A 54,839-nucleotide genomic window follows, 5' to 3' on the forward strand; every position below is an offset into this window, starting at 1 on the left:
CCTGAGCAATTCGGCCGGTGTGTTTCGCAGCATGCGGGCGGAGCTCAAGCAGATGGTGGCGCAGGGTCGCGGAGGTGCGATCGTCAATGTGGGCTCGATCGCCGGGCTGACCGGCCTGGCCGGCAACCCGGCTTATGTGGCCAGCAAGCATGCGGTGACCGGCCTGACGCGCAATGCGGCGATCGACTATGCGCCCTACGGCATTCGCGTCAATTCGGTCAATATGGCCGCGACCGACACGCCGATGGTGGCGCGCGCAACCGAGCTCGTGATGGCCGCGAGCAAGGCGGCGAGCCGCCCCGGCATGGGCAGCATCAAGACGCAAAGCGTTCTGGCCTATGCGGACTCCAAGCGCCGGCCGGCCACCGTCGGTGAGCAGGTCGCGGTGATGCTGTTCATGCTGTCGAACGAGGCCTCCAACCTGACCGGCGCGGCTTACGCAACCGACGGCGGCTGGACTGCTTATTGATCACGTGGCGTTGGCCTTGCGGCCTCCAAGCTCTCCACTCGCAACAAAGGCCTCACCATGATCGAAATCCACCACCTGAACGAATCCCGCTCGCGCCGCATCACCTGGATGCTGGAAGAGCTGGGCCAGCCCTACGAAGTGATCAGTTACCAGCGTGACGCGGTGACCCGCTTGGCGCCGCCGGAGCTGATGGCGATTCACCCGCTGGGCAAGGCGCCGGTGCTGCGTGATGGCGGGCTGGTGATGATCGAGTCGGGCGCCATCATCGAGTATCTGGTGCGCCGCTATGGCAATGGCCGCTTCGCACCGGTGCTCGGCACGCCGGACTACAACCGCTATAGCCAGTTCTTGCACTATGCTGAGGGCTCGGCGATGTTGCCGCTGATGCTCAAGCTCTATGTCGGGCGCCTGGGCGAGGCCGGCGCGCCGCTGCAGCCGCGCATCAGCAGCGAGTTGCAAAATCATCTGGGCTATCTGGAAGCCGAATTGGAAGGGCGGGACTACTTTGTCGGCGATCAGCTCAGCGGCGCCGATGTGCAGCTGTCTTTCGTCGCGCAGATCGCGGTCAAAGGCGCGCCGGCCGAGGCTTATCCGAATTTGCGGCGTTTCGTGGCCATGCTGGAGGCGCGGCCTGCCTACAAAAGAGCGATCTTGCGCAGCGGTGCCTAAGCGTTGGAATCAATTCAGGCCGGCCAATCTGCAACTCGTCGCACCAGGCTGGCTGCACACTGAGGCGGGCGCCACAATTGCCGGCATCGATTCACTCCCAACGTATGCCCATGCAAACTCAAAACCCACGCCGCTCACGCGCCTTTCTGGCCGCACTGACCTTGCTGACCGCGTTGGGTTCGGCCCAGGCAACGATCTTCAAGGACAAAGAACTCGACGCACTCTCGGACGCGAACAAGTTCGCCGAGCTGGAGCGTCTGGCGCAGACGCGGCTGAAGGCCAATCCGGCCGATGCCGAGGCCAGCGCGGCCTTGTCGCTGGCGTTGTCATCCTTGGACAGCAGCGACAAGAAGCGCGTCGAGGCTGGCGCAAACCAGGCCAAGGCTTGTGTCGAGCAGCACCCGACCGTGGCGGTGTGTCAGCTGGTCACGGCGCAAAGCCTGAATGTGCAGATGGGCAGCGCCGGCATGTTCAAGATGGCCTCGATGCTGGGTGACATCAAGGCGGCGCTGATCCGCACGCTGGAGTTGGAACCGAGCATGGCGATGGCACGCATCCAGCTGGCCAAGCTCTATTTGTTTGCGCCAGGCATGCTGGGCGGCAGCGTCGCGAAAGCGCGTGAGCTGGAAGCGGCGGTGCATAACAGCCAACCCGAACAGGCCCGCATCATCCGCATCAACATCGCCGCCGAAGGCAAGAAATGGGCCGAGATGGAGGCCGAGTTGCTGGCGCTCAAACCCGCCAAAGACGTGACGCTGCTGGACGAGTCACGCAGCGCCTATTTGCAGCTGGCCACGCATTACCTGAAGGACGAAAAGGACTTCACCAAGGCCAAAAGCTTGTTCGAGCAACTGCAGCGCGAGCAGCCCAGTCAAGCGGCCGGCGTCTATGGGCTGGGGCGAGTGCACGGCGAAATGGGCCAGTTCGACGAGGCGGTGCGCCTGTTCGAACGCGCCAGGACGCTCGAAGGTGCGGATGATTTGCCGATCGACCACCGCCTGGGTGACGCTTTGCTGGCCAAGGGCGACAAGCCGCAAGCCAAGGCCGCCTACGAGCGCTTCCTCACCAAGAAGAACGCCAACCCCAATAACGTCGACGCTGCACGCAAGAGTCTGGCCAAGCTGAGCTGAGGCGGCCGCCGGCCTTCTTTTTAGGCCTTCTTTTCGGGCCTGCTTTTCAGGCTTTGGTAAATTGGAGCCAGATCTCGGGCTCTCTGAAACTATCGAAGCTGACCTTCATCAATTTGAAGCCGGCATTTTCAAAGTAGCGAATCACGGTGGCCCCGTCGTCTTCGATCGGAGTGCCGAGTTCGTATTTGGCGCCGTGCGCTTCGTCGTTCCAGTGGCCCGGGTCAGGGTAGGGCAGCACGACGAGCAGGGCGCCCTCGGCATGCAAAATCCGGTGAAACTCCGCCAGCACCTTGGCTGGCTGATAAGCATGCTCGAGCGAGTGCGAGGAGTAGACGATGTGCAAGGACTCGTTCTCGAAGCAGCCGAGATCATGCATATCGCATTCCATCACCGGGTAGCCGCTTTGCCGCGCCATCTCCAGCTTGGCGGGGTTGAGCTCCACGCCGACGAGGTTGGTAAAGCCCATTTTTTTGAAATGGCGCAGGCCCACGCCATCGCCGCAGGCAATGTCGGCGATGCGCAGATCGTGCGGCAGGTCGGCAAAGGTCGCGTTGAGGTAGCGCTGTTGGCCCAGTTCCCATTTGGGCACCGTTATTTCATGCGAGGCCCATTTATCGGTCTGGTAGCCCAGATAGGTCTGGTAGTCCGGGACGATGTCCTGGTAAGTTCTGGTGGCCTGTTGCGGGCCGGACGCTGAGCTCATGCGGGTCTCCGTTTGCGGGGATCACAGAAGTCAATACGGTAGCGACCGTTCCATGGCTTGATCGCGGGAAAAGATGGCCGGCCCGGGCCTATCTGTCAGAGGCTCATCGGTCAAAGACCTAACCAAGGGCTGCGTGTGACCGACACCGCCACCATATAGGCCAAGAGCAGCAGCGAGACGAAGTAGGCCGGCAGGTGGAAGCGGCTGCTGCCCATCGCCATATGAGCGCTGAAGGTGTAGGCCACCAGAGCCAGCAGCTTGGCCAGTAGCCAAGCGTCACGCAAAAACGGGTTCAGATACAGCAGCACCCACAGACTCAGGCCGGTGATGGTCAGCAAAAAGTCGATGCCGAAGACCAGTGTGCGCACGCGTTCGTCCATTGCCCAGGCGCGGCCGAATTGAAAGGCCAAGCCGCGCACCAAAAACATCGCCACGCTGAACCAGGCCAGCACGGTGTGGATTTGGCCCATCTGAAAATCGAAGGAATAGCCCATGGCGTCTGGCCCTTTCTTGGTGCGAGAGCTTGGCCAGCGCGGGCAAGGCTGTCAAGCCGGGCTTGCCATGAGGCGCACTCTTCCTGTCACAAAAAATTCATCATTCATCGCTTGCTGACGTCATCACATGACGATATCGTCTGAGTCCGAAATCAGTGTTGATGGGAGTCAGCCCCTTGGACCTTCGTAAACTTGTTGCCCCGACTCTGGCCGCTGTCTTGTTTGCGGCCGTAGGCGGCGGCATCTGGTACTCCAATACCCGCTTGGGCGCACAGCAGGCTATTGAGGCTTCGGCGCAAGCCAAGCAGGCGCAGCAGGTCGTGCTGCGCGGCCTGATCGGCTCTGAAAAAGAAGCCTTCTTTGCCGACCAACGCGTGAAACAAGCGCTTGCCGCACATGGCATCAGCGTCGTGGTGGAGAAGGCCGGCTCGCGCGAGATTGCCGGCCGCTTCGACCCCAAGCAGTACGACTTCGGCTTCCCCTCCGGCGCGCCCGCCGCGCAACAACTCAAGGCCGCGGCCAAGGCGGCCAGTGTCTACAATCCCTTCTACACGCCCATTGTGTTCGCCAGCTGGCGGCCGATTGCGGAGATCTTGGTGGCCAATGGCATCGCCGCCAAGCAAGGGGATTTCTACTATGTGGTCGATCTGCCGGCCTTGATCGCCTTGATCGACAAGGGAGCCCGCTGGCGCGATCTGCGTAAGAGCGAGGCCTTCGCCACCGGCAAGGCGGTGTTGATCAATTCGACCGATGTGCGCACCTCCAACTCGGCCGCCATGTACCTGGCGCTGGCCAGTTATCTGGCCAATGAGCAGCAAATCGTGCAGAGCGCCGCTGAGGTCGACAAGGTGATGCCGGTGCTGGCGCCGCTGTTCCTGCGCCAGGGCTTTCAGGAGCAAAGCTCGGCCGGGCCGTTTGAAGACTATCTGGCCCTGGGCATGGGCAAGGCACCGCTGCTGGTGGCCTATGAGTCGCAGATGGTCGAGTTCTGGCTCAAGAACCCCGAGCGCTTGAAGAGCGAGATGGTGCTGCTGTATCCAAAGCCGACGGTGTTCTCCAAACATGTCTTGGTGCCTTACACGCCGGGCGGGGTGCGCTTGGGTGAAGCCTTGGAGACCGACCCCAAGCTGCGCGAACTGGCGCATGAATATGGTTTCCGCACTGGTGGTGACGTGAAGGGCCCGGAAACTTGGGCCCTGCGCGGCATCAAGGCGCCCGAAGTCTTGGTCGACGTGATCGACCCGCCCAGTTACGAATGGCTCGAACGCATGATTCAAGGCGTTGAGAGCAAGTTCAAGTGATTCATTTTGTAGAGGTGTTCCCATGAGCAATTCCGCGCCCCAGACCAGCACTACCGAACTCTCACCGCCCAACGCCTTCACGCTCGAAGCGCCGGCCGCCGTCTTGCCCATGCCTATCGAGTCGGCCAGCGGCAAAGTGCGGCTGAAGGCCGACGACGTCACGCTGCTGGACAAGCAAGTGGCGCAGTTCATTGACGACATCAGCGCGCATGACAGCCAAGACCCCAAGTTCAAGGAGGCGCTGGAGCGCATCCATTCAATGGGTGTCAAGGACATCGAGGCTTCGGCCTCGGTGTCTAACCGCATGCTTGAGCGGCCGGTAGGCTCGCTGAAGAACGGCGGCTTCGACCAGGGCGCGCAGATTGGCCAGTCGCTGATCGACCTGCGCCGCACGGTCGAGTCGCTGGACCCGTCGCGCCAAGGTGATCTGTTCAGCGCCCGCAAGCTGCTGGGCTTTATCCCGCTGGGCAATAAGCTGGTCGATTACTTTGACCGTTATCAGTCCGCGCAAGGCCATCTGAACGCGATCATCGAGTCGCTCAAGCGCGGCAAGGATGAGCTGCTGCGCGATAACGTCTCGATTGAGCAGGAGAAGGTTAACCTGTGGGGCTTGATGGAGCGGCTGGAGAAGTATCTGCACATCGGCAAGAAGCTCGACGTGGAACTCGACAACAAGGTCCGTCTACTGGACGCCAGCGACCCCGAGAAGGCTCGCGTCGTGCGCGAGGAAATGCTGTTCTACACGCGCCAGAAAGTGACCGATCTGCTGACCCAGATGGCCGTCAATGTGCAGGGTTATCTGGCCCTGGACTTGATCCGCAAGAACAATCTGGAGTTGATGAAGGGCGTCGACCGGGCTACCACCACCACGGTCTCGGCGCTGCGCACCGCCGTCATCGTCGCGCAGGCGCTGAACAACCAAAAGCTGGTGCTCGACCAGATCAGCGCGCTCAACACCACGACCGGCAACCTGATCGCATCCACCAGCGAGATGCTGCGCGATCAAAGTGCTGCCATCCATCAGCAAGCGGCGTCCAGCACGATTGAGATCGCCAAACTGCAACAAGCCTTTGCCAATATCTACCAGACCATGGACGCCATCGGCGACTTCAAGACCAAGGCGCTGGACGCGATGCAGACAACGGTCAACACGCTGAGCGACGAAGTCGCCAAGAGCAGGACTTATCTGGAGCGCGCGCGCAGCCAAGCCTCGGCCGCCGCGCTGCAAGCGCCCGGCGAGGTCAAGCTGTGAGGCGCTGGCCGGCAACTTGGCTGTTGGCGAGCGCGGCGGTCCTGCTGGCCCTGCAGGGTTGCGGCAAGCGCGATGCCGACAAGGAGGCCGAAGCCGCCAAAGCTGCACAAGCCGTCCGCCCGGTATTCAGCATCCTGGCGGGCTCCGAGCTGAAGGATCTGGAAGCCCCCATCGTCGCGGCTGCTTCGGCCGCCGGCGTCGAGATCAAACTCAGCTATGCGGGCACGCTGGAGATCGTCGAACGCGTCAATGCCGGTGAGCAGTTCGATGCCATCCTGCCGGCCAATGGCGCCTACCCCGCACTGGCGCTGAACAGCAAACCGCTGGCGCGCGAGAAGCTTTTCTACTCGCGCATCGCGCTGGGCGTCAAACCCGCCAAGCTCAAAGCCTTGGGCTGGGACAGCAAGCCACCCGGCTGGAACGAGATCGCCGCCGCCGCCGGCACGGGCAAGCTGCGCTACGCGATGACCAATGCCAGCAGCTCCAACACCGGCATGAGCGCGCTGTTTGCGGTCGCCTCGGCCTCGGCCGGCAAGAGCGAGGACCTGGGCGTCGAGGACGTCAAAGCGGACGTGATCAAGGCCTTTTTGTCCGGGCAGAAGTTGACGGCCGGCAGCTCGGGCTGGTTGGCCGAGGCTTTTGTCAAAGCGCCACAAGACATCGACGCGATGATCAACTACGAGGCCGTCATCCTGCGTGCCAACGAACGCTTGGGCGCGGCCGACCAGCTCAGCCTGATCTACCCGCGCGACGGCATGATCTCGGCCGACTACCCGCTGATGCTCTTGAACGCCGACAAGCGCGAGCCCTACAACAGCCTGGTGGCCGCACTCAAGGGCGCGCCCTTCCAGCGCGATGCGCTATCGGCGGCGTTTTTGCGACCGGCCAACCCCGAGGTGAAGGCCGCTGCTGCCTTGCCGACGGCGGCGGTCGCGGAGCTGTCGTTTCCGAATCGCCTGGAGGTGATCGATGCGGTGCTGGCCAACTACCAGTCCGCATGGCGCCGCCCGGCCACTTCGATCTTTGTGCTGGACATCAGCGGCTCTATGAGCGGCGAGCGCATTGTGGCCATGCGCGAGGCGCTCAAGGTCCTGGCCGGCGCAGACGTGAGCACCGCCTCGGCGCGCTACGCGGCTTTTCAGGCGCGCGAGCGAGTGGTCTTGATCGCCTTTGACGACCGGGTCGAAGCGCCGCTCTGGGTGCGCTTTGAAGATGGCGATCTGGAGGCTGCACGCGCCAGCATCCGCAGCCGCGCCGAAGCGCTGTCGCCACGCGGCGGCACGGCGATTTTTTCCGCCCTGGACGCGGCGCAGGCCTTGGCCCGCGAAGAAAAACAGCGCGACCCCGATCGCCTGGTCAGCATCGTCTTGTTGACCGATGGCGAGAACAATGCCGGCATCAGCTTTGAGGATTTCAAAGCGCGCTACGCCGCTGCCGCGCCGGCGCGGGTCTTCCCGATCCTGTTCGGCGAGGCCAACGTCAAGCAGATGCAGGCGCTGGCGGCGTCCACCGGCGGGCGCGAGTTCGATGCGCGCAAGGCGAGACTGGCCCAGGTTTTCCGCGAAATTCGTGGCTATCAGTGACGTCCTGAAGCGGAGCCCTTGTGGATAGAACCTTGAAGATGCGCGCGCTGCTGTTCCTCTACAGCAGTGCGAATATTGCCGGCTGCGCGCTGGCGCTGCTGGGACCGGCGCTCTTGTTTGCCGGCGTGATAGACAGCGGTTGGCTCTTGATCACCGCCGGGCTCTATGTCGGCGGCTGGCTGCTGGGGCGGCGTCCTCCGGCGCTGGAGCGCCATATCGAGCAGAGCTTGACGGTGGAGCAAACGCTGGCTCGGCTGGATGATTTGGTGGCAGGTGCCCGCCCGCATCTGGCCGATGAGATGCGCGCCAGCCTGGACTCGATCCGCAGCTCCGTGGCCGAAGTGTTGCCGCGCCTGCTCGAGAGCGGCAGCGCCGCTAACGATTTATTTACCGTGCGCGAAACGGTGCTGAGCTATTTGCCCGAGACGCTGGCCAACTACGTCGCGCTGCCGCCGGCCTTTCGCGCGACCCATGTATTGAGCGAAGGCAAGACCGCCAGACAGTTGCTGGGCGATCAACTGGCCCTGCTCGACGCCAAGATGAAAGAAGTGGTCGTCAATGTATCGGGCAGCGATGTCAAGGCCTTGTTGGCCAATGGCGAGTTCCTGCACGCCCGTTTCAACCGCCCCGATTTTTTGCAAGCCTGAGTTCACACCATGCCGCGCACCATCATTGATATCCCGACGGCACAGATGCAAGACGTCGACCGCCTGTGCAAACTGCTCGGTATCTCGCGCGCCGAGGCGGTGCGGCGCGCGCTGCGCGATTTCATCGCCGGTAATGACGAGGTCAGCACCGATGGCTTTGGCCTGTGGAAAGAGACGCAAGCCGCAAGCCGAGGCAAGAAGTCCAAGGGGACTGGCCCATGAACGCCTTGATCGACACCGCTCTGCTGATTGATTATTTAAAGGGTGAGCCGCGCGCGGCGGCGGCCTTGGAGAGTTGCAAGCATCGCTCGATCAGCGTCGTCACCTGGCTTGAGATCATGACGTGCTGCCCGCCCGCTTTACAAGAAGCGACCCGGGGGTTTTTGCGTTCCTTCGAGCGTTTGTCGATCAGCGAATCAATCGCGGACGAAGCCTTGAAATTGGCCCGCGAACATGCCGGTCTGGACCGGCAGCGCGCCCTGACCTGGGCCACCGCCACCATCAATCAGCTGGTGTTCGTGACCAGTGAACCTATCGCAGGCATGCAGCCCGGCCGAACGGTTGCAGTGCCCTATGCCGCCGAGCCTGCGGCGCGGGTTCAGCGTCAGGCCAAGGTCCGAACCAAGGCAGGCGGCTGAGGGATGGACTTGAGGTTTCAGCGGCCTGAATCTTTGACCTTCTCGCGCTCTTTCTTGTAGTCTTGGTAAGACAAGCTGGCGCTCTTTTGGCAGTCCGCCAACTCCGCTGCTGAGCTGTAGCGCAGACATTCCTTGCGTGCCTTGCTTTGCTCGGTCGAATAGACGCTGCCGCTGAATTCGTCCCAGCTTTGCAAACGCACGCCGCTACAAGCCTGCAGCAACAAGCAGGCAGACAGACTCAGCCAGGCTGCAGTGAAACTACGAAGGCTTGCCATTGCTATTGCGCCCTTTCGCGATGGTTTCAAACAAGCCCATCAGCCAGCACATCGGGCAGCCGCGCAGCAGCAAGAAGGCGCCGACCAGGGCCAAGCCGGAACCGATCTGGCCCCATTGATTGAACAACAAGGCGGCGGCGATCAGCGCAAAGGCTGCCGCGCCGCGCAAGAGGTGGATAGAAACCGAACTGCTGCAAAACATGTTTAAGCATCCTTGTTGATTTCGAAGGGGCGCGGCTCGAGCGCGCCGTCCTTCATCCAATAGCCGCTGGCCATCAAATGCTCACGCACCTGCGCGCGCGCCCGGTGCAAGCGGCTCTTCACCGCTTCCAGGCTAAGCCCCAGTTGCGCGGCCACCTCCGGCGCGGTCAGCTCATGCACATCGCGCAGCAGCAAAACCTCGCGGTAGGGCGGGGTGAGTCGCTCCATGGCGCGCACCAGGTCGAGGCGCAGATCGGTCGGCACGGCCGCTGCGGCGGGCATGTCCAGCGGCCCCAACTCGTCCAGATCCTCGGCTTTGCTGCGCAGGCGGAACAGCCGGTAGCACTCGCGCTCGACGATGCGGAACATCCAGGTCGCAAAGGTGGCAGCGGTGCGCAGCGCGCCGATCTTGCGGTAGAGCTGCCAAAGCGCGACCTGTACTGCGTCCTCGGCATCCTCGGTGGTCGAGCAGGTACGCCGGGCGAAGCGCTTCAGGTCCGGCTGGCAAACGCTCAGCAGGTTCGACACAGCGCCTGCCTCGCCGCGGGCGGCGGCTTCAATCAATTGCGCTTGGGCACGGATCATCGGGCTATTTCTCCAGGTAGCGGCGGCCGACCATCGCACAGGCCGGGCAGAAGCCGACAAAGGCGGTCAGCAGCATTGTGGCGGCGGTGGCGATGGCCAGATAAGTCACGATGCCTGTTGTGAGGCCGCCGAGTATGGCCGCGGCGATGGCGACGCCCATAGCGATTCGGAGTGCGCGCTCCCAAGCAGGCAGATTGCGTTTGAGGAAAAACATGGCTTGAGTCCTAGGTTCAGGTGGATGACCTGGACCTAGAGGCGCAGCGCTTCGAAAAGGATTCAAAAGGGAGCTAAAAAAGATTGAAAAAGTTTTCGGCAAAAAAATTGCACCAAAGCTGAATCCTTTGGCGCCTCGCCCGCCTCTTGGTCAATGGGTGCGCGATCTTCGTGACGCCGCCCAGTCCATTGCTTCAATTCAATCAAGGCCGACATGATCACTATGACCGACAGCATTTCAAACAAGCTCTCCCTCCAACGCAAGCTGGCTCGCGTGGCGGTGTCCACCGCCATCGGAATTGCCGCGGCATTGCTGGGCAATGCGGCTAACGCTGGCGAAATCCGCAAGGCCGATATGGAAGCCTATATGCAAGCCGCGACGCAGAACAAGCCCATCATCATGCATGTGCATGCCGGCTGGTGCCCGGTCTGCAGCAAGCAGGGGCCCCTGATCGAGGCGCTGATGCAAGAGCCCGAGTTCAAGGATGTGATCGTCTTCAAGATCGACTTCGATGCCGACAAGCCGCTGGTGGATCAGCTGGGCGTCAAGTTTCAATCGACCTTGATTGCGGCCAAGGGTTCGACCGAGGTCGGACGCAGCGCCGGTGTGACCGACAAGGACAAGCTGCGCGAATTCATTCGCTCGGCTTTGTAATCTCTCGAAAGCAAGACGCCGGGCCACTACTGGCCTCGGCATCTAAGTTGTCATTTCCTTTCGCGAGCCAGGCTAAAGGGTCCGAGAATCTTTGCTCACTTCAGGAGAATTCATGCTTCCAGCACTGCAAAAAATTGACCACATCCATGTTTACGTCTCCGATCGGGCGGCGGCCGAAGCTTGGTATGGCGCCGTCCTGGGCCTCAGCCGGATCAAGGCCCTCGAGTTCTGGGCGGCAGACGGCGGCCCTCTGACGCTGTCTGACCTGTCAGGCATGGTTCATCTTGCTTTGTTCGAGCGGCAACCCGAGCGCTGCCGATCGACGATCGCCCTGGCGGCAAATGCCAGCGACTTTCTTGCCTGGCGGGCGCATTTGGCGGCGGCGCTGCCAGTGCCCGTGAACTTGGAGGATCACCAAGTCTCATGGTCGCTTTACTTCAACGACCCCGACGGCAATCCCTTTGAGATCACCAGCTATGACTACGCCGAACTGGCATCGCAGTTGGGCCAGGTGCGCAACGCTCAAGCTTGATTGAATCAATCGCGAATCATTGGAAGCAAATTCATGAACCTCATTTCGATCGCGGTCGAGCAAGACCCAGATAGGCAGGCAAGGAACACCGTACAGACCGGTCTGTTCGACGCCAATGTCGATGTCACGGGCGACGGGCATTTCGACGTGATATTTGTCGCGGCACGTGATTCGAATGCAAACCTGGTCGGCGGCGTTGTGGGCGAAGCCTATTGGGGTTATGTCAATTTCACGGCGGTTTGGGTGCACCCGGAACACCGGAGAAGAGGCCTGGCCAGTCAAATGCTCAATGCTGCGGAAGTCGAAGCTGCTCGACTGGGCTACTCCCAAGCTTACCTGGACACCTTTTCTTTTCAAGCGCCGGAGCTGTACCTGGGTGCAGGCTATGAGGTCTTTGGAACCCTTGATAACTTCCCCGCCGGCGCCAAGCGCTTGTTCCTGCGCAAAGCCATAGCGCCTCAAGCCACTTAGCTGTGGCCGCCGCTGCCTTCCTGCCCTCCTGTACTTCTCTAGCCTGACCTGGAACCCTCCCATTGCTAACGCTAGCTTTCAGCCTGCTTGCAGGCGCCTTGTCCACGCTCTCGCCTTGTGTCTTGCCCATCGTGCCCATCATCATGTCCAGCGCCGTGCAGGTGGCACGCCTCGGTCCGATCGCCTTGCTGGCGGGCCTGACACTGTCCTACACCCTGGTCGGCACCGGGCTGGCGCTGTTTGGCAGCAGCCTCGGGGTGGACGCGGTTTGGGTGCGCCAACTCAGCGCCGGCTTGATGATTCTGTTCGGGGCGATGTTCCTCTCACCCTTGCTGCAGCAGGGCTTGGCCAAGCTGCTGGCGCCGCTGACAGCCGGCGCCAATGCCAAGCTTGCCAGCTTCAATGCGGACAGCTTGTGGGGTCAGGGCTTGCTCGGCCTGATGCTGGGTCTGGTCTGGTCGCCTTGCGTCGGGCCGACGCTGGGTGCCGCGGTGACCCTGGCCGCGCAGGGCGGCAGTGCATGGATCGCCTTGAGCACCATGTTCGTGTTCGGACTTGGCGCAGCCTTGCCGATGGGCCTGTTGGCCTATGGCTCCAGAGCGGCCATGTCCGGCCGGCGCAAGGCCATGGGCGAGCTGGGCCTGTGGGGCAAGCGGGTGATGGGGGCCGGCCTGGTTTTGGTCGGCGCGCTGGTGCTCAGCGGTGCGGATCATTGGCTGGAGGCAGTCCTGACCCGCCATATGCCTAGCTGGCTGGTAGATTTGACGACGCGCTTTTGAGTTCGAGGCGATGGCGCGTTCAGCGAATCTTCTCCACAGCTTGATCCTCTTGATCGCGCTGGCGCCGCTGAGCGGCTGCTCGACGCTCAAAGGCGGCAAGCTCATGGCGCCCGAGGCTTTTGGCTGGGTGCCAGCCGGCGCGAACCTTTACGTTGAGCGGGGCAGCGATGCTGCGACACAGCGCTCGTTGGCCTTGGCGATGAGCCAGGCCGAGGCGGTGATTGAGGCCAGCTTCGGCAGCGTTGCCTCGCGGCCGGTGGTGCATGCCTGTCTGAGCGAGCAATGCCTGGCGGACTTCGGTGGCCAGGGCGATATCGCCAAGGTCTATGGCGACCGCATCCTGCTTTCGGCGCGCGGCGCCAACTGGCAGTTCATCGCCCATGAATGGAGCCACGCCGAGATGTTCAAGCGCCTGTCCTGGCGCGCGTGGTGGCGCTTGCCGAAATGGTTTGATGAGGGCCTGGCGGTTGCCCTCAGCCAGGCGCCCGAACATTCCGAGGCGCATTGGCAGTACCTCGTCAGCGCTGGCATTGCGCGGCCCAGCACCACCGAATTGTTGACCCTGCAAACTCGCCATCAATGGCTAGAGGCGCATCGGCTCTACAGTGATAACCAGAACGCTGAGCGGCGTGCGCGTGGCGAGGCCGAAGTTCACGCCCTTTATGCGGCGGCCGGCCATCAAGTGCGGCCCTGGCTGGCCGAGGCGGGCCGGGCCGGCTTATTGCGTTTGATAGAGCGCCTGAACGCGGGCGAGACCTTTGAACTCTCCGGCGCCGGCCCGGCCCTTCGGTAAAGTCTATCGATTCTCCGCGCGAACGCGCCTTAGCCATGCCTCAATTCGAACTCTTCAGTGAACTGCCCACGGCCGACGCCTTCAAGGCACTCTACGACACCACAGGCTGGGGGCCGACCTCGCGCGACGCCGCGTTTTACCAGGCCGCACTGGCCGGCTCCTGGCGGGCGCGCGCGGCCTATGCCGAGGGGCAATTGGTCGGGTTTGTGCGTGCGATCTCAGATGGGCACCTGCACGCCTTCATTACCGAGATGATCGTGCGCCCCGAGTTCCAGGGCCAAGGTGTCGGGGCGGCCTTGCTGGGCGCCATCATTGCGGATTGCCAGGCCGCCGGGCTGAGTGATATCCAGCTGTTTTGTGCCAAGGGCAAGTTGGCCTTTTACCGCCGCCATGGCTTTGTCAGCCGACCGGACGATGCGCCTGGCATGCAGTTCAAGCCGGCAGGGTAAGCCGCCTTGCCTGCGGGGGTGTAGTCGATATAGTCAGACCGGGCGGGCGAAGCCCGACCGCTCTACTGATTTGAAAGGCACTGCTCGATGAACGCAAAGACTCTCAAACTACTGGCGGCCGGATTGGCCCTGCTGGGTTCAAGCGCGCTCTTGCTGGCGCAAGTGCCTGCCCCCGCCCCCGCCTTAAGCCGCACCGTGGTCGCCACCGCCGATGTGTCGGTGCCGAACCGGCAGGCGGTGATCGCGCGAGTCGAAGTGGCGCCCGGCGGCGTGGCCGGCTGGCATACCCACCCCGGCGATGAAATGAGTTATGTAATGGAAGGCGAGGCGGTGCTGCTGATCGCCGGTCAAGCGCCTCGCCATGTGGCCGCAGGCCAGGCTTTTGTGGTGCCGGCTGGCGTCGTGCACAGTGCGCGCAACGAAGGTGGCGTAACGGCCAAGCTGGTCGGCGTCTATGTGGTGGAGAAGGGCCAGCCCTTGGCTTCGCCGGCCTCGGCGCCGTCGGCAGGCCTTTGATCGGCTAGCCAAGGCCAAGCCAACATGGCCCAGACCTTGGCTGGAGCAGACGCCGACTTCAGTACTGCGTTTTCACCTGCACGCCCGAGTAGGCCGCCTTGCCATACAGGCTGATGTAGATATAGCTATTGCCCGGCGGGTTTGAGATGGTGATGGTTTCGGCGTTGCTGGCGCCGATGGAGCGATAGTTGTAGGCCGTCGAGGTGGCCCAAGTGCTGGTGTTCACGTAGAGGTCTGCGTTACCGCTTCCGCCCGCCGACGAGATGGTGATCGCCGTCGTGCCTGCGGGGATGTACACGTACATGTATTTCAGGCTGCCCGAACCGCCCGAGAGATTGCTCTTCACGCAGTTCTTGCCCAAGGCTTCGGCCGAGCCGGTGCATTCGGGCAGCGTGCCGGCTTGCACCACAACAGTGGCCGTGCTGGAGGCGCTGCCGCCTTTGTTGTCGGTGACGGTGAGCGTGACGCTGTAACTGCCGGCTGCCGCGTAGGTCTTCACCGGCGCGGCCAGGTTCGAGCTGGTGCCGTCGCCAAACGTCCAGGCGCGCGAGCTGATGCTGCCGTCACTGTCGGTGGATTGATCGGCAAAGTTGACGGTCAAGCCATTGACGCTGCTGCTGAACTTGGCGATCGGCAGGGCATTGCCCGAACTCGCTTGCACAGTCAGCAGCTTGGAGACGGTGGCTTTGCCGCCGCTGTTGTCGGTCACGGTCAGGCTGACGGTGTAGCTGCCTGCCGCCGCATAGCTGTGGCTGACGGTGGCGGCTGTTGAGCTGCTGCCATCGCCGAAATTCCAGGCGCGTGAGGCAACCGTGCCGTCGCTGTCTGTGGAAGTGTCGGTGAAATTGACCTGCAAGTTGCTGATGCTGTGGTTGAAACCGGCCACCGGCAAGACATTGGCCGGCGGCGTGGTGTCCGCGCAATTGGGCAGTGCAGCGTCCGCGGCGCAAGTCAGCCAGGTGTTGAAGCCGGCGTCCATGCTGGCGCTCATCGCTGCGCTATTCATATAGCTGGTGTAGCCGGCGTAATTGCCCGGCCTGAAGTAACCCAGAATATTGCTGACCTTGCTGCGCTGTTTCTCGAACATATACCGCACGGCCAAATAGCCCCAGTTATAGACGCGGGTGGTGCCCGAGTTGTAGTCGTTCTTGAAGATGGTGCTCAAGGCATAGGTTTTTGCTGCGGCTTGGTTGCGGGCATCAACATAATCGAGCTTGCGGTAGGAATAGGACATGTATTCGGCAAAGCCTTCTATCCACCAGACTGAAGTAACGCCGGTGGCGGCACCGAAGTCGCCGAACATATCGAAGCGGCCGTCGAGATAGTGAATATATTCATGCGTCAGATTCCATATTTCAAATTTCGGCAGCAACCATTCTGCTTGGTAGGCGATAAATCGCGCCTGGTTGCCGGCGATTTCCGGGCTGCCTTCCAGATACATACCACCGTTATTGGTGTCAATGCCAAAAAGCGCACCCGCATAGGCTTTGTAGTCCTTGCTGCTGCTGAAGATGACCATTTCCAACTGGGTATTGCTGTCGTTTGCGACCGGCACTTTTCCGCTGGCGACCTGGGTGTGGAAGTAACCCTCTTCGGCGCCGACGATGGCGCATGCCTCGGTCAGTTGCGCCGCGGTCAGTGATTGCGCCTTCAAGCGCAAGCTGCTGCTGCAGCTGTATTTGATCGGCAATACATTGCTGTCGATGCGAGCGACAAAGTCACAGAGGTTGTAATAGCTGCAATTGGCTTTGTCGTAATAGTCCACATTGCCGCCGACCGCAACCCATAGCGCGGCGGTATTGCCGGTGACATTGCTGCGGTCCAGTAGCAGTTTGACTTTGGGCTTGGTGGCATTTTTGAGTGCTGAGCCTTCGGTGTATTTCAAGAAGCGGCTGAGTTCCCGCCCGGCATTGGTGACGAGATAGTCGGCGCTGCCGCCAAGTGCATTGAAATTGTTATTGATGAAGTTATACAGCGTGTCTGTGATCGATGTATCTGCCTGCACCAGCGTTGCGAAAGCAGCATTGTCATGGCCGCGAAAAAGAATGGTGAAGGTATTGTTGACAGCGCTTTGCATCCAGAAGTAGTTATTGAAGCTGCTGTTGTAGCTGTCCAGCAAGCGTTTGACCACCGAGCTTAAATAACGGGCATTTTCTGAGCTGCTGTCAACCAAGATGACAAACTCGGCCAATATTTCGCCGTGAATATTGTTCACCAAGCTGAAATTGCCGTTGTTGACAAAGGCGTCCAGCGCCGCCCGCACTGCAGTTTTCAAGGCCGCGCCGTAGGGCCCGGTGTCGGCGCTGTAATACCAATTGACGTAATAGCCGGCACGCAAAAACAGAATCAATTGCATTGCGCTGTTGGCGTTGCTGCCGTCATAGCTTGAGGCCGCAGTTCTGAAGGCGTCCGCAATAGCGACCATCTTTGCTTCGTTCAGCGTTTGACCGGCAGCGTTGCCGGTGAGGCTGAACAGTTGGCCGACGCAGTCGGTGCTGCTGGCTTTCACTGCGTTCACCAGACTGGCGCCCGAGGCGGTGGCAAACAACTGCAAATCACAACTGGCCGCTGCAGCCGCTGTTACAGCCACAGTTGTGGCGCCTTTTGCGGGCTGAGCCTGCGCCTGTAGCTGAGCCTTGGACTGGTTTTCAGCGCGCATGGACGGGCGCTGCATCAGCGTTTTGAGGCTCGCCTCTTGGCCGCCGTATTTCATGCGCGCGCTGACCTCGCTGGGCGCGTTCGGCCGCAACTCGGCAGCGCTCAAGGGGCGCTTTTGATGGTGGGCGCCGCTCAGTTGCGACTCCGTGCTGCCGGCAACGGCAGGCGGCCTGGATTCACTCTTGATGCTGCTGAGTTGCTCGTTGGCGGTTTGCGCATGCGCTGCCGTGCTGAATACCGCCGCTGCGACGGACATTGCGCCCATCACATTGCGCCAGCCGGCTGATTGTTTGCCATGTGTTTTCACAAAATCTCCTGCTCACTTAGGGGAGGGCACCCGGGGGAGGGCGTCGACTCAGGCGTCTTGTCGCCGCCTGTTTTGCTCAAATGTTTTTCTGATATATCAACACAAGAGCTGAGGCGACTTTAGGAGCGGATGGGCCAGCCCCACACTGTCAGGTCTTACAGGGGCGGCTTGCCGCGAGTGGCCTTGACTTTGTGTCCCGCGAGTGCCAAGCACGGGCCCGGGGGCTGCAGTTTCTTGTCCATCGTCGGGTACAGGGACCGAGGAAAAGCCTGGGGGCGGCGACTCACCGTGCTGGCGTGAACCGTCGCCTTAGACAAGTCCCTTCAAGCGCCGGGCTGACTCGGCCATTTCCGCATGCAGCCAATCGCACAACATGTGCAGCGCCGGCTCCTCGCGAAAAGCCGGTGGGTAGACGATGTGATAGCGGCGCTGGCTGGCGTCTTCCAGCGCCGGGCCGGGCAGGCGCTGCAGGCGACCGTCCAATAGCGCATCGGCACACAGCAGTTCGCGCGCCAGCGCCACGCCCATGCCTTGCTCGGCGGCTTGCACCAGCAGGCCGCCGTCATTGAAGCTGGCGGCCGGGAAGATGCTGCAGGCCAAGCCTGCTTGGGCGAACCACTGCGTCCATTGCTCGGCGTCTCCGAGCAGCGCTTGATCGGCCAAGGTCTGCAAGCTGGCGCCTTCCAGTTGCTGAGCCAAGGCCGGCGCGGCGACCACGATCTGGCGCGACTCCATCAGCACTTCGTTGACCAAACCTGGCCAGGGCCCCGTACCCTGACGCAAGGCCAGGTGGAAGCCCTCTGATTCCAGATCAATCACGCGTTGCAGCGTGAACAGCTTCAGGCTGATGTCCGGGTGCGCGGCCCGCCAGCCGCTCAGGCGGGGCATCAGCCAGCGCTGCGCAAACGAGGGTGTGCAGGTGATGTTGAGGCTGCGCATGGCACTGCCATCGGCCGCACTGGCGGCACGCAGGCCCAAGTCCAGCTCGGCCCAGGCGCGCTCCACGCCGGCTTGCAAGGCGCTGCCGGCGGCATTGAGCCGGATGCCGCGCCCCACCCGCTCGAACAGCGCGAAGCCCAGTTGCGACTCCAGTGCGCGGATTTGCTGACTGACGGCGCTGTGCGTCAGGTGCAGTTGCTCGGCCGCGGCACGCACGTTTTGCAGGCGCGCGACGGCCCGGAAGGCGGCCAGGTATTGCAGCGGAAGACGGGGCGCGGTACTCATTTTGGTAAGTTTAACTGTCCAAAATGGGCGGAAATTCGCGCTATTCAGCGTTGAATTGAAAACTTAGGATGCCCAGCAAGCAAAAGAACCGAACAAATTACCTAACCAAACCTCGCAGTCAAGGAGTCCTAAGGCATGAACCCGCACCGTCTGATGATCGCCACCCTCGTGATTGCCGCTTTGGCTGCGAGTACTCAATTTCAACGGGTCTTCGCCACCGATGCAGCGGCGCTGCCGCATGCACAAGTGGACCCGCAGGTGAGCGCCGAAATCGGCGCCGCAGCGGCTCGGGCCGGCGAGTTGCTGCGGGTGAACGCGCTGTCTTCGACGCCCAAGTCGGCCGAACCAGGCCAGCCCGCCGCCTGGAGCGAACATCAAGTGGCGACGCCCGACGGCTTGCTGGCCTACACCAGCATCGGCCAGGGCCCTGTCCTGCTGGTCATCCCGGGTGGGCCGGGCGGCAGCGGTTACGGCTTGCGCAGCCGCTTCCTTCCGCTGGCCAAGGACTTCAACATCATCCTTGTCGACAATATCGGCCGGGGCCGCTCGGCGCGCCTGGCCGACCCCGCGCGCTACACGGTAGATCGTGACGCGCAGGACATCGAGCATCTGCGCCGGTTTCTGGGCGTGAAGACACTGGCGCTGTATGGGCATTCCTATGGCGGCCTGGTGGCTCAGGCTTATGCCGCGCAGTATCCGCAGGCGGTGGACCATTTGATTCTCGGCAATACCTTGCATGGCGAGCAGAGTTGGCAAGCGCAGATTGACGGATTCAAGGCCTGGTTACAGCGGCATGATCCTGAGCGCTGGCAGCGTCTGCTGGCGCTGCACGAACAGGGCCGATTGACCGGCAGCGCCCCGGCGCAGGACTTGATCGGCGCTGCGTTTGAACCTCTTTACTGGGCCGATCGTGCAGCGGAGCGCCCCAAGGCGGCCGCCAGCGGCGACCCGCGCGACGCGATGAATAAGGTGGTGTATCTGGCGATGCTGGGGCCTGACCCGGAGTGGCGGGTTGGCGGCACGCTGCAGGGGACCGAGTTGCTGCCCAGACTAAAGTCCGTCACCGCACCGACCTTGTTGCTGACAGGGCGTTTTGATCCGGTGGCGCCGCCCAGCGTGATGAATGAAATGCAGCGTGCTTTGCCGCGCGGCACCCCGTCGACCGCGCTGGTGTTCGAGCATTCCGGCCATCGGCCCTTCGTCGAGGAAGCCGAGCTTTGGGCGCAGGCGGTGGCCGAGTTTTTAACGCGTGGAGTTAACTGAATATGTCAACGTCAAACCAGCTGAATTCAATCGCCATCGTTCAAGCCCAGTTGGACGCCTACAACGCCCGCGATATCGATGCATGGCTGGCCACCTATGCACGGGACGCCAAGCAATACGGCTACCCCGGCGTCTTGCTGGCGAGTGGTCGGGCTGAAATTCGCGCGCGGATGGTGGAGCGCTTCAAAGAGCCGAATCTGCATGCACGTTTGCTGGGCCGCACCGTTCTGGAGACCGCAGGTGGCGCCACGGTGATTGATCATGAAACCATCACGCGGACCTTCCCCGAGGGGCCGGGCGAGATCGACATGGTGGCCATCTACGAGGTCGTTGATGGCTTGATTCGCAGTGGCCTTTTCATGCTGGGTGAACCCAGGCTTGCAAGTTGACGGGCTTCACCGGATTGAGCTCGTGTCAGCGCTGCCGCCATTCGCCCAAACCCGTCAACCAAGCGGATGCCGACTGTTGCAGCCAAGCCTGAGCCTCCTGGCTATTCTGGCTATTGCGCAGGTATTGATTCAAAAATGCGATGCTGATGTGCTCCACCGCGACGCCGGCCTCCTGGTTACCCTTGTCCAGCAAGGTGGGTGGCGGTGCCGCACTCATGACGATGTTCTGCTGACCTGGGCCTTTGGCGGCTTGGGTTTGAGGTCGCCTGCCCATGCCCCGTCCAGTCGGCTCATTGGGCGACTCGGCCATGCCGCTTGCACCGGCCAACGCGGCGTGGCTCGGGTTGTTCAAGAGCAGCAAGTATTTGTGGGCGTCGGCAGGCAATTGCTCAAAGAATTGGGTGCGCTCGGCGGGCGAGTTGAGCAGGCCGTTGAGGTCGGCCGCGCGGCGCGAATTGATCGCCAGCAGCGGAAACTGCGGTGGCAGCGTCGCCAGGGCTTGGGTGGCGTCCGCACGCGTCAGGCCGGACGGGCTCAACATGACGACCGCCCGCGCTTGATCGTCGGCCACGGGGCCTAGGCCTGCGGCCCAGGCCAAGGCGGTGGCAGCGCCCAGGTCATAGCCCAGCACGGCGATGCGACCTGCGTCGACGCGGCCCCATGGCGCATCACCGCCAGCGGCGCGCAGCTTGGCCTCATCGATCGCGCCCCGCAGCATGCGCAACCTTGCTTGCAGCAGCTGCGGCTGCTGATGCTGCAAGGCCAGAGCCGTAAATTCGGCCGAGCGGGCCAAGGGCGAGGACCAAGCTGCTTGATCAAATTCCAACGCCTGAAAGCTCAGCACGGCATAGCCTGCACGCGCCCAGGCATAACGCCAATGCGCACCGGCTCCAGCCGACTCACCCAGGCCGGGCAGGTAGATCAGCAGCGGCAAACGGCTTGACCCGCCCAGCGGGACTGCCAAGATGGTGGACAAGGGCTCGCCGTTGACGACCCATTGCTGGCTTGCGATGCTGACGGAGGCCGCCGCAGCTTGATCGATGGCCGCTTTGGGCGCTCCTGGGTAGCCGCGCGCAGCCAGGTCCAGCGCACGTTGTTGAGCCGCCGACGCGTCTTGCCGCGGCGGCCCATAGGGTGCATGCGTTCGATTTGGGCTGCCGCAAGCCAAGAGGGCCAGAGAACAAATCAGCAAAACTGCGGAGGAGCGGCTGCGGCTTCTAGTTCTTGACATGGGGCAATGAGGGCGGCGTGGCATGAATGAACGAACGGGCAAGGCGCCGATTGTGCATCGCGGATCAAGGCGGCCCTTTACCCTGCAGACGACTGCGCACCAGTGGATGCCAGAGCCGGGCGTCGCCCAGCGGCGTGGCGGCGGGCAAGTCCGGGTTGCTCAGAATCAGCCAGCGACGCTCGGCCAATTTGGCGCGCAGCAGTTGCGGGTCGACCCAATGCTCGAACAAGGCCTCAAAACTGCCGTCCGCCAACACCAGCTCCCAGCCCTTGCGAAGACGCTCGGCCAAGGCCGGCGATTGCGGGCTGACGAAAAAATAGAAGGCAGAAGGGTAGGCAATCAGCCATTGATCCAGCACTGTCAAGCCCGGCATCGCGTCAATGATGGGAAAGACTTCGACCGCCCCGAGCGCAAACAGATCGATGCGCTCGCGCTTGAGCATTTCTGCGAAAGGACTCAGCTTGGCCATGCGCTCGACCTTCCAGCCATTGGCACTGAGGATTTTGGCATCCGGCCAATCGGCCACTTGGCCGACGCTGAGTGCTTGCGCCTGGCTCGCGCTGCTGATGGCCTCCAGCTGTTCGCGCTTGCTGATCAAGGCGATCGGCAGGCGCACGCCCATCAAGCCGCGATACAGGCAGACCCGCACCGGGATGGCCTGGGCTTCGCGCGCTTGCGATGTCATTGAACTGAGCACTTCCAACTCGCCTGCCGAGAGTTGCAAAAAAGCGCGGTTTTGCGACACCACCTCGCTGGGCTGCAGGCGGTAGGGGCCATAGGTCGGAATGGTCTTGTCCAGCAGCAGCTTCAGCACGGCTTGCTCATAGGTCAAGACCTTGGCGTTTTGTTCCTGTGACAAGGCGTGGCGAATCAGCGTGGTCTGGGCCAATCCGCTCCCGCTGAGCAAGCAAAGAGACAAGGCCGTCGCCATCATCAAGCTGCGCTTGATGGCTTTGGGGCAAACTCCCAAGAGGTCGGCGGCAGGCGTCATCGTTTGAGCATCTTACTCAGTCATTGCGCCTGCACCCTTACCGCCGTGACCTTGAAGCCGGGAATCTTGCCGGTCGGGTCCAGCGCACTGCCGGTCAAGACATTGGCCGCCGCTTCCCAATAGCAAAACGGTAGAAAGACCTGACCCCGGCGCACCTCGGGGCTGATCTGCAAGCTGGCTTGCAGCGTGCCGTGGCGCGAAGCCATGCTGATCGCTTGGCCGTCCGTCAAGCGCAGCGCGGCTGCATCTTCGGCATGCATGCTGAGCTGCGGTGCGGGCGACAAGGCATCCAAGACTGCGGCGCGGCGCGTCATCGCGCCGGTATGCCAATGCTCCAATACGCGGCCGGTACTGAGCACCAGCGGGTAGTCTTGGTCAGGTTGTTCCGGGCCGGGCATGAAGCTGGCCGCCACCAATTGCGCGCGGCCGCTGGGCGTCGGGAAGCTCTGCTCGAAGATGATGGCATGGCCGGGTTCGCCCTCAAGCGGCGCCGGCGTGACCACCGCTTCTTCGCGCTGCAGACGCGACCAAGGCACGCCCGCCAGCGGTGCCATCACCGCGCGCATTTCTTCGAAAACGCGCGCCGTCGGCGCCTCGGCCGCCGCCTGACCATCGCCGTCCGCTGCTTGCCAGTGCTGCCAATCCAGGCCAAGGCGGCGTGCGATTTGCTCAATGATCCACAAATCTTGGCGCGCCTGACCCGGCGGCGTCAGCGCCGGCCGGCCCAGCTGTATCAAGCGGTCGGTGTTGGTGTAACTGCCCCACTTTTCCAAATGCGCCGAGGCCGGCAGGATCACGTCGGCGAGCAGCGCGGTCTCGGTCGCGAAGATGTCTTGCACGACCAGATGCTCCAACTTGGCCAAGGCCGCGCGGGCATGGTCGAGATCGGGGTCGGACATGGCCGGGTTCTCGCCCTCGATGAACATGCCCTTGATGCGACCCTCATAGGCGCCATGGATGATCTCGACCACGGTCAGCCCGGGCTGCGGGTCCAGCGGCGTGGCCCACAGCGTTTCGAAATGCTCCCGTATTTCGGTCAAGGCGATGCGCTGGTAGTTGGGCATCATCATCGGGATCAGGCCGGCGTCCGAGGCGCCCTGCACATTGTTCTGGCCGCGCAGCGGATGCAGGCCGCAGCCGGGGCGGCCGATCTGGCCGGTGATCATGGCCAGCGCAATCAGGCAGCGGGCGTTGTCGGTGCCATGCACATGCTGGCTGATGCCCATGCCCCAGAAAATCATCGCGCTCTTGGCGCTGGCATAGCGCCTTGCCACATCGCGCAAGACCTCGGGCGCGATGCCGCAGATTTCGCTCATACGCTCCGGCGTGCATTCGGCCACTGAGGCCTTCAAGGCCTCATAACCATTGACTCGCGCGGCAATGAAGTCCGGATCGGTCAAGCCCTCGGCAATGATCACATGCAGCAAAGCATTGAGCAACGCCACATCGGTGTCGGGCCGGAAGGCCAGGTGGTGGGTGGCGAAGCGGGCCATCGGCGCGCGCCTGGGGTCGGCGACGATCAGCGTGGCACCGGCTTTCACCGCGTTCTTGATGAAGGAGGCGGCGACGGGGTGGTTGGCGCTGGGGTTGGCGCCGATCAGCAGAATCACTTCCGCATATTGAGCGTCCAGCACCGGGTTGCTGACCGAGCCCGAGCCCAGGCCTTCCAGCAGCGCGGCGACCGAGCTGGCATGGCACAGCCGCGTGCAATGGTCGACGTTATTGGTCAGGAAGCCCTGGCGAATCAGTTTCTGGAACAGATAGGCCTCTTCGTTGCTGCCCTTGGCCGAGCCAAAACCGGCCAGCGGGCTGGCCGCGCCACTGGCGTGGCCATCGCGCATTTGGCGCAGTCCGGCGGCGGCCAAGTCCAGCGCTTCTTCCCAAGTTGCCGCGCGGAACAAGGTCGACAGGGCCAACTCGCCGCGCCTTACGCGGTCGATATCGGCGGGGTCTTTGGCCAAGCCTTCGCGGCGTATCAGCGGTGTGGTCAGCCTTTGATCGCTGGAGACATAGTCATAGCCATAGCGACCCTTGACGCACAGGCGCCCCTGGTTGGCCGGGCCATCGCGGCCGATCGCCTCAATCACCTTGTTGTCCTTGACCCGGTAGCTGAGCTGGCAACCGACGCCGCAATAAGGGCAGACCGAATCGACCACCGCGTCGGCGGCCTGCAGCGCGGCGCCATTGGCCGGCGCTAGCGCCCCGGTCGGGCAGGCTTGCACGCATTCACCGCAGGCCACGCAGGAGCTGCTGCCCAGCGCCTCATCGGCATCGAAGCTGATGCGGGTGTCGGCGCCCCAGCCGGCCACGCCAAGCACATCGTTGACCTGTTCGTCGCGGCAGGCGCGCACACAGCGCATGCATTGGATGCAGGCGTCCAGTTGCACGCTTATTGCGGGGTGACTGCGGTCGGCGGGCGGGGCCGCTGGCTGCGAGAAGCGTGGTTTGCCGACCTCCAGCACCTCGCACCATTGCGTCAGCTCTGAATTGAGCGTGTGGGCCTCCGCCGGCGCCTTGGCTGCGAGCAGTTCCAAGACCATGGACTGGCTGCGCCGCACGCGAGCGGTTTCCAGCCCGACCGTCATCCCCTCCCGGGGCTGCCGGCAACAGGAGGCCGCTAGCGCGCGTTCCCCGCCAATCTCGACCACGCAGGCGCGGCAATTGCCGGCCGGGTTCAGGCCGTCTTGGTGGCACAGCGTCGGGATGCTCAGGCCATGGCGCCGGGCGGCGCTCAGAATCGTCTCGTTCGGCTTGGCCTGTAGGGCCTGTCCGTCTACGGTGAAGGTGATGTCGCTCATGCTCGTGCCTCGGCGCTGAACTCTTGCGGGAAGTAGCGCATCGCGCAGCGCAAGGGGTTGGGCGCGGCTTGGCCGAGGCCGCAGATCGAGGCGTCGGCCATCACCGAGGCCAAGTCCTCCAGCAGCGGCTGATCCCAGACGGGCTGGCGCATCAGCTCCACGGCACGTTGCGTGCCTTCACGGCAGGGCACGCATTGGCCGCAGCTCTCGTGTTCAAAAAATTCCATCGCATTCAAGGCCAGGTCGCGGGCGCTGTCCTGGTCAGAGAACACGATCACGGCGGCCGAGCCGATGAAGCATTCATGCACCTGCAAGGTGTCGAAGTCCAGCGGCGCATTCGCGTGGCTGGCCGGCAGCATGCCACCGGACGCGCCACCGGGGAAGTAACCGTAGAGACTATGACCCGGCAACATGCCGCCGCCGTATTCATCGATCAATTCCAAGGCGGTGATGCCGGCTGGCGCCAGGTAGACACCGGGCTTGTTGACCCGACCCGACAGTGAAAACGAACGCAGCCCTTTGCGTCCATTGCGGCCTTGGTTCGCGAACCAATCGGCGCCTTGCTCCAGGATGGCGCGCACCCAATGCAGCGACTCGATATTGTGTTGCAAGGTCGGCCGCCCAAACAGGCCGCGCTCGGCCACATAAGGTGGGCGCTGACGCGGCCAGCCGCGTTTGCCCTCGATCGATTCGATCATCGCCGACTCTTCGCCGCAGATATAGGCGCCGGCGCCGCGCCGCAGCTCAATCACCGGCAAGCCGCTGCGCGCCGCTTGCAGCGCGGCAATTTCCTCGCTCAGCACCTGGCGCAGCGCGTGGTACTCATCGCGCAGATAGATGTAGACGGCTTCGGCGGCCACGCAATGTGCCGCTATCAACATGCCTTCCAAAAACAACTGCGGTTCGCGCTCCAGGTAGTAGCGGTCCTTGAAGGTGCCGGGTTCACCCTCGTCGATATTGACGGCCATCAGCCGGGGGGCGGGCTGTGCGCGCACGATGGACCATTTGCGCCCGAGCGGAAAACCTGCGCCACCCAAGCCCCGCAGGCCGGATTCGCTGAGCGTGTGGATCGTGGCGTCAATGCTGCGTGTGCCACTCAGCAACTCGTCGAGCACGTGGTAGCCGCCTTGAGCGAGATAGTCGGCCAGCGGCTGGTGTGCTGGGCGAATGTCTTGGAGTTGACCTTGTTGCAGCAGTTTGATGGCCTCGACTGCCGTGGCGTGGCCCAGCGGCCGCTGACCGATGACCGCGACCGGCGCCTGCTCGCAGCGGCCAACGCAGGGCACCTCGATGACACGCACACCGCTTTGTTCGGCCAGCAAGGTGCGCAGCTCGCGGCTCAAGCCGGCACCGCCGGCCATGGCGCAACTGAGCGAATTGCAAACGCGTAAGGTCAGCGGGGCGGGCGCTTGCTCGCCTTCGTAGACGATGTCGAAGTGGTGATAAAAACTCGCTACCTCATGCACCTCAGCTTGAGATAGCTTCATGGCCTCGGCCAGTGCGGCCAGCATATCGACGCTCAAGTGCCCCTGCGCGTCCTGAATGCGGTGCAGGTATTCGATCAACAAGTCGCGTCGGCGCGGCAGGTCGCCCAGTAGAACGCGCACCGCTTCGATGGCGGCAGGGCTGGCTTGGCGGCCCCGCAGGCCGCCGCCTTTGGCGGGGCGGCGAGAGGCTTCGCTGTGGATGGGGATGACGGCTTTCATAACGGGATTGTGCCGGGTGAATGGACAGCAGGAGGGCTGCGATACTGAGCAGATTACTAGGAGTTTCATGCATGCAGACATTGACGATTGCGGTCGACGCGGGCGGCGTGGCCCACATCACCATGACCAGGCCCGAGGTCTTCAACGCTTTCAATGAGCTGATGATTTCGGAGCTGAGCCAGGCGGTGGAGCATTGCGAAGCCGACCCCGGCGTGCGCGTGATCGTGCTGGCCGGCGCCGGCAAGGCCTTCAGTGCCGGTGCCGATATTGAATGGATGCGCCGCGCGGCGGCGGCCTCGGAGCAGGCAAATTTGGAAGACGCAAGGCGCTTCGCCGCGATGCTGCAGCGGCTGGCCGAATGCCCCAAGCCGACGCTGGCGCGCATTCAGGGCTTGGCCCTGGGCGGCGGGGTGGGTCTGGCCTGCGCCTGCGATATCGCGATTGCCAGCAGCGAGGCCAAGTTCGCCGTCAGCGAGGCGCGCTTTGGCATCTTGCCGGCCGTCATTGGTCCTTATGTCATCAATGCGGTGGGGCCGCGTCAGGCCAAGCGCTTGGCGCTAACGGCCAGCCGTATCGGCGCGGCCGAGGCGCTGCATATGGGCTTGGTGCATGAGGTGGTGGAGCCGGGTGAGCTGGACGCTGCGCTGGCGCGCTGGGTGCGTGAGTTGCTGGCCAGCGGGCCGCAGGCCCAAGCCGAGATCAAGGCCTTGTTCGCGCAGATCGAGGTCGGCCCCGTCAGCGCCGAAGTACGCGAGTTGACGGCCCAGACAATAGCGCGTGTGCGCACCGGCGCCGAGGCGCGGGAAGGCTTCGCCGCCTTTTTGGCCAAGCGCGCGGCGCCCTGGGCGCCCCAGTAAAAAAGCAATTGGAGCAGAACGATGAGTGAGACAAAGCAATGGGCGGTGGCCGGCGAGCGGCCTGCGCTGATTGGCGTGGTCGGTGCTGGCGTCATGGGAGCCGGGATCGCCCAAGTGGCCGCGCAGGCGGGCCACGCGGTGCTGCTGCTGGATCTGCGCGAAGGTGCGGCCGCGGCCGCTATCGCCCAGACGGCCAAGGCCTTGGACGCCTTGGTGGCCAAGGGCCGCATGGAGGCAGCCGAGCGCGCGGCGGTGCTGGCGCGGATTGAGCCGGCGCAGAATTTGGCCGACTTGAAAGATGCGGCGCTGGTGATCGAAGTCATTGTCGAAAAGCTGGAGCCTAAGCAGGCGCTGCTGCGTGAGCTGGATGCCTTGTTGGGCGAGGGCGCCATCATCGCGAGCAATACCTCGTCGATCAGCGTGACGGCTTTGGCCAACGGTATGGGGAATCCGAGCCGTCTGGTCGGCATGCATTTCTTCAACCCGGTGCCGCTGATGAAGCTGGTCGAGGTGGTGTGGGGGGCCGAGACCGACGCCGGCGTGGCCGCCGCGATCGAGGCCTTGGCGCGGCGCTGGGGCAAGACGCCGGTGCATGCGAAGTCGACGCCCGGCTTTATCGTGAACCGCATTGCCCGGCCTTTTTACGCCGAGGCGCTGGCCTTGTTGCAAGAGCAGGCCGCGACACCGGCGCTGATCGACCGGGCCTTGCGCGCGGCGGGTTTCCGCATGGGGCCTTGCGAGTTGATGGACTTGATCGGGCACGACACCAACTTCCTGGTGACGCAGTCGGTTTTCGAAGCGAATTTTGGCGACAAGCGCTATATGCCTTCGCTGGTGCAAAAAGCCCTGGTCGATGGCGGCCGCTTGGGGCGCAAGGCAGGCAAGGGCTTTTATGTCGGCCTGCCCGAAGCGGCGGGCCCGGTGGCTCCGCAGCAGCAAGACTTGGTGGCCATCGGCGTGGTCGGGCGCGGTCCATTGGCTGACGCTTTGGCGGCCTGCCTGGAACTCAAAGGTCTGGCCTACACGCGGGGTGAGTCGGCCGACTGGAATGGCTTGTTGGTCGGCGATATGCACGTGCACCTGAGCAGCGGCGTGACGGCCGCGCAATTGGCCGCCGAATGGCATCACCCTCAATCAGCGGTGATGGACTGGCCTTTGGCTCCCGACCGCATTGATGCCTTGGCGCTGAGTTTCGGGCCCGGCGTCAGTGCGGAGGGAGTGGCGGCGGTCGAAGATGTCTGGCGTGCTTTGGGCTGGCAGCCCCTGCACCTGCGCGATGTGCCGGGGCTGGCGGTCGCCCGCACGGTGGCGATGTTGGTCAACGAAGGGGCAGACGCGGTCTGGCAGGGCGTTTGCGACGAGCGCTCCGCTGATTTGGCCTGCAAGCTCGGCGTCAACTATCCGGCCGGGCCGTTTGAATGGCTGCAGTTGGTCGGCGCGCAGGCCGTGGTGGCGACGCTGGACGGGCTGTTTGCCGCCTACCGCAGCGAGCGATACCGGGTCAGCCCATTGCTGCAGCAGCGGCGCTGGGCTGAGCCCGGACTTAAACATGCCTGAGGCCTGTGCAAGCCTGTCCATGCCTGGCGAAGGCTTCAGGTCTACGACCTGTAGCTGAGCCTGGCTGATTACAGCAGCATGCGCAAATGGGCTTGCGCCTGCAGCAGTGGCGGCAGGCACAGCTCGACCAGTTGGTCCATGCTCATGCGAGACGCATGGGCGCAAATATTCAGCGACGCGACCACCTCGCCGCGGTAATTCTTCAGCGGTACAGCGACGGTGCGCAAGCCCACTTCCAGCTCTTGATCAATGCAGGCGTAGCCGAGCGCCCCGGCGCGCGCAATCTCTTGGCGCAAGCGCTCGGGCTGGGTGATCGTGTGTGGTGTCAAAGCGGTGAGCTGCTGGCGAGCCAGCCAAAGCTCCAGATCGGCCGGCGCCAAGGCCGCCAACATGATGCGGCCATTGCCGGAGCAATGAGCCGGCACCCGCATGCCCGGCTGCAGCGCGGGCGCAACCAGTCGGCCGGAGTTGGTGGCAGCGATGCAAATCACGTCGTTGCCGTCCAGCACGCCGGCCGAGCTGGCCTCCTTCAAGGCAAATGCGAGCTTGTGCAACTCGGGCTCGACGATGCGGGGCAGCCGGGCCGAATGCATATAGCTCTGACCCAAGCGCAAGACTCTGGGCGTCAGCGCGAACATCTTGCGGTCTTGGGTCACAAGGCCAAGATGTGTCAAGGTCAGCAAGTAGCGCCTAGCGGCTGCACGGGTCAGGCCGGTGCGGATGGCGACCTCGCTGATGGTCAGCCGTGGCCGCTCTTGATCAAAAGCCTCGATGACGGCCAGACCTTTTTCCAATCCGGCCACCAAATCGCGCTTGAGCGGGCCCGCTGGCTTGCTTTCTTGCGAGGGGGCAGCCAGGGCATGAGGCACGGAGGGGGCGCTGGCCTGGGCGGAGGCGTAATCAAAATCTTCGAAATTTCGGGCAGCTGACATGGTCGGAGTGGCGAAAATGCTCCCCGGTCTTGAGCTGTTTGCCAAGATGCTGGGCCATGAGTGGGCCAGGGAAGCTTTGTGTCTGAAAAAACCCCGCCGCAAAGCAGAGTGCTGCCGGATCAGCCATAAGGGAAGTTGGATCGGCAACTCCGCGAGCTAAGTCTCCGTTGATATATGTGCGCTGTACGCCTAAATATCAAATTGAGTATGCCATGTGAATTTTTGTTTCCGGGTATTAATACCTAGAAATCCTTGGACTAAAACTCACCCAGCTATGAGTTTTAGTCATTGCTGAAGCTGGCGCTTTCAGACCCGTTCGATGATGATGGCGATGCCCTGACCGACCCCAATGCACATGGTGCACAGCGCATAGCGCCCGCCGCTGCGCTGCAGCTGATTGACGGCGGTGGTGACGAGGCGTGCACCGCTGGCGCCGAGTGGATGGCCCAGGGCAATGGCACCACCATTCGGATTGACGCGCGCGTCGTCGTCCGCCAGCCCCAGTTGGCGCAGCACCGCCAGACCCTGGGCGGCAAAGGCTTCGTTGAGTTCGATCACATCCATCTGCGCCAGGCTCAAACCCGTCTGCGCCAGGACGCGCTGGCTGGCGGGTGCCGGGCCAATGCCCATGATGCGCGGTGCCACGCCCGCACTGGCCATGCCAACCACCCGGGCGCGCGGCGTCAGGCCGTTCTTGGCGGCCGCGGATTCGCTCGCCAGCAGCAGCGCGCAAGCGCCGTCGTTGACGCCCGAGGCGTTGCCGGCGGTGACGGTGCCGTCTGCGCGGACGATGGGTTTGAGCTTGGCCAGCACTTCCAGGCTGGTTTCACGCGGGTGCTCATCCCGATTGACGCAAATGGCTTCGCCCTTCTTTTGGGCTATGAAGACCGGCGTGATCTCTTCATCAAAGTAGCCAGCCTGTTGTGCGGCCACTGCCTTCAATTGACTGCGCAGCGCCAGCAGATCTTGGTCGACGCGGCTGATGCCAAAGTCCGTCGCAACGTTTTCGGCCGTCTCCGGCATCGAGTCGACGCCGTACTGAGCCTTCATCAGCTTATTGATGAAGCGCCAACCAATGGTGGTGTCGTAGACGGCATTGCTGCGTGAAAAAGCGCTTTCCGCCTTGGGCATCACGAACGGCGCTCGGCTCATGCTTTCGACACCGCCGGCCAGCATCAGGCCCGCCTCGCCGGCGCGAATCGCGCGTGCGGCCGAGCCGACGGCGTCCATGCCGGAGCCGCACAAGCGGTTGATGGTGGCGCCGGGCACGCCTACCGGCAAGCCGGCCAGCAGCGCCGACATGCGGGCAACATTGCGGTTGTCTTCACCGGCCTGGTTGGCGCAGCCGTAGAGCAGGTCGCTGATGGCATCCCAGTCGACGCCTGGGTTGCGGGTCATCAGGGCGCGCAAGGGGATCGCACCCAAATCGTCCGCCCTGACCGACGACAGCGCACCGCCGTAACGTCCGAATGGTGTGCGAATAGCGTCACAAATAAAGGCCTGATGGGTCATGATGCTTCCTTGTGGGAATAAAAGTCCGGCGTGCGGCTGAATTTGTGCACGCAAACGGCCAGAGAGTTTGGGGTACTTGGCGCGTGACTATATATAGTGGCTCGGGAGATTGAGGGCTCTTGCTTTGGGCGATGCGATCTCCGGCCAAGCCGGTCACGACCGGCCGAGTCGGGCGTGACAATTCGCACGGGAATTTCTGCCGTATCGGCTTGGTGCACCAAATACGGGCCTGAGCGACTTAAGTTTTAACCATTGCTTGCCGAAGCTTGACCGGAGGGCGCCTCAACGAATAGGCGTAGGAAATATATGAAGGACAGTTCGGACTATCCATTGATTGATGTCAGCCAGTTGAAGGTGGGGATGTTTATCCATCTGGATCTGGGCTGGATGGCGCATCCGTTCCCGCTCAGCAGCTTCAAGCTGGGTAGCGAAGAGCAGTTGATGATTTTGCGTCGCTTGGGTTTGAGCCAAGTGCGGTGGAGTCCTGGCAAGAGCGAACTGCAAATGGAGGCCACACCGCTGCCTGTCGCAGTGCCTGTGGTCACGGACTTGTCGACCGTTTCTAGCGAGGACTTGGCGCGTGAAGCGCATCGGCGCGCGCTGGCTGCCCAAAGGGCAGCCTTGCAGGTGTGCGAGCGCCAATATGGCGAAGCCGCTGCGGCCTTCCGTGATGTGATGGAGGCGGTGCCCAAAGACCCGCGTGGCAGCCGTGAGCAAACCACCGCCCTGGCGGCGGCCTTGCTGGACAAAATGCTGATCGAGGGCGATTTGAATATTCGCCTGCTCAACGAAGGCGCGGGGGACCGCAGCACGGCACATGCTTTGAATGTGTCCATCATTGCCCTGCTGCTCGGCCGGGCTTTTGGGTTGAACCGGGATGAAATGCTCGACCTGGGTGTCGGCGCGCTCTTGCACGACGTCGGCAAGCTGGAGGTGTTGGCCAGGTTGCGGCACCGCGAAGACAGCTTTACCGGCCCCGAAATGCAGCTCTACCAGCAGCATGTCGCCAAAGGCGTGGCGATCGCGCAAGGCATGGGTTTGTCACCCGGCCCCTTGCTGATCATCGCCCAGCATCACGAGAACGCCGATGGCAGCGGCTTCCCGCAGCGCATCAATATGGACAAGATGAGCGCCGGCGCGCGCATCGTGGCCCTGGTCAATCGTTTTGACGGCCTGTGCAATCCCTTGCTGGCCTCCAAGGCGATGACGCCGCATGAGGCGCTGTCGCTGATGTTTGCGCAGGGGCGCAACCGCTTCGACGCCACCATGCTGAATGCCTTCATCCGCATGATGGGTGTCTACCCGCCAGGTTCAGCGGTGCAGTTGACCGATGACCGCTATGCCTTGGTGGTGGCAGTCAATTCGTCCAGGCCGCTGAAGCCACGCGTGATGGTGCACGATCCGAAAGTGCCGCGTGAAGAGGCCTTGGTGCTCAATCTTGAGGAGCAACCTGACCTGGGTATTCGGCGTAGCATCAAGGCACAGCAGCTGCCGCGCGCCGCAATGGACTACCTGAGCCCCCGCACGCGCATCGCCTACTTCTTTGAGCCTGTCGGTGCTGGCATGGCGACGGAGCTGGCGGCGTGACTGTTCTCAGGTTGCAGCTGGCGCCCCAACCAAGCCCTGTCGAGCCTTACGCGGCCCTGCTGGACGGCCTGCTGGATTCGGCATGGTTGGTTGACGGGACGAGCCGTTGCATCCTGGCAGTGAACTCCGCCGCTCATCAGATGTTGGGTCTCAAGCCTGAGCAAATGATCGGGCAGGCGGTTGAGTCCTTGGTCAGCACGCCCGAGGACGCGATGTTCTGGATGGAGGCTGCCGGCAATACTTCGGCCAGTTTGAATTCGGACACGCTGATGCGCCATGCCGATGGACAGATGCTCTGGGTCACGCGCCGCATCAGCTATGTCTCGCCAAACTCGCAGGTGGCCGGAGGTGGACAGGGCGGCTATTGGCTGGTAGTGATCCGCGACCAAAGTCGTCAGCGCCAAAGCGAGGAGGAGCGCGAGGCCTTGGTGGCCGAGCTGCAGGCGACGCTGGAATCCACCGCTGACGGCATTTTGGTCACCGATCTGGCCGGGCGCATGCGCTCTTTCAATAAGCGCTTTGCCTCGCTCTGGGGTATTCCGGCTGACCTGCTGCACGAGCGTAACGACGAGGCCGTGCAGACCTGGATGCGCCGCAGCGTGCTTGACGGCAAAGCCTATGCCCAGTGCTTGGGTGCCATCGAAGAAGCGCCACTGCTGCAGAGCAGCGATGTGATCACGCTGACCGATGGCCGTGTGCTGGAGCGCGTTTCCCTGCCGCAGTTCAGCCGAGGTCGGGCAGTTGGACGGGTCTATTCCTTCCGGGACCTGAGTGAAAAGCTCGCCGCCAGCCAGCGCATTGAAGAGTTGGCACATTCGGATATGTTGACCGGGCTGCCGAATCGGCGCGCCCTGGCCGAGCGGCTTGACTATGCGCAGGCGATGGCCAGGCGTGAGAGCATTCCTTTTGCCCTGCTCAATGTTGATCTGGACCGTTTTCAACAGATCAATGACACCCTCGGCCACTCCTATGGCGACCGGGTTCTGAAAGAGGTGGCGGAGCGCCTGAAAAGCTGCCTGCGTGAGGTCGATACGGTGGCGCGCTTGGGTGGCGATGAGTTCGCGCTGCTGATCCATCAGTCTGATGGACGAGGCGCCGAGAACGCGGCTCGCCGGGTGCAGGATGCGATGTCGCGCCCTTTCAGTTTCGATACGCTCAGCTTTACCGTTACTTGCAGCACAGGCATCGCCTTGTTTCCGGGCGATGGCGGCACGGCCGAAGAGCTGATGGCCAGCGCCGAGCGCGCCATGCACTGGGTCAAGGAAAGTGGCCGCGGCACCTTCCACTTTCATTTGCCCCGCAAGGACGTAGATTTGTTGTCGCGCATGCGCCTGGATCATGCAATGCGCCAAGCCTTGCAAGAGGGCCAGTTCCGCTTGCACTACCAGCCTCAGATCGCCTTGGGCAGCGGCCAGGTCATCGGTGCGGAGGCGCTGATTCGCTGGCGTGATCCGCTGCGCGGGGAGATTTCGCCCGGCGAGTTCATTCCGGTTGCGGAAGAGAGCGGTTTTGTCGTCTCGATTGGCGAATGGGTGTTGCGTCAAGCCGTTGAGCAAGCGGCGACGTGGTTGCGACAAGGCAGACCCATGCCGGTTGCAGTGAATGTGTCGGCCCTGCAGTTTCAGCAGAGTCAGTTTGTCGACTCGGTGGCGGCGGTTTTGAAGTCCTCAGGCTTGCCGCCCGCCTTGCTTGAGCTGGAGTTGACCGAATCGATTCTGCTGCGCGACGCTGAAGAAGCGCTGCTCAGGCTGCAAGCCTTGGCCGCCTTAGGGGTGACCATGTCTATTGATGACTTCGGCACCGGCTACTCGAGCCTGGGCTATTTGAAACGTTTCCCGATTCAGCGCTTGAAGATTGACCGTAGTTTTGTGCAGGGGCTGCCGGGCGACAGCAGTGACGCGGCCATCGTCAACGCCATCATTCAAATGGGCCAAGCCCTGCGTCTTCAGGTCATTGCCGAAGGTGTTGAGACCGAGACGCAGCGAGATTTTTTGCGGCGCGCCGGTTGTCACGAGTTTCAGGGCTTTCTCTATGCGCCCGCGCTCGACCCGCGTGCTTTCGAGGAGCGTGTTTGGCGCCGCAGCCCGGAAGCACTCCCGCGCAGTGTTGGCATGCATTTATTGGGCGGCTTGCTGGTCTGAGGCGACGGCGTCACGAAGGGCAACGCACAATACCGCTCTATCCAACGCAAGGGTGAGCGATGCTTTATAAATTCAAGTCCAAGGCCGGCGCTGACGTCATCATGATGGGCCCGCAAGGCGACCAAGTTTTGGCGCTGATGGGGCGCGAGCCCTCTGCCCAGGGGCTGTTGGCTGCGGCCAGCTTGTCGCAGGCGATGGCTGATCTGGAGCGAGCCGCCGCCGAAGATGACGCTGCTTTTGCAGAACTGCAGGCCGAAGCGCTGGCTGCTGGCTTGAGCGCCCCTCGCCGCGAAGGTATCAGTTTGCGCCAACGCGTCTGGCCGCTGCTCGAGTTGATGCGGCACAGCGTGCAAGCAGGCCAGGACGTTCTCTGGGGCGTTTAAAGTGATGCCACTTGATAGCAGCACCCAAATTCTGGCGATTCGCCATGGCGAGACCGAATGGAATCGGGTCAAGCGGATTCAAGGTCACACCGATATTGCGCTCAGCGATTTGGGCCTTGCCCAAGTGCGTCTGCTGGGCCTGGCCCTGCAGGAGCAGTCGATTGATGCCATCTATACCAGCGACTTGCAGCGTGCCCGGCAAACTGCCCAAGCGGTCATCGAGCTAGCGCCGCATACAGGACTGAACTTGCGGCTGGACCCGCAACTGCGGGAGCGCAGCTTCGGCAGTTTTGAAGGCTTGACCTGGGAAGAGATTGCGGCTCGCTGGCCTGATCAAAGTGAGCGCTGGCGCAAGCGGGATGCCGAATTCGGGGCCGAAGGCGGCGAGACGCTGGGTGAATTTTACCAACGCAGCGTGGCGGCGCTGACACGCATCGCCATGCGGCATCCCGGCCAAACAATAGTCGTTGTCACCCATGGCGGCGTTTTGGACTGCCTCTACCGAGCGGCGACTGGCCTTGGCCTGCAGGCGCCCCGTACCTGGGTGCTGGGCAATGCGGCTGTGAATCGGCTGCTTTTCACGCCGGTAGGCTTCAGTTTGATTGGTTGGAGTGATGCCAGCCATTTGGAGCCCCTGGGCCAAGATTTTGCGCCATAAAGCAGGGCCAAATTCTTGCCGCATTGGCAAGTGCCGAAGCGGATGCTGTTAGGTATAACAGGGAAGTGTTGCAATTTCGCGTCGAACTACTGGCGCTCCAACGCGGCACTTCTATACTCGCGACACATTGCGCACAAGTTCGGGCCAACCAGCCTGGCAGAGCCCAGCTCAATTTCAACTCACCAAGGAAAACGATGAAAAAGATCGCTCTCGTGGCCGCTATTGCAGCCTTCGCCGCTCCCGCCGCATTCGCACAAAGCTCGGTCACCCTGTGGGGCCGGATCAATACTTCGGTTGAGAGCCAGTCCAACAACGGCGGCGACCGCCTTGTCGCGGTGCAGAACAACAGTTCGCGCCTGGGTTTCAAGGGTACTGAAGATCTGGGCGGAGGCCTGAAGGCTCAGTTCCTGCTGGAGCATGGCCTGAATTCGGACACCGGTGCGCAAACCAAGGGTCAATTTTGGAACCGTGAAGCTGCTGTTCAGTTGAGCGGCGCTTTCGGTACTGTCAAGTTGGGTCGTTGGACCAACGGTTCTTACTTTGCTACCGCTGACTACATCAGCATGCACAACCATGACACCGGCACGTCGGAAGACAAGCTGTATTCGGGTGCAGGTTGGACTGAAACGAATAAGGTTGGCTATTTCACGCCGAACTATGCTGGTTTCACCGCTGAAATCACCGCTAGTGCAGGTGAAGGTGCCAAGGATTCTTCCGGCGCAATCGTTCCTCGCGCATTTGACTTGTCTGCCAACTACGACATGGGCCCTATCCACTTGGGCGCTGGTTATAGCGAGCAAGGCGATGCCAACCAGTTTGCAATTCGCGGCCTGTATGAATTGGGTGCTTTCACTTTTGGTGCCTACTGGCAGCGTGAAGACTCCGGCGCGAAAACAAATGCGACGCGTAATATCGGCCGCGTTTCCGCGATGTACACGCTGGGCGCGTCTGAGTTCCACGTCAATGTGGGTGGCACGGAGTCCGGCGGTTTGGCAAGTACACAAGCCGGCATCTCTGGCTTTGGTGGTCATGGCGGCAAGCAGTACACCTTTGGCTACAACTACAACCTGAGCAAGCGCACCAAGGTCTATGGCTTCTACACAGCTGTTGACGTCAATGACACTAAGAAGGGTGATTTCGACTCCTTCGCAGTGGGCGTGCGCCACAACTTCTGAGGCCGCGCAGCCGAGTCCGGAAGGACTTGGCTGGCAGTCGAAGGATGTATGACGATACAAGCCGCAAGGCAAATCGTTTGTAACGGAATCAAAAAAGCGACCTTCGGGTCGCTTTTTTATTGGTGGTTCAGAAGTGGCTATTCATCAAATAGTTGCCCCATTGCCTTGGGCGGTGTCACGCCCAGATGTCTGAAAGCGGCGAGTGTTGCGATGCGCCCGCGCGGTGTGCGTTGCAAAAAGCCCTGCTGTATCAGATAAGGCTCAATCACATCTTCAATCGTGCCGGCCTCCTCGCCGATTGCTGCGGCGACGTTTTCCAAGCCTACCGGTCCGCCATCAAAACGGTGCACGATGGCCTCCAGCAACTTGCGGTCCATCAGGTCGAAGCCGCGCGGGTCTACATCCAGCATCGCCAGCGCTTGGTCGGCAATGTGCTTGATGATGCGGCCATCGCCTTTGACGTCGGCATAGTCACGCACTCGCCGAAGTAATCGGTTAGCAATGCGCGGTGTGCCGCGCGAGCGGCGAGCTATCTCTAGCGCACCATCTTCATCCATCGGCGTATTCAATAGCGCGGCCGAGCGGGTGACGATGCGCTGCAACTCTTCGGCGGTGTAAAACTCCAGCCGGGCCACGATGCCGAAACGGTCGCGCAGTGGGTTGGTCAGCATGCCGGCGCGGGTGGTGGCACCAACCAAGGTGAATGGTTGCAAATCCAGCTTGATCGAGCGTGCGGCCGGACCTTCGCCGATCATGATGTCAATTTGGTAGTCCTCCAGGGCCGGGTAGAGGATTTCCTCCACCACCGGCGAGAGGCGGTGAATCTCGTCGATGAAGAGCACATCGTTTTTCTCGAGATTGGTCAGGATGGCGGCCAGATCCTTGGGCTTCTCCAGCACTGGCCCCGAGGTTTGGCGCAGATTGACGCCCAACTCGGCGGCGATGATGTGGGACAGCGTGGTTTTTCCCAAACCCGGCGGGCCGAACAGCAGTACATGATCCATCGCCTCGTCGCGCTTGCGGGCCGCACCGATGAAGATCTCCAGTTGTTCGCGGGCCTTGGTCTGGCCGACATATTCCTCCAACAGCTTGGGCCGCAGAGCGCGCTCGATCGCTTCTTCTTTGGGAGAGGCTGGTGCTGCACTAACGACACGAATCGGCGCAGCGGCGAAGTCGTCGGTTTGAATACTCATCTTGACAGCGCCCTCAGCGCCAACTTGATGCCGTCGCTAACGCCGACATCGGCCGGCAAGGGCTTCAGTGCCAGCGCGGCGTCTTTTTCGCTGTAGCCCAGTGCCACCAACGCCTGCAAGATGTCGCCCTGGTTGTCGTTGACCATGCTGACCGGCAAAGCCAGATCAGGCCCGAGCTTGCCCTTGAGTTCGAGCAGCAGCCGCTCGGCGGTCTTCTTGCCGACACCAGGTACCTTGACCAGACGGGCGGCTTCTTGGCGTGCCACTGCTTGGGCCAGCTCGGCCACTGACAGGCCGGAAAGCAGCGACAGTGCCATGCGTGGCCCGACTCCGCTGATCTTGATCAACTGGCGGAAAGTGGCGCGCTCCTCGGCGGTGAGAAAGCCAAACAGGATTTGGGCGTCCTCACGCACCACAAAATGAGTCAGCAAACTGACCTTGTCGCCCAAGCCTGGCAGGTTGTAAAAAGTGCTCATCGGCACATCGACCTCGTAGCCGACGCCCTGCACATCAATGAGAACCAGCGGGGGCGATTTCTCCGCAATGACGCCTGTGAGTCTTCCTATCATGCGGCCATTATCCGGCCACAGTCAGCCCTCGGTCCGGCCGTTGGTCGGATGAAAACCCTGGCCAGTTCAGCTTCGCCCGAAGAGGCCCAGACGCTGCGCCTCGAGTGCGGCCTCGGCGCGCGAAGAGACATTCAATTTGCGATAGATCTGCTTCACATAGTCGGCGATGGTGTGGCGCGACAAGCCCAGTTGCACGCCGATCTCAGGCAAGGTGAAGCCCTTGGCGACGCGCAGCAAGACCTCAGTCTCCCGGTCCGTCAGCGAAACCTCGTGGACGGGGGCGGCCGCTTGCGGACGCCTTTGTTTGCCGAAGTAGGAAATAACCTTGCGGGCGATCGAAGGGGACAGCGGCGGCTCACCTTGGCTCATGCGTTGCAACTGTTCAATCAACAGTTCGCGTGATTGCTCTTTGAGCAGATAGCCGAAGGCGCCAGCCTGCAGGGCGGGGAACAGGTGCTCGTCATCATCGTGAATGGTCACAATCACCGACTGCGCCTCCGGTTGGCGGTCACGCAAGGCGGCGATGACGTCCACGCCGGAGCCGTCCGGTAGGCCCAGATCCAGCAGCGCCAGATCGAAGCGCTGGCTGTTGACGAAGGCCAAGGCGTCTTGCACGCGCGAGCATTCGGTGATCTGTGCGTTGACGAAGACCTGCTTGATCAGCGCCTTCAGCCAGGCTCTGATTTCGGGAATATCTTCAAGCAGCAGGATATGGTCCATGGTGTTCTCGGTGTTCCGATGCGGCGCGGCGCGGGTTGCGCTCACTCACAGTTCATCACAGTCTGTGACGGTAAGGCTTTATCGGCAGGAGGCCAATAGCACTGAGCTCGATCAAGTGGCGCAGATGTGTGAGATGCACGTTATTTCAAAGCGGAATCGTCAGCCGAATCACGGTACCCCAGCCCGGCCCCGACTCGACCAGGCATTGCCCATGCATTTGCTTGGCGCGTGACTTCATGCTGGCCATGCCGTGACCGCGGTCCAGCCTGCCGTCAAGTTCTGCGGGTATGCCCTGGCCATTGTCCTGTATCACGACCAGAAAATCGCCGTCCTGGACCTTGCAGCTGATATTGCAATGGGTGCCGCCGCTGTGTTTGATGATGTTGCTGACGGCTTCACGGAAGATCCGTGTGGTTTGCACGTAAGCGCGCGCCGGCAGCGTGTGGATGATGTCCTCGGCCGGCGACTCCCATTCGGCCAAGATATTGGCTTGACCCAGCCTCGACACGACCTCGGCCCGCCAGTCGCCCAAAGCGTCCAGCAGTTGCACCGGCTTGCCGGTCAGCCCTCGCACCGACAGGCGCATTTCCTCCAGCGCCTCGCGGGCCAGGGTGGAGATGCGGTCGGACTCGCTGGTGTGAACAATGGTCAAGAGTTTGGCGCCCAAGTCGTCATGCAGATCGGCCGCGATGCGCTTTCGTTCGCGTTCGGTCACTTGCTCCAATTTTTGCTCCACCAGGGCGCCAAAGCTGAGTTCAACCTCCGCAACGCGGGAGTGCATGTCGTGCTCGGCTTGCGCGTGGCGAATCTCGGCCAGTCTGCGGGCGCGTGCCAGCGCGGCAATCGCCTGTAGCCCCAGGGCCATCATCAAGAGTGCGATCGCCCACAATACGCCAACGGTGGCCAGCGGCGTATGGGTCGCCGTATTGGCCGGGAATAAAACTGGCGTGAGCTTCAGAACCCACAGAGCCACCACCGCCAAGCTCAGCAAGGTCAACAGCGTGCGCAGCAGCAGCGGGTCGCAGTGTTGCGGGACCAGAGGCTCCTCGACAGGCACAACGGCATCTACTGCGGTCTGATGCAGGCGTGTGTAGTAGGCCATTGCCAGCAGCAACTCCACGGTCAAGGCGACACGCCAAAATTGCTGCAACCATGGTGCTTGGCTTTCCCCCAGCAGCCAAACGGTCAAGGGCGCCAGCACAAGCTGTACCCGCAGCGCTGCTGCCAACCAGGCCGGCAGGCCCAGCATGGGCCTGAGCGCGAACCGCAGCGCACAAAAAGTAAGCAAAGCCAACAAAGCGGTTTCGGCGCCTGCAAACCCAGGACTCAACTCGATCAGCATTGCCCACGCCACGGCACTGAGCAGCATGCCGCTGAGGTAGGGCAGGCGCCGCTCGGAGGGGCAGAGTCGGGCCAGCAAGCCGGCCGTGACGCCCATCATCAGCAGCATGGCGGTCAGCCAGGTGTTGATGGCGGTACTGATCTCAAAGTAGCCGAGGGCGGGGGCGCTTGCCGGCTGAGCCCATAGCGCCGCCGGCAGCAATGAGGCGCCGAGGGCCGTCGCCCATCTCAAGTGAATTGGTTTGACCATGACGGAGTTTTTATCTATCCAACAAGCTGCATATGGGCGCGATTGTGCAGGACGCGCGGGCGGCTGCGATCCATTGCTTGCACGGGCGACAATGCGAGCCTTGCCCACTGCGTCCAAATACCGCCGCCATGATGCTTCGCCATGATTTTGCCCCGATCGACAACCAGCGTCTGGCGCATTTGTGTGGCAGCTTGGATGGGCATTTGCGGCTGATCGAGACCAGCATGGGCGTCAGCATCACGCGCCAGCACGCTCACTTCCGCATTGAGGGCGTTAAGGCTGCGGCCGCCCGTACCTTGCAGCTCTTGCAGGCGCTTTATGAGCGTGGTCAACGTGCCATTGCGCCGGAGCTTTTGCACGTGGCGCTGGCCGAAGCCGTCAGTGAACTAGCCCCGACCCCAAAACGCAGCCAAGCTGCGGCCGTCACGGCAAAAGCGGCACAAGCCGAGGCTCCGGAGGCGCTGGTCTTGCGTACGCGTCGCGCCGATCTGGCCGGCCGCACGCCTTTGCAGCATCAATACCTGCGTCAAATCATGGCAAACGACATCAGCTTTGGGCTGGGGCCGGCCGGCACCGGCAAGACCTATCTGGCGGTGGCCTGCGCGGTTGATGCGCTGGAGCGCAATAGCGTACAGCGCATCATCCTGACGCGTCCGGCGGTCGAAGCCGGCGAACGCCTGGGCTTCTTGCCCGGTGATTTGACCCAGAAGGTCGACCCTTATCTGCGCCCTCTGTATGACGCACTCTATGAATTGATGGGCTTTGACAAGGTCACCAAGGCGTTTGAGAAGGGGACCTTGGAAGTCGCGCCCTTGGCTTTTATGCGTGGCCGCACACTCAACCATGCTTTTGTGATCCTGGATGAAGCGCAGAACACCACGCCCGAGCAGATGAAGATGTTTCTGACCCGCATTGGCTTCGGCAGCAAATGCGTGATCACCGGCGACACCAGCCAGGTTGACCTGCCCAAGGGCGCCACCAGCGGCTTGGTTGATGCCGAGCGGGTGCTGGCCAAGGTGAAGGGCATCGCCATGACGCACTTCACCAGCGCCGACGTGGTGCGCCACCCGCTGGTGGCGCGGATTGTCGAGGCCTATGAGGCGCGCACGGCGGCCGAGGCAAAGTTGAAGAACAAAGGAGGCACCGCATGAGCCAGCCCGAACTGAGTTTGTCCTTGCAGTTTGCCGACCCTCGGCACCGTGCCTTGCTGGCGCGCCACAAGGTCGCACGCTGGATGCGTGCCGCGCTGGAATTGCCGGGTGAGATCACCGTGCGCATCGTGGGTGCCGAAGAAGGCCAGCGACTCAATCTTGAATTTCGAGGCAAGGATTACGCCACCAATGTGCTGACCTTTGATTACAGACATGAGCCGGTGGTGACAGCCGACCTGGTGATTTGCGCCGAAGTGGTAGAGCGCGAAGCCTTGGAGGCCGGCAGCGATATTGCTGCTTACTACGCGCACATGCTGGTACATGGCACCCTGCACGCCCAGGGCTATGACCACGAAGAAGACGATGAGGCCGCCTGCATGGAGGGTCGAGAGTCCGAGATCATGCTGGGCTTGGGCTTCGCCGATCCCTATCGCGCTGACTGAAATTTTTTGAGCTAACGCCGGGTGCCCAGATAGCGCTTGCGCCAGAAAAAGCTGCCCAGCAAGAGGGCGATCGTCACCATCACGCCCAAGGCGATCCAGACGCCGGTGGCGCGGTGAATCAAGGGCAGGGTGTCGAAGTTCATGCCAAAGATGCCGGTGATCAGGTTCAGCGGCAGGAAGATCGCCGTCAGCACGGTCAAGGTGCGCATGATGTTATTGGTGCGGTGCCCCAGCGCCGAAAAGTGCATTTGCACCGCCGACTCGGACGAGGACTCCATGCGCCGCACATGGGTCAACACCCGCTCGATATGTTCCAGCACATCACGCGAGCGCACGCGCAGCAGTTCGCGGTCGCGCAGCATGGCGGCGTCTTGCGTGGCTGGCCAGTCGTCCAGTACATCGATCCATTCCTGCATCGCGCTGCGCTGGTCTTCGCAGGTGTCTTCAAGCCGGTGCAAGGCGTCGCGAGACTCCAGCAGCAGCGGCCATTCCTGAAACTCACGTTGCGAATCCATCAGCGCATGCTGCACCGTTTGCATCTGCCGGGTCAGCAAACGCCGCAAGTCGAGGTAGCTGTCCACCATGTGGTTGACCATGCGCAACATCAGCTCGGCCGAACTATTGGGCAGGCGCGAGCTGCCGCGCAGGTCACGCCCTTCGGTCAAGGCGCCAAGTTTTTGGGCGAAGTAGTCACGCACTGCGCAGTCGGTCGGGTGCACGCTCAGCAGCACGCGGTCAAACACCGCAAAGCCGACCGGGCTCGTGTCGATCGCACGCAGTGCCTTTTGCGCACTGGCCAGCGTGCCATGCTGATCGTCCACGAACAAATCTTCGCTGCCTGGCGCGGCCGCAAGCCGGCGGAAGATCAGCATGTCGTACCAGGACGTGTAGTCGAAATGCGAGGGCAACTGGTTGTTGATCAGGTCGGCCACATGCAGATCGACCAGTGAGCCGCAACTCCAGCGTTGCAGGCCGAGTTGCACATCCATGTAGTGCAACTCGAACTCGCGGCGACCATAGGCCAGCCATAAATAGCCGCTCTCAGGCAGGTCAGCCGGCAATGCCCCAAGCTCGGTGAACTGGTCACCTCGGATGTGGAAGAGCCGCATCAGCTCTTTTTCAGCAGTCTCGCCGCCTCAAGTGCGAAGTAAGTCAGCACGCCGTCGGCGCCGGCGCGCTTGAAAGCCAAAAGCGACTCCATCATCACCGCATCATGGTCCAGCCAGCCGTTTGCCGCCGCCGCTTTCAGCATCGCGTACTCGCCGCTGACCTGGTACGCAAAGGTCGGCACGCGAAACTCCTCCTTGACCCGGCGCACGATGTCCAAATAGGGCATGCCCGGCTTGACCATCACCATATCGGCGCCCTCGGCAATGTCCAGCGCCACCTCGCGCAGCGCTTCATCGCTATTGCCGGGGTCCATTTGGTAGGTCTTTTTATCCGCCTTGCCCAGATTACCGGCCGAGCCGACGGCATCGCGGAAAGGGCCGTAGAAGGCACTGGCGTATTTGGCGCTATAGGCCATGATGCGGGTGTGAATATGGCCTTGATCTTCCAGGGCAGTGCGGATTGCGCCGATTCTGCCGTCCATCATGTCGCTGGGTGCGACGATGTCGACGCCGGCCTCGGCCTGTACCAAGGCTTGGGCGCAGAGCATCTCCACCGTGCGGTCATTGATGATGTAGCCGGTGTCGTCGAGCAAGCCGTCTTGGCCGTGGCTGGTGTAGGGGTCCAGCGCGACATCGGTCAAGATGCCCAGTCCGGGGACAGCTGCTTTCAAGGCACGCACCACGCGCGGCACCAAGCCGTCGGGGTTGAGCGCTTCGCTGCCGTCGGGTGTCTTCAGAGAGGCATCGATCACCGGGAACAAGGCCAGCGCTGGGATGCCCAGCGCCACGCATTCTTCGGCGACGGCGATCAACCGGTCCAGGCTCAAGCGGGCCACGCCCGGCATTGACGGTATCGGCGTGACCAGGTCGACGCCTTCATGCACGAAAACCGGCAGGATCAGGTCGCTGGCAGTCAGTGCATGCTCGCGCACCATGGCACGGCTGAAGGCGTCGCGACGCAGGCGACGAGGGCGGCTAGCCGGGAACGGGGCGGGAGGCAGGACAGAGCGGGACAAGGCTTTTCTCCAGGTCAAAGTGACGGACTGCGCAATCTAAGCGATAACAATTAAAGACAGCCGCGTGAAGATTCTGTTAATATTCACATCGAATGATAGCCGCAAGGTGGTCGTTCCCTGCTTTTCCTCCCTGAGCAGGAGCCTTTGCGTGATGACAGCGAAAAGGCTTTCTCGCCCCGGCTTAGTAGCCGGGGCTTTTTTTTGTCCGTCGCCATAGGCCGCTTGCAGTGCGAGTCGCGCCGATTGCTGGCGTCGCGCCCCGCATAATGCCGCCATGCTCTGGATCAAAGCCTTTCATATCGTGTTCGTGGCCAGCTGGTTTGCCGGCCTGTTTTACATGCCGCGAATCTTCGTCAATCTGGCCATGGTGCCAACAGAAAGTCATGCCGAACGTGAGCGCCTGCTCTTGATGGCTCACAAGCTGTACCGGTTCATGAGCTTGTTGATGATCCCGGCCCTCGCCTTGGGTGCCTGGCTTTGGATGGATAACTTCAGCGGGTTCAATCGTGGCTGGTTGCATCTCAAGCTGGCCTTGGTGATCGGTGTGATTGGCTACCATCATTTTTGCAAAAGCATTCTGCGCAGTTTTGAGCTGCTGGCGAATCGGCGCAGTCACCGCTGGTTCCGCATCTTCAATGAGATGTCGGTCTTGCTGTTTGCTGCCATCGTGATCTTGGTGGTGGTCAAGCCCTTTTAAGCATCAAGTCGATGGCACGCCGGCAGAGTTCCGCCACTTGGTTGCTGCTGGCTTATGCCTGCTTGATTGTCTACGCCAGTCTTTACCCGTTCGGCCCTTGGGTGCTGCCGCCTGGCGTGCCGCTTGAGGGTTTGTGGCGCTTGCCCTGGCCCAAGTATTTCGGCGCTTTTGACCAGCAGCTCAATCTGATCGGTTACATACCGCTGGGCTTGCTCGGTTTTGCCGCCGGCTTGCGCAGCGGCCTGGGCCTGCGCGGGGCCTTGTTGCTCGGCTTGCTGCCGGCCCCCTTGTTGTCGTATTTGCTCGAGACGGTGCAGTTTTTTCTGCCCTCTCGAGTGCCTTCGCTGGCCGATTGGCTGTTGAATTCTGTCGGCGCCTGGACAGGCGTCGTGCTGGGCCTGGTTTTGCATGCTTTTGGCGGTTTGCGGCGTTGGCACGACCTGCGCGAGTATTGGTTTGTGCCGCACAGCGCGTCCGCCTTGGCCTTGCTGGCCATTTGGCCTTTGGGCCTATTGTTTCCGACCTCGGTGCCCTTGGGGCTCGGCCGCTGGTTGCCGCATTTGCAAGAAACCGCCGTTGATTTGTTGGAGAACACGCCCTGGGCCCTGCAGTGGAGCGATGAGTGGGCCGACGCGGTGCGCGCTTTGCCGCCGGGCCTGGAGGCGATTGCAATTGCGCTGGGGCTGCTGGCGCCGGCCTTGCTGGTACTTTCGGTGGCCAAGCCCGGCAAGCGCCGCGCCTTGCTGGTGCTGGGGCTTGGCTTGTTAGGTGTGCTGATGACGGCCTTGTCTACGGGCCTGAACTTTGGCCCGCAAAACGCTTGGGCTTGGCTCACACTCGCCACTTGGCCTGGGCTGGCTGTCGGGCTGCTGCTGGGTCTGCTGGCGGCCTTCTTGCCCCGGCAGGTTTGCGCAGGGCTGGGGCTTTTGGTGCTGAGCGCCTTGATCGCGCTGATCAGTCAGACGCCGGCTGACCCCTATCTGGTGCAGCGTCTGCAGACCTGGGAGCAGGGTCGTTTCATCAATCTTTATGGTCTGGCCGAGTGGATAGGCTGGGTGTGGCCATTTGCGGCGGTGCTGTGTTTGCTGAACTTAATGGCCCGGCGCAAGCTCTGAAACGCGGCCCCTACCTACAATGGCGGCATGAGTTATTTCAAGCGCCATATTTTCTTTTGCCTCAACGAGCGTGAGAGCGGCAAGAGCAGCTGCGCTCTAAGCGGCGCCCAGGCAGGTTTCGATCACTGTAAATCGAGGGTTCGCGAGCTGGGCCTGGCCGATGTCGGCGGCGTGCGGGTCAACAAGGCCGGTTGTTTGCACCGCTGTGCCGGTGGCCCGGTGGCCGTGGTCTACCCGGATGCCACTTGGTACACCTATGTCGACAACAGCGATATCGACGAGATTGTCGAAAAGCACTTGAAAAACGGCCAAGTCGTTGAACGTTTGGTCTTGCCCGATGACGTGGGTCTGTAGGCGATGAATTCTCAAACCGACAAACGGCTGATCGCCGGGCCGGCCGGCTTGATCGAAGTTGCCATTGACACGCCGCCCAGCTCTTTCGAAGGCCGGCTCAGAGGCATGGCCTTGGTCTGCCACCCGAACCCGACCCAGGGCGGCACCATGGACAACAAGGTCGTGCAAACCTTGGCACGTGCTTTTGTACAGTTAGGCTACCGGGCCGTGCGATTCAATTTCCGCGGCATTGGCAAGTCAGAGGGCGGCTGGGACGCCGGCCAAGGCGAGGTTGATGATGCCCTGGCCGTGCTGGGCGCCGTGCGAGATTCCGGCGAGAATTTTGTACTTGCCGGGTTTTCCTTCGGCGCCTTCGTGACATCGCAAGCCGCGCGGCGCCTGCGCGAAGGCCCATTGGCCGATCAGGCCGAGCGCGTGGTGCTAGTCGGGCCGGCGACCAGTCGTTTTGATACCGCGCCTGTGCCTGCTGACACGCTGGTGGTGCACGGTGAGGTTGACGATGTGGTGCCACTCAGCTCGGTGCTGGACTGGGCCCGACCGCAATCGCTGCCGGTCGTCGTCGTGCCCGGCGTTGGACATTTTTTCCATGGCCAGTTGCCGCTGCTGAAAAGCATCATCGTTAGCAATTGGCAAACTTTGCAAGTTTGACCTTTCCCCCTGATTCTCGAGATCACCCTTGAAGAACCGATTGATTGCCTTTGTGTTGGCTGCCGCCGGCGCATTCTCTGTACATGCTCAGGCGCCGCAAGCGCCCGAGATTGCCGCGCGCAGCTTTTTGCTGCTGGACATGACGGCCAACAAGGTCTTGACCGAACGCGATGCCAACGCGCCTAACGACCCGGCTTCACTGACCAAGCTGATGACCGCTTACGTGGTTTTTGGCGCCTTGCGCGATAAACGCCTGACGCTGGATCAGACGCTGACGGTGTCCACGCGCGCCTGGGACGAGCGCAAGGGCGATCCCTCGCTGATGTTCATCGACACGACCATGACGCCCAAGGTCGACGAGCTGCTGCGCGGCATGATCATCCAGTCCGGCAATGATGCCTCGGTCGCGCTGGCCGAAGGCGTGGCAGGCACGGTGGAGCAATTCGTCGCGATGATGAACCGCCAGGCCAAGGCCTGGGGCTTGAAGAACACCGAATTCAAGAACGTCACCGGCATGACCGAGCCGGGGCACCGCAGCAGTGCGCGCGATTTGTCGGTGATCGGCTCCAACCTGATCCGCGACTTCCCCGAGTTCTATGCTTATTACTCGCAGCGCGACTTCACCTTCAACAAGATACGCCAAGACAATCGCAATCTGCTGCTGCGCCGTGACCCCAGCGTGGACGGCATGAAGACCGGCTACACCGAGGCGGCCGGCTACTGCCTGGTGGCCAGCGCACAGCGTGAATTCCCTAACGGCAAACGCCGACTGCTCAGCGTCGTGATGGGCACCGCCTCCAAGGAAGCGCGCGCCAGCGAGAGCCAGAAGCTGTTGAATTGGGGCTATTCCGCGTTCGATGCGGTGCGCTTGTTTGACAACGGCCAAGCCATCAGCACCGTGCCGGTGTGGAAGGGCGCCGCCGCGCAAGCCAAGCTCGGTGCCGCCGGACCGGTGTTTGTGGCGGTGCCGCGCGGTGAGGGCGCCAAGCTGCAGACCAAGGTCGAGCGCACCGATCCGCTGGTGGCCCCACTCAGCAAGGGTCAGCGCGTTGGCACGCTCAAAGTCACGACGACCGCTGGCGTGGCCGTGGCCGAAGTGCCCTTGGTTGTGCAGGAAGAAGTGCCGATGGCAGGTATTTTTGGCCGCGCCTGGGATGCGATCCGACTCTGGATCAAATGATGGGCGTCAGCTTGCTTCGGGCGTAAGCTCGGGTTAGATCAGGAGAGCCGCATGAAAAATTCATTGCCCGATGTTTTTTGCTATTTGAATGGTGAATACACACCCTTGGCGGAGGCCAAGGTGTCGGTGATGGATCGCGGTTTCATCTTCGGCGACGGCGTCTACGAAGTGTTGCCGGTCTATGGCCGGCTGCTGTTTCGCTTTGAAAGTCATATGGACCGCCTGGAGCGCAATCTTGCCAAGCTGCGCATCGCCAGCCCGCTGTTGCGGGCCGAGTGGCTGGAGATTGCCCGCAAGCTGATCTCCAAGGTCGATGCCGAAGATCAAGCGGTCTACTGCCAAGTGACGCGCGGTGTGGCACCTCGCAACCATGTGATGCCACCGCACATCAAGCCGACGCTATTTGCCTACAGCAGCCCGGCCAAGCCCATCCCTGCGGACGAGCGGCACCACGGTGTTGCCTGCATCACGGCGCGCGACTTCCGCTGGGAGCGTGGTGACATCAAGAGCACCTCGCTGCTTGGCAATGTGCTGGCGCGCCAGATCTCCGCCGATCAAGGTGCGGCCGAAACAATTCTCCTGCGGGATGGTTTTTTGACCGAGGCCTCGGCCTCCAATGTCTGGATCGTCAAGGAGGGCGCTTTGCTGGGTCCGCCCAAAAGCGAGCATGTGCTGGAAGGCATCCGGGTCGAATTGCTCAAGGAGTTGTGCGAAGAGGTCGGCATTGGCTATAAGCTGAAGCCCATTTCAGAGGCTGATTTGTTTGCCGCCGATGAAATCATCCTCAGCTCGGCCAGCAAGGAAGTGCTGCCGGTCACGACGCTGGACCATCAAGCTGTCGGCCACGGCGCCTTGCGTGGCAAGCCCGGCCCGGTTTATGCGCGGCTGTACGAGGCCTATCAACGTGCCAAGTTATTGCAATCTATTTGAGTGAGCCATGAGCAATTTGCCCCCGATGAATTTACCGCCCGACATCCCGCCCGAGCAGTCGCTGATTGAGTACCCGTCCAAGTTCCCGATCAAGGTGATGGGCACCCATGTGGACGGTTTTGTCGAGGCCATCGTGATGGTGGCGCAGCAGTTCGATCCCGAGTTTGATGAGTCCACGCTAGAGCGCCGCCCCAGCAAAGCGGGCAACTATCTGGGCCTGACCATCACCGTGACGGCGACCAGCCGTGAGCAGCTCGATGAGTTGTATCGGACGCTGAGCACGCATCCGATGGTGAAGGTCGTGCTCTAGTCCCGCAGGCTTTTCAAGTCGTCGGCTCAAGCGCCAAGCGGCGGTCAAGCTCAATCAGCTTGCTCGGCGCGGCCTCGTCGCCATTGCGGGCAGCGATGTCGTACCAGTAGCGCGCCAGCCGCAAGTCGGCCGGCAAGCCCAGGCCCGTTTCATACATCGACGCCAGCAGGTATTGCGCGCCTACATCTCCGGCGTTCGCGGCTTCGCGGAACCAATGTGCCGCTTGCTTCATGTCCAGCGCCGCCCCGCGACCCAGGTAGTAAGCAGTGGCCAGCGCCACCTGCGCATCGACACTGCCATGCTCGGCCGCGCGGGCGTACCAGACCGTCGACTTTGCCAGTTCGGGCTTGCCCAGCACGCCCTGCTCGTACAACTGGCCCAGCGCCAACTCGGCCCGCACCAGCCCCTTGGCGGCGGCGCGTTCCAGCAGGCGCTTGGCTTCGCGCGGATTCGGTTTAGGCAACTCGGCGCGCAAATGCATCATGGCCAGGTTGTAGTCGCCCAAGGGCTCACGCTGGGCCGACAGCGCGGTGAAGCCGCGCGCTGCGGTTTTCAAGTCACCTGATTCATAGGCTTCGACCGCGATCTCCAGTGGCGTCGCAGCAGTCTGGGCGTGAGGGCTGCCGACCAGCGCCGCCAGCATCAGGGCTGCGGCAAACGAGGGCTGAGGACGAATAGACATGAGCTTCCTTGGCAATTGTGGCGTGACCTTAACCGAATCTGTGTCGGCCCGCAGGACTCCGGCCTTACAACCCGGCGCTACGATAGCGGCATGATTCTTGTGAAAACCCTGGGGCTGGTGGATTACGAGGCCACCGTCGAAGCGATGCGGGCTTTTACCGAGACGCGCGGCCCCGAAACCCCCGATGAATTGTGGTTGTGCGAGCACCCGCCCACCTATACCCAAGGCCTGGCCGGCCGCGCCGACCATGTGCTCGAAGCTGGCGGTATTCCGGTGGTGCAGACCAATCGTGGCGGCCAAGTCACCTACCACGGGCCCGGCCAAGTGGTCGCCTACCCGCTGCTCAATCTGCAGCGGCTCGGCTACTTTGTGCGCGAGTATGTATTCAGGCTGGAAACGGCAGTGATCCAAACGCTGTCAGCCTACGGCATCACCGGCCACCGCGTCGCCGGCGCGCCGGGCATCTATGTGCGCTTGGATGACCCGCAAGCCCACGCGGCCCTGACCGGCCCGGCCGATCCGCTCAATCCTTTTGCCGGTTTGGGCAAGGTTGCTGCGCTGGGCATCAAGGTCAGCCGCCAATGTACTTATCACGGCGTGGCCCTGAATGTGGCGATGGATTTGCAGCCCTTTGCCGGCATCAACCCTTGTGGCTATGCGGGGTTGGCGACGGTGGACCTCGTTACACTTGGTGTTTTTGCGGATTGGCCGACGGTGGCCGAGCGCTTCGGGGAGCGGCTACAAGCCCAGCTGGAGCGCTGAACAAGCATGGAGTTTGGCTGGCATGGCGACCGAGAACATCACTCACGAAGCGAAGACGGGCGAGGCGTATGACGCCAGCGCCAAACAAAAGGCGCAGGCCAAGACGGCGCGGATTCCGATCAAGATCGTGCCGGCCGAGATGCTCAAAAAGCCCGAGTGGATTCGCGTTAAGGCAGGCTCACCGTCGACCCGTTTCTACGAAATCAAGCAAATCCTGCGCGAGCACAAGCTGCACACCGTGTGTGAAGAAGCGTCTTGCCCGAATATCGGCGAATGCTTTGGCAAGGGCACGGCCACCTTCATGATCATGGGCGACAAGTGCACGCGGCGCTGCCCGTTTTGCGATGTTGGCCATGGCCGGCCCGACCCGCTGGACGTCGACGAGCCGCTCAATCTGGCCAAGACGATTGCCGCCTTGAAGCTGAAGTATGTCGTCATCACCAGCGTCGACCGAGACGACTTGCGTGACGGTGGCGCCGGCCATTTCGCCGAGTGCATTCGCCAGGTGCGCGAATTGAGTCCGAGCACGCAGATCGAAGTGTTGGTGCCCGACTTCCGTGGCCGCGCCGACCGTGCGCTGGACATCCTCAAGGCCGCGCCGCCGGACGTGATGAATCACAATCTGGAAACTGCGCCGCGTCTGTACAAGGAAGCAAGGCCCGGCTCCGACTACCAGTTCAGCCTGGACCTGTTGAAGAACTTCAAGGCGGCGGTGCCCGGTGTGCCGACCAAGAGCGGCATCATGGTGGGCCTGGGCGAGACCGACGAAGAAATCCTGCAGGTGATGCGCGATATGCGCGCCCACAACATCGATATGTTGACCATTGGCCAATATCTGGCGCCGAGCGGCCACCATTTGCCGGTGCGCCGCTATGTGCACCCGGACACCTTCAAGATGTTCGAGGAAGAGGCCTACAAAATGGGCTTCAGCCACGCCGCCGTCGGCGCGATGGTGCGCTCCAGCTATCACGCCGATCAGCAGGCGCATGGGGTGGTGGCGGGCGGCTGATGGCCTGAAATACACAAAGAAAAAGGCGCTGAGTTCAGCGCCTTTTTTTATGCGGTCAGCGTCAAGCTCAACCCTCGGCGATACGCTTCGCCAAATGCGCCAAGGCTTCCTCAACCTGATCCACCAAGACCAAGCAGAGATCGCCAGGCTGCAAGCGCGCCAAGGCCTTGTCGATGGCGATAAATTCACCGCGAATCTCGTCGATGAAGGTCGTGCGCTCAGCGCCAACAAGGCCTTCGCGCAGTAGCGCCAGCACTTCGCCGTCCGAGCGGCCGCGTTGGCAGGCATCTTCGAACAGAAGCACATCATCGAAGGCGGCGCCCAGGATGACGGTTTGCTCGCGGATGTCCTCGTCGCGCCTGTCGCCCGCGCCGCTGATCACGACCGAGCGGCGCTTGCCCGGCAAGGCCGTCACCGCAGCCACCAGAGCTCGCATCGCATCGGCGTTATGGCCATAGTCGGCAATCACGGTGGCGCCGCGATAGTCCATCACATTGAAGCGACCGGGTGCGTTGTCGGCGTCGTTGGCGAAGCTGGCCAGACCACGGCGCACGGTGTCCCAGTCCAGGCCAATACCCCAGGCGGCGGCGACCGAGGCCATCGCGTTTTCGATCTGGAAACCGATCGCGCCATTGCGGGTGATGGGGATGTCGCGCAGCGCAATGTTTTCGCGCCAGGAGCCTTGCGCGGCCACCAGCATGTCGCCGTCGATATAGACGCAGCGCTTGCCCTGGGCCCGGTGCGTGGCCATCAGCGGGTGATGGCGGTCGGAGGCGAAGAAGATGATCTGGCCGGGGCAGACCTCGGCCATCTTGGCCACCACCGGGTCGGCGGCGTTCAGCACCGCATAGCCCGAGGCAGCGACGTTTTGCACGATCACGCGCTTGACCAGGGCCAGCTCGTCGACGGTGTTGAGGAAGTTCATGCCCAGGTGATCGCCGGCACCCAGATTGGTGACGACGGCCACCTGGCAGCGATCGAAACCCAGGCCTTCACGCAAGACGCCGCCGCGCGCGGTTTCGAACACCGCCGCTTCAACGTCCGGGTGCATCAGCACATTGCGCGCACTCTTGGGGCCCGAGCAATCGCCGCTGTCGATCTGGCGGCCGTCGACATAGACGCCATCGGTATTGGTCATACCGACCTTGAGCCCGCAGGTGGCGAACAAGTGGGCAATCAGGCGCGAGGTGGTGGTCTTGCCATTGGTGCCGGTGACGGCCACCACCGGGATGCGGCCGTCTTCGCTCTTGTGGCCATGGCCGTAGAGGTGGGAGATGATGGCCTCGCCGACATTGCGGCCCTTGCCATAGCTGGGGCTCAGATGCATGCGCAGCCCCGGTGCGGCGTTGACCTCGACGACGCCGCCGTTGATTTCCTCCAGCGGCCGCAACACGCTCTCGGCCACCACGTCGACGCCGCAGACATGCAGACCGACCACTTGCGCGGCGGCGATCGCGCGCGCCGCCACTTCGGGGTGCACGTCATCGGTGACATCGGTGGCGGTGCCGCCGGTGGACAGATTGGCGTTATTGCGCAGAATCACGCGCTGGCCCTTGGGCGGCACCGATTCCGGGGTCAGGTCTTGCTGTACCAGCCGAGCCACCGCGATATCGTCGAAGCGGATCTTGGTCAGCGA

Annotated in this window: 58 protein-coding genes (1 of these 58 running past the window's edge); 36 read left to right on the top strand and 22 right to left on the bottom strand. The window is 62.2% G+C overall.

The genetic code is table 11. The features are described from left to right. The 3 genes from LNV09_RS21730 to LNV09_RS21740 form a co-directional block, all read left to right on the top strand. Positions 1-469 (top strand): SDR family NAD(P)-dependent oxidoreductase (locus tag LNV09_RS21730; protein WP_263559152.1); only part of this gene is annotated, 469 nt, incomplete at its 5' end. 57 nt (positions 470-526) lie between these two features. Further along, positions 527-1,138, top strand: coding sequence for a glutathione S-transferase family protein (locus LNV09_RS21735; RefSeq protein ID WP_263559153.1), 612 nt, complete (start codon positions 527-529; stop codon positions 1,136-1,138). 110 nt (positions 1,139-1,248) lie between these two features. Then, positions 1,249-2,268, top strand: coding sequence for a tetratricopeptide repeat protein (locus LNV09_RS21740; RefSeq protein WP_263559154.1), 1,020 nt, complete (start codon positions 1,249-1,251; stop codon positions 2,266-2,268). Between the two features lie 46 nt (positions 2,269-2,314). Here LNV09_RS21740 and LNV09_RS21745 read toward each other — a convergent pair whose 3' ends face one another. Further along, on the bottom strand, positions 2,315-2,971 hold the full coding sequence (locus LNV09_RS21745) for a class I SAM-dependent methyltransferase (RefSeq protein WP_263559155.1): 657 nt from the start codon (positions 2,969-2,971) through the stop codon (positions 2,315-2,317). A gap of 110 nt (positions 2,972-3,081) precedes the next feature. Beyond that, a complete protein-coding gene (locus tag LNV09_RS21750; protein ID WP_263559156.1) occupies positions 3,082-3,465 on the bottom strand; it encodes a SirB2 family protein in 384 nt (127 codons plus the stop codon). 176 nt (positions 3,466-3,641) lie between these two features. Here LNV09_RS21750 and LNV09_RS21755 point away from each other — a divergent pair, with 176 nt between their 5' ends. The 6 genes from LNV09_RS21755 to LNV09_RS21780 are packed head-to-tail and all read left to right on the top strand — an operon-like array spanning position 3,642 to position 8,886. Beyond that, entirely contained in the window at positions 3,642-4,766 is a 1,125-nt protein-coding gene (locus LNV09_RS21755) for a hypothetical protein (RefSeq protein ID WP_263559157.1), read from the top strand. Between the two features lie 22 nt (positions 4,767-4,788). Further along, positions 4,789-6,018 carry a toxic anion resistance protein gene (locus LNV09_RS21760; protein WP_263559158.1) on the top strand — a complete coding sequence of 410 codons (1,230 nt, stop codon included), beginning with the start codon at positions 4,789-4,791 and terminating at the stop codon, positions 6,016-6,018. Continuing rightward, on the top strand, positions 6,015-7,601 hold the full coding sequence (locus tag LNV09_RS21765) for a vWA domain-containing protein (protein WP_263559159.1): 1,587 nt from the start codon (positions 6,015-6,017) through the stop codon (positions 7,599-7,601). Before LNV09_RS21760 ends, LNV09_RS21765 begins: the two co-directional genes overlap by 4 nt. A 20-nt stretch (positions 7,602-7,621) precedes the next feature. Then, a complete protein-coding gene (locus LNV09_RS21770) occupies positions 7,622-8,248 on the top strand; it encodes a hypothetical protein (protein ID WP_263559160.1) in 627 nt (208 codons plus the stop codon). A 9-nt stretch (positions 8,249-8,257) separates the two neighbouring features. Next, a complete protein-coding gene (locus LNV09_RS21775; RefSeq protein ID WP_263559161.1) occupies positions 8,258-8,470 on the top strand; it encodes a ribbon-helix-helix protein, CopG family in 213 nt (70 codons plus the stop codon). Then, positions 8,467-8,886, top strand: coding sequence for a PIN domain-containing protein (locus LNV09_RS21780; protein WP_263559162.1), 420 nt, complete (start codon positions 8,467-8,469; stop codon positions 8,884-8,886). The genes LNV09_RS21775 and LNV09_RS21780 overlap by 4 nt, the downstream gene beginning before the upstream one ends. Before the next feature lie 17 nt (positions 8,887-8,903). Here LNV09_RS21780 and LNV09_RS21785 read toward each other — a convergent pair whose 3' ends face one another. The 4 genes from LNV09_RS21785 to LNV09_RS21800 are packed head-to-tail and all read right to left on the bottom strand — an operon-like array spanning position 8,904 to position 10,161. After that, positions 8,904-9,161, bottom strand: a complete 258-nt coding sequence (locus LNV09_RS21785; RefSeq protein ID WP_263559163.1) for a hypothetical protein — start codon at positions 9,159-9,161, stop codon at positions 8,904-8,906. Beyond that, positions 9,145-9,363 carry a hypothetical protein gene (locus LNV09_RS21790; RefSeq protein WP_263559164.1) on the bottom strand — a complete coding sequence of 73 codons (219 nt, stop codon included), beginning with the start codon at positions 9,361-9,363 and terminating at the stop codon, positions 9,145-9,147. Before LNV09_RS21790 ends, LNV09_RS21785 begins: the two co-directional genes overlap by 17 nt. Before the next feature lie 2 nt (positions 9,364-9,365). Next, positions 9,366-9,947 carry an RNA polymerase sigma factor gene (locus LNV09_RS21795; RefSeq protein WP_263559165.1) on the bottom strand — a complete coding sequence of 194 codons (582 nt, stop codon included), beginning with the start codon at positions 9,945-9,947 and terminating at the stop codon, positions 9,366-9,368. A 4-nt stretch (positions 9,948-9,951) separates the two neighbouring features. Further along, positions 9,952-10,161 (bottom strand): YgaP family membrane protein, encoded by a 210-nt coding sequence (locus LNV09_RS21800; RefSeq protein ID WP_263559166.1) that lies wholly within the window; start codon positions 10,159-10,161, stop codon positions 9,952-9,954. Positions 10,162-10,374: 213 nt separating this feature from the next. Between LNV09_RS21800 and LNV09_RS21805 the strand changes: the two genes are divergently transcribed. The 7 genes from LNV09_RS21805 to LNV09_RS21835 all read left to right on the top strand — a co-directional run bounded on the left by LNV09_RS21805 (position 10,375) and on the right by LNV09_RS21835 (position 14,355). Further along, complete coding sequence (locus LNV09_RS21805) at positions 10,375-10,815, top strand: thioredoxin family protein (RefSeq protein ID WP_263559167.1); 441 nt, start codon at positions 10,375-10,377, stop codon at positions 10,813-10,815. Positions 10,816-10,927: 112 nt separating this feature from the next. Beyond that, on the top strand, positions 10,928-11,347 hold the full coding sequence (locus tag LNV09_RS21810; protein ID WP_263559168.1) for a VOC family protein: 420 nt from the start codon (positions 10,928-10,930) through the stop codon (positions 11,345-11,347). Positions 11,348-11,380: 33 nt separating this feature from the next. Continuing rightward, a complete protein-coding gene (locus tag LNV09_RS21815) occupies positions 11,381-11,818 on the top strand; it encodes a GNAT family N-acetyltransferase (RefSeq protein WP_263559169.1) in 438 nt (145 codons plus the stop codon). 62 nt (positions 11,819-11,880) lie between these two features. Continuing rightward, positions 11,881-12,597 carry a cytochrome c biogenesis CcdA family protein gene (locus LNV09_RS21820; RefSeq protein ID WP_263559170.1) on the top strand — a complete coding sequence of 239 codons (717 nt, stop codon included), beginning with the start codon at positions 11,881-11,883 and terminating at the stop codon, positions 12,595-12,597. 10 nt (positions 12,598-12,607) lie between these two features. Next, positions 12,608-13,390, top strand: a complete 783-nt coding sequence (locus LNV09_RS21825; RefSeq protein ID WP_263559171.1) for a hypothetical protein — start codon at positions 12,608-12,610, stop codon at positions 13,388-13,390. Between the two features lie 35 nt (positions 13,391-13,425). Next, positions 13,426-13,839 (top strand): GNAT family N-acetyltransferase, encoded by a 414-nt coding sequence (locus LNV09_RS21830; RefSeq protein ID WP_263559172.1) that lies wholly within the window; start codon positions 13,426-13,428, stop codon positions 13,837-13,839. Positions 13,840-13,926: 87 nt separating this feature from the next. Beyond that, positions 13,927-14,355 carry a cupin domain-containing protein gene (locus tag LNV09_RS21835; protein ID WP_263559173.1) on the top strand — a complete coding sequence of 143 codons (429 nt, stop codon included), beginning with the start codon at positions 13,927-13,929 and terminating at the stop codon, positions 14,353-14,355. A 58-nt stretch (positions 14,356-14,413) separates the two neighbouring features. Here the strand turns inward: LNV09_RS21835 and LNV09_RS21840 are convergent, their stop codons facing one another. Both LNV09_RS21840 and LNV09_RS21845 read right to left on the bottom strand, forming a co-directional pair. After that, complete coding sequence (locus tag LNV09_RS21840) at positions 14,414-17,320, bottom strand: collagenase (RefSeq protein WP_263559174.1); 2,907 nt, start codon at positions 17,318-17,320, stop codon at positions 14,414-14,416. A gap of 309 nt (positions 17,321-17,629) precedes the next feature. Beyond that, positions 17,630-18,544, bottom strand: a complete 915-nt coding sequence (locus tag LNV09_RS21845; RefSeq protein WP_263559175.1) for a LysR substrate-binding domain-containing protein — start codon at positions 18,542-18,544, stop codon at positions 17,630-17,632. Between the two features lie 135 nt (positions 18,545-18,679). On the opposite strand from LNV09_RS21845, the gene LNV09_RS21850 reads away from it, so the two are divergent. Together LNV09_RS21850 and LNV09_RS21855 are read left to right on the top strand one after the other, a co-directional pair. Further along, on the top strand, positions 18,680-19,807 hold the full coding sequence (locus LNV09_RS21850) for an alpha/beta fold hydrolase (protein ID WP_263559176.1): 1,128 nt from the start codon (positions 18,680-18,682) through the stop codon (positions 19,805-19,807). Positions 19,808-19,809: 2 nt separating this feature from the next. Beyond that, complete coding sequence (locus LNV09_RS21855; protein WP_263559177.1) at positions 19,810-20,196, top strand: nuclear transport factor 2 family protein; 387 nt, start codon at positions 19,810-19,812, stop codon at positions 20,194-20,196. Between the two features lie 25 nt (positions 20,197-20,221). Here LNV09_RS21855 and LNV09_RS21860 read toward each other — a convergent pair whose 3' ends face one another. The 4 genes from LNV09_RS21860 to LNV09_RS21875 all read right to left on the bottom strand — a co-directional run bounded on the left by LNV09_RS21860 (position 20,222) and on the right by LNV09_RS21875 (position 26,922). Next, positions 20,222-21,427, bottom strand: a complete 1,206-nt coding sequence (locus tag LNV09_RS21860) for an alpha/beta hydrolase (RefSeq protein WP_263559178.1) — start codon at positions 21,425-21,427, stop codon at positions 20,222-20,224. Between the two features lie 64 nt (positions 21,428-21,491). After that, positions 21,492-22,418, bottom strand: coding sequence for a transporter substrate-binding domain-containing protein (locus LNV09_RS21865; protein ID WP_263559179.1), 927 nt, complete (start codon positions 22,416-22,418; stop codon positions 21,492-21,494). Between the two features lie 20 nt (positions 22,419-22,438). After that, a complete protein-coding gene (gene fdhF / locus LNV09_RS21870; RefSeq protein WP_263559180.1) occupies positions 22,439-25,216 on the bottom strand; it encodes a formate dehydrogenase subunit alpha in 2,778 nt (925 codons plus the stop codon). Continuing rightward, on the bottom strand, positions 25,213-26,922 hold the full coding sequence (locus tag LNV09_RS21875; protein WP_263559181.1) for an NADH-ubiquinone oxidoreductase-F iron-sulfur binding region domain-containing protein: 1,710 nt from the start codon (positions 26,920-26,922) through the stop codon (positions 25,213-25,215). Before LNV09_RS21875 ends, fdhF begins: the two co-directional genes overlap by 4 nt. A 71-nt stretch (positions 26,923-26,993) precedes the next feature. On the opposite strand from LNV09_RS21875, the gene LNV09_RS21880 reads away from it, so the two are divergent. Beyond that, positions 26,994-27,779 (top strand): enoyl-CoA hydratase-related protein, encoded by a 786-nt coding sequence (locus tag LNV09_RS21880; protein ID WP_263559182.1) that lies wholly within the window; start codon positions 26,994-26,996, stop codon positions 27,777-27,779. A gap of 21 nt (positions 27,780-27,800) precedes the next feature. Continuing rightward, positions 27,801-29,336: a 3-hydroxyacyl-CoA dehydrogenase gene (locus tag LNV09_RS21885; RefSeq protein WP_263559183.1), complete on the top strand. Its 1,536-nt coding sequence runs from the start codon at positions 27,801-27,803 to the stop codon at positions 29,334-29,336. A gap of 68 nt (positions 29,337-29,404) precedes the next feature. On the opposite strand, the gene LNV09_RS21890 is transcribed toward LNV09_RS21885, so the two are convergent. Next, complete coding sequence (locus LNV09_RS21890; protein ID WP_263559184.1) at positions 29,405-30,268, bottom strand: IclR family transcriptional regulator domain-containing protein; 864 nt, start codon at positions 30,266-30,268, stop codon at positions 29,405-29,407. Positions 30,269-30,574: 306 nt separating this feature from the next. Beyond that, positions 30,575-31,780: a 3-oxoadipyl-CoA thiolase gene (pcaF, locus tag LNV09_RS21895; protein ID WP_263559185.1), complete on the bottom strand. Its 1,206-nt coding sequence runs from the start codon at positions 31,778-31,780 to the stop codon at positions 30,575-30,577. Between the two features lie 306 nt (positions 31,781-32,086). Here pcaF and LNV09_RS21900 point away from each other — a divergent pair, with 306 nt between their 5' ends. The 5 genes from LNV09_RS21900 (at position 32,087) to LNV09_RS21920 (ending at position 37,724) form a co-directional block, all read left to right on the top strand. Continuing rightward, positions 32,087-33,367, top strand: a complete 1,281-nt coding sequence (locus LNV09_RS21900) for a cyclic di-GMP phosphodiesterase (protein ID WP_263559186.1) — start codon at positions 32,087-32,089, stop codon at positions 33,365-33,367. Further along, positions 33,364-35,508, top strand: coding sequence for a putative bifunctional diguanylate cyclase/phosphodiesterase (locus LNV09_RS21905; RefSeq protein WP_263559187.1), 2,145 nt, complete (start codon positions 33,364-33,366; stop codon positions 35,506-35,508). The genes LNV09_RS21900 and LNV09_RS21905 overlap by 4 nt, the downstream gene beginning before the upstream one ends. Positions 35,509-35,567: 59 nt before the next feature. Beyond that, positions 35,568-35,891 carry a DUF1840 domain-containing protein gene (locus LNV09_RS21910; RefSeq protein WP_263559188.1) on the top strand — a complete coding sequence of 108 codons (324 nt, stop codon included), beginning with the start codon at positions 35,568-35,570 and terminating at the stop codon, positions 35,889-35,891. A gap of 4 nt (positions 35,892-35,895) precedes the next feature. Further along, complete coding sequence (locus LNV09_RS21915; protein WP_263559189.1) at positions 35,896-36,549, top strand: histidine phosphatase family protein; 654 nt, start codon at positions 35,896-35,898, stop codon at positions 36,547-36,549. Between the two features lie 194 nt (positions 36,550-36,743). After that, entirely contained in the window at positions 36,744-37,724 is a 981-nt protein-coding gene (locus LNV09_RS21920; RefSeq protein ID WP_263559190.1) for a porin, read from the top strand. A gap of 137 nt (positions 37,725-37,861) precedes the next feature. Here the strand turns inward: LNV09_RS21920 and ruvB are convergent, their stop codons facing one another. From ruvB to LNV09_RS21940, 4 genes are all read right to left on the bottom strand, one after another. After that, on the bottom strand, positions 37,862-38,917 hold the full coding sequence (gene ruvB / locus LNV09_RS21925; protein ID WP_263559191.1) for a Holliday junction branch migration DNA helicase RuvB: 1,056 nt from the start codon (positions 38,915-38,917) through the stop codon (positions 37,862-37,864). Continuing rightward, the gene (gene ruvA / locus LNV09_RS21930) at positions 38,914-39,486 is read right to left on the bottom strand and encodes a Holliday junction branch migration protein RuvA (protein WP_263559192.1); all 573 of its coding nucleotides are present in this window, start codon (positions 39,484-39,486) and stop codon (positions 38,914-38,916) included. Before ruvA ends, ruvB begins: the two co-directional genes overlap by 4 nt. Before the next feature lie 66 nt (positions 39,487-39,552). Next, a complete protein-coding gene (locus tag LNV09_RS21935) occupies positions 39,553-40,206 on the bottom strand; it encodes a response regulator (protein WP_263559306.1) in 654 nt (217 codons plus the stop codon). A gap of 145 nt (positions 40,207-40,351) precedes the next feature. After that, positions 40,352-41,797 (bottom strand): sensor histidine kinase, encoded by a 1,446-nt coding sequence (locus LNV09_RS21940; protein WP_263559193.1) that lies wholly within the window; start codon positions 41,795-41,797, stop codon positions 40,352-40,354. Between the two features lie 128 nt (positions 41,798-41,925). On the opposite strand from LNV09_RS21940, the gene LNV09_RS21945 reads away from it, so the two are divergent. Further along, on the top strand, positions 41,926-42,948 hold the full coding sequence (locus LNV09_RS21945) for a PhoH family protein (protein WP_263559194.1): 1,023 nt from the start codon (positions 41,926-41,928) through the stop codon (positions 42,946-42,948). Further along, positions 42,945-43,391: an rRNA maturation RNase YbeY gene (gene ybeY / locus LNV09_RS21950; protein ID WP_263559195.1), complete on the top strand. Its 447-nt coding sequence runs from the start codon at positions 42,945-42,947 to the stop codon at positions 43,389-43,391. The genes LNV09_RS21945 and ybeY overlap by 4 nt, the downstream gene beginning before the upstream one ends. Before the next feature lie 11 nt (positions 43,392-43,402). Here ybeY and LNV09_RS21955 read toward each other — a convergent pair whose 3' ends face one another. Both LNV09_RS21955 and hemB read right to left on the bottom strand, forming a co-directional pair. Further along, positions 43,403-44,500 carry a magnesium transporter CorA family protein gene (locus LNV09_RS21955; RefSeq protein ID WP_263559196.1) on the bottom strand — a complete coding sequence of 366 codons (1,098 nt, stop codon included), beginning with the start codon at positions 44,498-44,500 and terminating at the stop codon, positions 43,403-43,405. Beyond that, positions 44,500-45,516 (bottom strand): porphobilinogen synthase, encoded by a 1,017-nt coding sequence (gene hemB / locus LNV09_RS21960; RefSeq protein ID WP_263559197.1) that lies wholly within the window; start codon positions 45,514-45,516, stop codon positions 44,500-44,502. The genes LNV09_RS21955 and hemB overlap by 1 nt, the downstream gene beginning before the upstream one ends. 274 nt (positions 45,517-45,790) lie before the next feature. Between hemB and LNV09_RS21965 the strand changes: the two genes are divergently transcribed. From LNV09_RS21965 to LNV09_RS21995, 7 genes are read left to right on the top strand one after another with little or no spacing between them, the layout of a single operon-like run. Continuing rightward, positions 45,791-46,213: a CopD family protein gene (locus LNV09_RS21965; RefSeq protein ID WP_263559198.1), complete on the top strand. Its 423-nt coding sequence runs from the start codon at positions 45,791-45,793 to the stop codon at positions 46,211-46,213. Between the two features lie 11 nt (positions 46,214-46,224). Next, positions 46,225-47,328, top strand: coding sequence for a VanZ family protein (locus LNV09_RS21970; RefSeq protein WP_263559199.1), 1,104 nt, complete (start codon positions 46,225-46,227; stop codon positions 47,326-47,328). 27 nt (positions 47,329-47,355) lie between these two features. Next, positions 47,356-47,682 (top strand): (2Fe-2S) ferredoxin domain-containing protein, encoded by a 327-nt coding sequence (locus LNV09_RS21975; protein WP_263559200.1) that lies wholly within the window; start codon positions 47,356-47,358, stop codon positions 47,680-47,682. 3 nt (positions 47,683-47,685) lie between these two features. Further along, positions 47,686-48,330 (top strand): alpha/beta hydrolase, encoded by a 645-nt coding sequence (locus LNV09_RS21980; protein ID WP_263559201.1) that lies wholly within the window; start codon positions 47,686-47,688, stop codon positions 48,328-48,330. A gap of 28 nt (positions 48,331-48,358) precedes the next feature. Beyond that, positions 48,359-49,510, top strand: coding sequence for a D-alanyl-D-alanine carboxypeptidase family protein (locus tag LNV09_RS21985; protein WP_263559202.1), 1,152 nt, complete (start codon positions 48,359-48,361; stop codon positions 49,508-49,510). Positions 49,511-49,561: 51 nt separating this feature from the next. Further along, positions 49,562-50,440 (top strand): D-amino acid aminotransferase, encoded by an 879-nt coding sequence (locus LNV09_RS21990; RefSeq protein WP_263559203.1) that lies wholly within the window; start codon positions 49,562-49,564, stop codon positions 50,438-50,440. Between the two features lie 7 nt (positions 50,441-50,447). Further along, positions 50,448-50,750: a DUF493 family protein gene (locus LNV09_RS21995; protein ID WP_263559204.1), complete on the top strand. Its 303-nt coding sequence runs from the start codon at positions 50,448-50,450 to the stop codon at positions 50,748-50,750. 13 nt (positions 50,751-50,763) lie between these two features. Here the strand turns inward: LNV09_RS21995 and LNV09_RS22000 are convergent, their stop codons facing one another. Further along, positions 50,764-51,432 carry a tetratricopeptide repeat protein gene (locus LNV09_RS22000; RefSeq protein WP_263559205.1) on the bottom strand — a complete coding sequence of 223 codons (669 nt, stop codon included), beginning with the start codon at positions 51,430-51,432 and terminating at the stop codon, positions 50,764-50,766. Positions 51,433-51,522: 90 nt separating this feature from the next. Here LNV09_RS22000 and lipB point away from each other — a divergent pair, with 90 nt between their 5' ends. Both lipB and lipA read left to right on the top strand, forming a co-directional pair. Further along, positions 51,523-52,194 carry a lipoyl(octanoyl) transferase LipB gene (lipB, locus tag LNV09_RS22005; protein WP_263559206.1) on the top strand — a complete coding sequence of 224 codons (672 nt, stop codon included), beginning with the start codon at positions 51,523-51,525 and terminating at the stop codon, positions 52,192-52,194. A 22-nt stretch (positions 52,195-52,216) separates the two neighbouring features. After that, complete coding sequence (gene lipA, locus LNV09_RS22010) at positions 52,217-53,203, top strand: lipoyl synthase (protein ID WP_263559207.1); 987 nt, start codon at positions 52,217-52,219, stop codon at positions 53,201-53,203. 67 nt (positions 53,204-53,270) lie between these two features. Here the strand turns inward: lipA and cphA are convergent, their stop codons facing one another. After that, positions 53,271-54,839, bottom strand: the 3' portion of a protein-coding gene (cphA, locus tag LNV09_RS22015) for a cyanophycin synthetase (protein WP_263559208.1). Its footprint extends 1,011 nt past the window's final position; only the last 1,569 of its 2,580 coding nucleotides appear in the window; its start codon lies off the right edge, out of view — the gene reads right to left on this strand; it ends in the stop codon at positions 53,271-53,273.

Origin of the sequence: Paucibacter sp. B2R-40 (genome assembly GCF_025717555.1) — a bacterium.
Lineage (GTDB): Bacteria > Pseudomonadota > Gammaproteobacteria > Burkholderiales > Burkholderiaceae_C > Paucibacter_A.

Excerpts from the sequence above, each read along its gene's own strand:
- LNV09_RS21740 (WP_263559154.1), top strand. The coding sequence starts at position 1,249 with ATGCAAACTCAAAACCCACGCCGCTCACGCGCCTTTCTGGCCGCACTG.
- LNV09_RS21760 (WP_263559158.1), top strand. The coding sequence starts at position 4,789 with ATGAGCAATTCCGCGCCCCAGACCAGCACTACCGAACTCTCACCGCCC.
- LNV09_RS21880 (WP_263559182.1), top strand. The coding sequence starts at position 26,994 with ATGCAGACATTGACGATTGCGGTCGACGCGGGCGGCGTGGCCCACATC.
- LNV09_RS21970 (WP_263559199.1), top strand. The coding sequence starts at position 46,225 with ATGGCACGCCGGCAGAGTTCCGCCACTTGGTTGCTGCTGGCTTATGCC.
- LNV09_RS21810 (WP_263559168.1), top strand. The coding sequence starts at position 10,928 with ATGCTTCCAGCACTGCAAAAAATTGACCACATCCATGTTTACGTCTCC.
- LNV09_RS21860 (WP_263559178.1), bottom strand. The coding sequence starts at position 21,427 with ATGTCAAGAACTAGAAGCCGCAGCCGCTCCTCCGCAGTTTTGCTGATT.
- LNV09_RS21975 (WP_263559200.1), top strand. The coding sequence starts at position 47,356 with ATGAGTTATTTCAAGCGCCATATTTTCTTTTGCCTCAACGAGCGTGAG.
- LNV09_RS21735 (WP_263559153.1), top strand. The coding sequence starts at position 527 with ATGATCGAAATCCACCACCTGAACGAATCCCGCTCGCGCCGCATCACC.
- LNV09_RS21845 (WP_263559175.1), bottom strand. The coding sequence starts at position 18,544 with ATGAGTACCGCGCCCCGTCTTCCGCTGCAATACCTGGCCGCCTTCCGG.
- LNV09_RS21825 (WP_263559171.1), top strand. The coding sequence starts at position 12,608 with ATGGCGCGTTCAGCGAATCTTCTCCACAGCTTGATCCTCTTGATCGCG.
- LNV09_RS21775 (WP_263559161.1), top strand. The coding sequence starts at position 8,258 with ATGCCGCGCACCATCATTGATATCCCGACGGCACAGATGCAAGACGTC.
- LNV09_RS21995 (WP_263559204.1), top strand. The coding sequence starts at position 50,448 with ATGAGCAATTTGCCCCCGATGAATTTACCGCCCGACATCCCGCCCGAG.
- LNV09_RS21980 (WP_263559201.1), top strand. The coding sequence starts at position 47,686 with ATGAATTCTCAAACCGACAAACGGCTGATCGCCGGGCCGGCCGGCTTG.
- LNV09_RS21890 (WP_263559184.1), bottom strand. The coding sequence starts at position 30,268 with ATGTCAGCTGCCCGAAATTTCGAAGATTTTGATTACGCCTCCGCCCAG.
- LNV09_RS21830 (WP_263559172.1), top strand. The coding sequence starts at position 13,426 with ATGCCTCAATTCGAACTCTTCAGTGAACTGCCCACGGCCGACGCCTTC.
- LNV09_RS21835 (WP_263559173.1), top strand. The coding sequence starts at position 13,927 with ATGAACGCAAAGACTCTCAAACTACTGGCGGCCGGATTGGCCCTGCTG.
- LNV09_RS21790 (WP_263559164.1), bottom strand. The coding sequence starts at position 9,363 with ATGTTTTGCAGCAGTTCGGTTTCTATCCACCTCTTGCGCGGCGCGGCA.
- LNV09_RS21800 (WP_263559166.1), bottom strand. The coding sequence starts at position 10,161 with ATGTTTTTCCTCAAACGCAATCTGCCTGCTTGGGAGCGCGCACTCCGA.
- ruvA (WP_263559192.1), bottom strand. The coding sequence starts at position 39,486 with ATGATAGGAAGACTCACAGGCGTCATTGCGGAGAAATCGCCCCCGCTG.
- LNV09_RS21920 (WP_263559190.1), top strand. The coding sequence starts at position 36,744 with ATGAAAAAGATCGCTCTCGTGGCCGCTATTGCAGCCTTCGCCGCTCCC.
- LNV09_RS21750 (WP_263559156.1), bottom strand. The coding sequence starts at position 3,465 with ATGGGCTATTCCTTCGATTTTCAGATGGGCCAAATCCACACCGTGCTG.
- LNV09_RS21745 (WP_263559155.1), bottom strand. The coding sequence starts at position 2,971 with ATGAGCTCAGCGTCCGGCCCGCAACAGGCCACCAGAACTTACCAGGAC.
- LNV09_RS21855 (WP_263559177.1), top strand. The coding sequence starts at position 19,810 with ATGTCAACGTCAAACCAGCTGAATTCAATCGCCATCGTTCAAGCCCAG.
- LNV09_RS21910 (WP_263559188.1), top strand. The coding sequence starts at position 35,568 with ATGCTTTATAAATTCAAGTCCAAGGCCGGCGCTGACGTCATCATGATG.
- LNV09_RS21850 (WP_263559176.1), top strand. The coding sequence starts at position 18,680 with ATGAACCCGCACCGTCTGATGATCGCCACCCTCGTGATTGCCGCTTTG.
- LNV09_RS21935 (WP_263559306.1), bottom strand. The coding sequence starts at position 40,206 with ATGGACCATATCCTGCTGCTTGAAGATATTCCCGAAATCAGAGCCTGG.
- lipA (WP_263559207.1), top strand. The coding sequence starts at position 52,217 with ATGGCGACCGAGAACATCACTCACGAAGCGAAGACGGGCGAGGCGTAT.
- LNV09_RS21885 (WP_263559183.1), top strand. The coding sequence starts at position 27,801 with ATGAGTGAGACAAAGCAATGGGCGGTGGCCGGCGAGCGGCCTGCGCTG.
- LNV09_RS21815 (WP_263559169.1), top strand. The coding sequence starts at position 11,381 with ATGAACCTCATTTCGATCGCGGTCGAGCAAGACCCAGATAGGCAGGCA.
- LNV09_RS21865 (WP_263559179.1), bottom strand. The coding sequence starts at position 22,418 with ATGACGCCTGCCGCCGACCTCTTGGGAGTTTGCCCCAAAGCCATCAAG.
- LNV09_RS22000 (WP_263559205.1), bottom strand. The coding sequence starts at position 51,432 with ATGTCTATTCGTCCTCAGCCCTCGTTTGCCGCAGCCCTGATGCTGGCG.
- ruvB (WP_263559191.1), bottom strand. The coding sequence starts at position 38,917 with ATGAGTATTCAAACCGACGACTTCGCCGCTGCGCCGATTCGTGTCGTT.
- LNV09_RS21795 (WP_263559165.1), bottom strand. The coding sequence starts at position 9,947 with ATGATCCGTGCCCAAGCGCAATTGATTGAAGCCGCCGCCCGCGGCGAG.
- LNV09_RS21940 (WP_263559193.1), bottom strand. The coding sequence starts at position 41,797 with ATGGTCAAACCAATTCACTTGAGATGGGCGACGGCCCTCGGCGCCTCA.
- LNV09_RS21780 (WP_263559162.1), top strand. The coding sequence starts at position 8,467 with ATGAACGCCTTGATCGACACCGCTCTGCTGATTGATTATTTAAAGGGT.
- pcaF (WP_263559185.1), bottom strand. The coding sequence starts at position 31,780 with ATGACCCATCAGGCCTTTATTTGTGACGCTATTCGCACACCATTCGGA.
- fdhF (WP_263559180.1), bottom strand. The coding sequence starts at position 25,216 with ATGAGCGACATCACCTTCACCGTAGACGGACAGGCCCTACAGGCCAAG.
- LNV09_RS21785 (WP_263559163.1), bottom strand. The coding sequence starts at position 9,161 with ATGGCAAGCCTTCGTAGTTTCACTGCAGCCTGGCTGAGTCTGTCTGCC.
- LNV09_RS21915 (WP_263559189.1), top strand. The coding sequence starts at position 35,896 with ATGCCACTTGATAGCAGCACCCAAATTCTGGCGATTCGCCATGGCGAG.
- LNV09_RS21900 (WP_263559186.1), top strand. The coding sequence starts at position 32,087 with ATGAAGGACAGTTCGGACTATCCATTGATTGATGTCAGCCAGTTGAAG.
- lipB (WP_263559206.1), top strand. The coding sequence starts at position 51,523 with ATGATTCTTGTGAAAACCCTGGGGCTGGTGGATTACGAGGCCACCGTC.
- LNV09_RS21955 (WP_263559196.1), bottom strand. The coding sequence starts at position 44,500 with ATGCGGCTCTTCCACATCCGAGGTGACCAGTTCACCGAGCTTGGGGCA.
- LNV09_RS21945 (WP_263559194.1), top strand. The coding sequence starts at position 41,926 with ATGATGCTTCGCCATGATTTTGCCCCGATCGACAACCAGCGTCTGGCG.
- LNV09_RS21805 (WP_263559167.1), top strand. The coding sequence starts at position 10,375 with ATGATCACTATGACCGACAGCATTTCAAACAAGCTCTCCCTCCAACGC.
- LNV09_RS21875 (WP_263559181.1), bottom strand. The coding sequence starts at position 26,922 with ATGAAAGCCGTCATCCCCATCCACAGCGAAGCCTCTCGCCGCCCCGCC.
- ybeY (WP_263559195.1), top strand. The coding sequence starts at position 42,945 with ATGAGCCAGCCCGAACTGAGTTTGTCCTTGCAGTTTGCCGACCCTCGG.
- LNV09_RS21965 (WP_263559198.1), top strand. The coding sequence starts at position 45,791 with ATGCTCTGGATCAAAGCCTTTCATATCGTGTTCGTGGCCAGCTGGTTT.
- LNV09_RS21990 (WP_263559203.1), top strand. The coding sequence starts at position 49,562 with ATGAAAAATTCATTGCCCGATGTTTTTTGCTATTTGAATGGTGAATAC.